Source organism: Pseudomonas sp. JQ170C (genome assembly GCF_035581345.1).
Classification (GTDB): domain Bacteria; phylum Pseudomonadota; class Gammaproteobacteria; order Pseudomonadales; family Pseudomonadaceae; genus Aquipseudomonas.
The window spans coordinates 512,122-569,792 of sequence record NZ_CP141608.1; the positions used below are offsets into that span (position 1 = coordinate 512,122).

The 57,671-nt window shown below is 61.6% G+C and carries 47 protein-coding genes, 2 tRNA genes and 1 pseudogene (2 of these 50 only partly in view); 35 read left to right on the plus strand and 15 right to left on the minus strand.

Translation table 11 applies throughout. The features are described 5' to 3' along the window. Positions 1-811: the 5' portion of a histidine kinase gene (locus U9R80_RS02230; protein WP_301838305.1), read on the minus strand. It extends 689 nt beyond the left edge of the window; 811 of the gene's 1,500 nt are visible here — the first part of the coding sequence; it begins with the start codon at positions 809-811; its stop codon lies beyond the left edge, outside the window. A gap of 134 nt (positions 812-945) precedes the next feature. On the opposite strand from U9R80_RS02230, the gene serB reads away from it, so the two are divergent. Next, entirely contained in the window at positions 946-2,160 is a 1,215-nt protein-coding gene (gene serB, locus U9R80_RS02235; protein WP_301838304.1) for a phosphoserine phosphatase SerB, read from the plus strand. 69 nt (positions 2,161-2,229) lie between these two features. Here serB and asd read toward each other — a convergent pair whose 3' ends face one another. From asd to U9R80_RS02250, 3 genes are read right to left on the minus strand one after another with little or no spacing between them, the layout of a single operon-like run. After that, positions 2,230-3,093, minus strand: coding sequence for an archaetidylserine decarboxylase (gene asd, locus U9R80_RS02240; protein WP_301838303.1), 864 nt, complete (start codon positions 3,091-3,093; stop codon positions 2,230-2,232). A gap of 17 nt (positions 3,094-3,110) precedes the next feature. Next, positions 3,111-3,920, minus strand: coding sequence for a rhodanese-like domain-containing protein (locus U9R80_RS02245; RefSeq protein ID WP_301838302.1), 810 nt, complete (start codon positions 3,918-3,920; stop codon positions 3,111-3,113). A gap of 46 nt (positions 3,921-3,966) precedes the next feature. Beyond that, entirely contained in the window at positions 3,967-5,502 is a 1,536-nt protein-coding gene (locus U9R80_RS02250; RefSeq protein WP_301838301.1) for an HDOD domain-containing protein, read from the minus strand. Positions 5,503-5,632: 130 nt separating this feature from the next. On the opposite strand from U9R80_RS02250, the gene motA reads away from it, so the two are divergent. Then, positions 5,633-6,484, plus strand: coding sequence for a flagellar motor stator protein MotA (gene motA, locus U9R80_RS02255; protein WP_274117382.1), 852 nt, complete (start codon positions 5,633-5,635; stop codon positions 6,482-6,484). A gap of 3 nt (positions 6,485-6,487) precedes the next feature. Further along, positions 6,488-7,504: a flagellar motor protein MotB gene (gene motB / locus U9R80_RS02260; protein ID WP_301838297.1), complete on the plus strand. Its 1,017-nt coding sequence runs from the start codon at positions 6,488-6,490 to the stop codon at positions 7,502-7,504. Positions 7,505-7,571: 67 nt separating this feature from the next. Here the strand turns inward: motB and U9R80_RS02265 are convergent, their stop codons facing one another. Together U9R80_RS02265 and rsgA are read right to left on the minus strand one after the other, a co-directional pair. Then, entirely contained in the window at positions 7,572-8,054 is a 483-nt protein-coding gene (locus U9R80_RS02265; RefSeq protein WP_301838296.1) for a molecular chaperone Tir, read from the minus strand. Positions 8,055-8,320: 266 nt separating this feature from the next. After that, complete coding sequence (gene rsgA, locus U9R80_RS02270; RefSeq protein ID WP_028945667.1) at positions 8,321-9,352, minus strand: small ribosomal subunit biogenesis GTPase RsgA; 1,032 nt, start codon at positions 9,350-9,352, stop codon at positions 8,321-8,323. A gap of 91 nt (positions 9,353-9,443) precedes the next feature. On the opposite strand from rsgA, the gene orn reads away from it, so the two are divergent. Beyond that, positions 9,444-9,986 (plus strand): oligoribonuclease, encoded by a 543-nt coding sequence (gene orn, locus U9R80_RS02275; protein WP_301838294.1) that lies wholly within the window; start codon positions 9,444-9,446, stop codon positions 9,984-9,986. A 100-nt stretch (positions 9,987-10,086) separates the two neighbouring features. Beyond that, complete coding sequence (locus U9R80_RS02280) at positions 10,087-10,698, plus strand: trimeric intracellular cation channel family protein (RefSeq protein ID WP_301838292.1); 612 nt, start codon at positions 10,087-10,089, stop codon at positions 10,696-10,698. Positions 10,699-10,721: 23 nt separating this feature from the next. On the opposite strand, the gene queG is transcribed toward U9R80_RS02280, so the two are convergent. Continuing rightward, positions 10,722-11,807, minus strand: coding sequence for a tRNA epoxyqueuosine(34) reductase QueG (gene queG, locus U9R80_RS02285; protein WP_301838290.1), 1,086 nt, complete (start codon positions 11,805-11,807; stop codon positions 10,722-10,724). 63 nt (positions 11,808-11,870) lie between these two features. Here queG and U9R80_RS02290 point away from each other — a divergent pair, with 63 nt between their 5' ends. The 13 genes and pseudogenes from U9R80_RS02290 to U9R80_RS27245 all read left to right on the plus strand — a co-directional run bounded on the left by U9R80_RS02290 (position 11,871) and on the right by U9R80_RS27245 (position 26,183). Beyond that, positions 11,871-12,731 (plus strand): NAD(P)H-hydrate dehydratase, encoded by an 861-nt coding sequence (locus U9R80_RS02290; protein WP_301838289.1) that lies wholly within the window; start codon positions 11,871-11,873, stop codon positions 12,729-12,731. Further along, the gene (tsaE, locus tag U9R80_RS02295; RefSeq protein ID WP_274117390.1) at positions 12,719-13,189 is read left to right on the plus strand and encodes a tRNA (adenosine(37)-N6)-threonylcarbamoyltransferase complex ATPase subunit type 1 TsaE; all 471 of its coding nucleotides are present in this window, start codon (positions 12,719-12,721) and stop codon (positions 13,187-13,189) included. The genes U9R80_RS02290 and tsaE overlap by 13 nt, the downstream gene beginning before the upstream one ends. Before the next feature lie 3 nt (positions 13,190-13,192). Next, a complete protein-coding gene (locus U9R80_RS02300) occupies positions 13,193-14,617 on the plus strand; it encodes an N-acetylmuramoyl-L-alanine amidase (protein ID WP_301838288.1) in 1,425 nt (474 codons plus the stop codon). Further along, entirely contained in the window at positions 14,614-16,521 is a 1,908-nt protein-coding gene (gene mutL / locus U9R80_RS02305) for a DNA mismatch repair endonuclease MutL (protein ID WP_301838287.1), read from the plus strand. Before U9R80_RS02300 ends, mutL begins: the two co-directional genes overlap by 4 nt. Before the next feature lies 1 nt (position 16,522). Continuing rightward, complete coding sequence (gene miaA, locus U9R80_RS02310) at positions 16,523-17,494, plus strand: tRNA (adenosine(37)-N6)-dimethylallyltransferase MiaA (RefSeq protein WP_301838277.1); 972 nt, start codon at positions 16,523-16,525, stop codon at positions 17,492-17,494. A gap of 97 nt (positions 17,495-17,591) precedes the next feature. Beyond that, positions 17,592-17,852 carry an RNA chaperone Hfq gene (hfq, locus tag U9R80_RS02315; protein WP_028945676.1) on the plus strand — a complete coding sequence of 87 codons (261 nt, stop codon included), beginning with the start codon at positions 17,592-17,594 and terminating at the stop codon, positions 17,850-17,852. A 12-nt stretch (positions 17,853-17,864) separates the two neighbouring features. Next, the gene (gene hflX / locus U9R80_RS02320) at positions 17,865-19,166 is read left to right on the plus strand and encodes a ribosome rescue GTPase HflX (protein ID WP_301838276.1); all 1,302 of its coding nucleotides are present in this window, start codon (positions 17,865-17,867) and stop codon (positions 19,164-19,166) included. A gap of 96 nt (positions 19,167-19,262) precedes the next feature. Further along, entirely contained in the window at positions 19,263-20,429 is a 1,167-nt protein-coding gene (gene hflK / locus U9R80_RS02325) for an FtsH protease activity modulator HflK (protein WP_274117395.1), read from the plus strand. Continuing rightward, a complete protein-coding gene (gene hflC / locus U9R80_RS02330; protein ID WP_274117396.1) occupies positions 20,429-21,298 on the plus strand; it encodes a protease modulator HflC in 870 nt (289 codons plus the stop codon). The genes hflK and hflC overlap by 1 nt, the downstream gene beginning before the upstream one ends. Positions 21,299-21,575: 277 nt before the next feature. Beyond that, positions 21,576-22,763, plus strand: coding sequence for an ATP phosphoribosyltransferase regulatory subunit (locus U9R80_RS02335; RefSeq protein WP_028945680.1), 1,188 nt, complete (start codon positions 21,576-21,578; stop codon positions 22,761-22,763). Positions 22,764-22,817: 54 nt separating this feature from the next. Further along, positions 22,818-24,110, plus strand: a complete 1,293-nt coding sequence (locus U9R80_RS02340; RefSeq protein ID WP_028945681.1) for an adenylosuccinate synthase — start codon at positions 22,818-22,820, stop codon at positions 24,108-24,110. A 954-nt stretch (positions 24,111-25,064) separates the two neighbouring features. After that, positions 25,065-25,277 (plus strand): annotated as a pseudogene (locus U9R80_RS27240) (methyl-accepting chemotaxis protein); the annotation flags it as partial. Between the two features lie 201 nt (positions 25,278-25,478). Continuing rightward, a complete protein-coding gene (locus U9R80_RS27245) occupies positions 25,479-26,183 on the plus strand; it encodes a methyl-accepting chemotaxis protein (protein WP_442964959.1) in 705 nt (234 codons plus the stop codon). 39 nt (positions 26,184-26,222) lie between these two features. Here U9R80_RS27245 and U9R80_RS02350 read toward each other — a convergent pair whose 3' ends face one another. Both U9R80_RS02350 and U9R80_RS02355 read right to left on the minus strand, forming a co-directional pair. Then, entirely contained in the window at positions 26,223-27,788 is a 1,566-nt protein-coding gene (locus tag U9R80_RS02350; RefSeq protein ID WP_301838271.1) for an ABC transporter permease, read from the minus strand. Further along, positions 27,788-28,801, minus strand: coding sequence for an extracellular solute-binding protein (locus tag U9R80_RS02355; RefSeq protein ID WP_301838269.1), 1,014 nt, complete (start codon positions 28,799-28,801; stop codon positions 27,788-27,790). The genes U9R80_RS02350 and U9R80_RS02355 overlap by 1 nt, the downstream gene beginning before the upstream one ends. Positions 28,802-29,692: 891 nt before the next feature. On the opposite strand from U9R80_RS02355, the gene gntB reads away from it, so the two are divergent. Both gntB and U9R80_RS02365 read left to right on the plus strand, forming a co-directional pair. Beyond that, entirely contained in the window at positions 29,693-30,667 is a 975-nt protein-coding gene (gene gntB, locus U9R80_RS02360) for a guanitoxin biosynthesis L-arginine gamma (S) hydroxylase (protein ID WP_301838268.1), read from the plus strand. Then, positions 30,657-31,556, plus strand: coding sequence for a DMT family transporter (locus U9R80_RS02365; protein WP_301838266.1), 900 nt, complete (start codon positions 30,657-30,659; stop codon positions 31,554-31,556). The genes gntB and U9R80_RS02365 overlap by 11 nt, the downstream gene beginning before the upstream one ends. A 213-nt stretch (positions 31,557-31,769) precedes the next feature. On the opposite strand, the gene U9R80_RS02370 is transcribed toward U9R80_RS02365, so the two are convergent. Then, positions 31,770-31,856, minus strand: a tRNA-Leu gene (locus tag U9R80_RS02370). A gap of 87 nt (positions 31,857-31,943) precedes the next feature. After that, positions 31,944-32,030: transfer RNA gene (locus tag U9R80_RS02375), tRNA-Leu, on the minus strand. A gap of 267 nt (positions 32,031-32,297) precedes the next feature. Here U9R80_RS02375 and rnr point away from each other — a divergent pair. The 7 genes from rnr to dnaB all read left to right on the plus strand — a co-directional run bounded on the left by rnr (position 32,298) and on the right by dnaB (position 39,473). Continuing rightward, positions 32,298-34,892, plus strand: a complete 2,595-nt coding sequence (gene rnr / locus U9R80_RS02380; protein WP_301838265.1) for a ribonuclease R — start codon at positions 32,298-32,300, stop codon at positions 34,890-34,892. Next, positions 34,889-35,641 (plus strand): 23S rRNA (guanosine(2251)-2'-O)-methyltransferase RlmB, encoded by a 753-nt coding sequence (rlmB, locus tag U9R80_RS02385; RefSeq protein WP_028945686.1) that lies wholly within the window; start codon positions 34,889-34,891, stop codon positions 35,639-35,641. Before rnr ends, rlmB begins: the two co-directional genes overlap by 4 nt. A gap of 241 nt (positions 35,642-35,882) precedes the next feature. Further along, a complete protein-coding gene (gene rpsF, locus U9R80_RS02390) occupies positions 35,883-36,308 on the plus strand; it encodes a 30S ribosomal protein S6 (RefSeq protein WP_028945687.1) in 426 nt (141 codons plus the stop codon). A 28-nt stretch (positions 36,309-36,336) separates the two neighbouring features. Beyond that, the gene (rpsR, locus tag U9R80_RS02395) at positions 36,337-36,567 is read left to right on the plus strand and encodes a 30S ribosomal protein S18 (RefSeq protein WP_009403887.1); all 231 of its coding nucleotides are present in this window, start codon (positions 36,337-36,339) and stop codon (positions 36,565-36,567) included. A gap of 36 nt (positions 36,568-36,603) precedes the next feature. Continuing rightward, positions 36,604-37,500 carry a hypothetical protein gene (locus tag U9R80_RS02400; protein WP_301838261.1) on the plus strand — a complete coding sequence of 299 codons (897 nt, stop codon included), beginning with the start codon at positions 36,604-36,606 and terminating at the stop codon, positions 37,498-37,500. A gap of 18 nt (positions 37,501-37,518) precedes the next feature. Next, positions 37,519-37,965, plus strand: a complete 447-nt coding sequence (gene rplI, locus U9R80_RS02405) for a 50S ribosomal protein L9 (RefSeq protein WP_301838260.1) — start codon at positions 37,519-37,521, stop codon at positions 37,963-37,965. Positions 37,966-38,075: 110 nt separating this feature from the next. Next, positions 38,076-39,473 carry a replicative DNA helicase gene (gene dnaB / locus U9R80_RS02410; protein WP_301838259.1) on the plus strand — a complete coding sequence of 466 codons (1,398 nt, stop codon included), beginning with the start codon at positions 38,076-38,078 and terminating at the stop codon, positions 39,471-39,473. Positions 39,474-39,497: 24 nt separating this feature from the next. Here dnaB and U9R80_RS02415 read toward each other — a convergent pair whose 3' ends face one another. Next, the gene (locus U9R80_RS02415) at positions 39,498-41,093 is read right to left on the minus strand and encodes an ATP-binding cassette domain-containing protein (RefSeq protein ID WP_301838258.1); all 1,596 of its coding nucleotides are present in this window, start codon (positions 41,091-41,093) and stop codon (positions 39,498-39,500) included. 342 nt (positions 41,094-41,435) lie between these two features. On the opposite strand from U9R80_RS02415, the gene U9R80_RS02420 reads away from it, so the two are divergent. The 4 genes from U9R80_RS02420 (at position 41,436) to U9R80_RS02435 (ending at position 50,720) form a co-directional block, all read left to right on the plus strand. Beyond that, the gene (locus U9R80_RS02420) at positions 41,436-43,739 is read left to right on the plus strand and encodes a YgiQ family radical SAM protein (protein ID WP_301838257.1); all 2,304 of its coding nucleotides are present in this window, start codon (positions 41,436-41,438) and stop codon (positions 43,737-43,739) included. Positions 43,740-44,013: 274 nt separating this feature from the next. Further along, positions 44,014-47,298 carry a transglutaminase family protein gene (locus U9R80_RS02425; protein WP_301838256.1) on the plus strand — a complete coding sequence of 1,095 codons (3,285 nt, stop codon included), beginning with the start codon at positions 44,014-44,016 and terminating at the stop codon, positions 47,296-47,298. Between the two features lie 39 nt (positions 47,299-47,337). Beyond that, entirely contained in the window at positions 47,338-49,824 is a 2,487-nt protein-coding gene (locus tag U9R80_RS02430) for a circularly permuted type 2 ATP-grasp protein (RefSeq protein WP_301838255.1), read from the plus strand. Further along, complete coding sequence (locus tag U9R80_RS02435; RefSeq protein ID WP_301838254.1) at positions 49,824-50,720, plus strand: transglutaminase family protein; 897 nt, start codon at positions 49,824-49,826, stop codon at positions 50,718-50,720. Before U9R80_RS02430 ends, U9R80_RS02435 begins: the two co-directional genes overlap by 1 nt. Positions 50,721-50,796: 76 nt before the next feature. Here U9R80_RS02435 and U9R80_RS02440 read toward each other — a convergent pair whose 3' ends face one another. After that, positions 50,797-51,384, minus strand: a complete 588-nt coding sequence (locus U9R80_RS02440; RefSeq protein WP_301838251.1) for a TIGR00730 family Rossman fold protein — start codon at positions 51,382-51,384, stop codon at positions 50,797-50,799. 376 nt (positions 51,385-51,760) lie between these two features. Between U9R80_RS02440 and azu the strand changes: the two genes are divergently transcribed. Then, complete coding sequence (gene azu, locus U9R80_RS02445) at positions 51,761-52,207, plus strand: azurin (RefSeq protein WP_301838250.1); 447 nt, start codon at positions 51,761-51,763, stop codon at positions 52,205-52,207. Between the two features lie 65 nt (positions 52,208-52,272). Here the strand turns inward: azu and nadE are convergent, their stop codons facing one another. Together nadE and pncB are read right to left on the minus strand one after the other, a co-directional pair. Next, positions 52,273-53,100 carry an ammonia-dependent NAD(+) synthetase gene (gene nadE / locus U9R80_RS02450; protein ID WP_301838248.1) on the minus strand — a complete coding sequence of 276 codons (828 nt, stop codon included), beginning with the start codon at positions 53,098-53,100 and terminating at the stop codon, positions 52,273-52,275. 3 nt (positions 53,101-53,103) lie between these two features. Continuing rightward, the gene (gene pncB / locus U9R80_RS02455; RefSeq protein WP_301838246.1) at positions 53,104-54,306 is read right to left on the minus strand and encodes a nicotinate phosphoribosyltransferase; all 1,203 of its coding nucleotides are present in this window, start codon (positions 54,304-54,306) and stop codon (positions 53,104-53,106) included. A gap of 469 nt (positions 54,307-54,775) precedes the next feature. Between pncB and U9R80_RS02460 the strand changes: the two genes are divergently transcribed. The 3 genes from U9R80_RS02460 to livM all read left to right on the plus strand — a co-directional run. Then, positions 54,776-55,912 carry a branched-chain amino acid ABC transporter substrate-binding protein gene (locus tag U9R80_RS02460; RefSeq protein ID WP_301838244.1) on the plus strand — a complete coding sequence of 379 codons (1,137 nt, stop codon included), beginning with the start codon at positions 54,776-54,778 and terminating at the stop codon, positions 55,910-55,912. Positions 55,913-56,072: 160 nt separating this feature from the next. After that, positions 56,073-56,987 (plus strand): ABC transporter permease subunit, encoded by a 915-nt coding sequence (locus tag U9R80_RS02465; RefSeq protein ID WP_028945700.1) that lies wholly within the window; start codon positions 56,073-56,075, stop codon positions 56,985-56,987. Between the two features lie 2 nt (positions 56,988-56,989). Next, a protein-coding gene (gene livM / locus U9R80_RS02470; protein ID WP_028945701.1) for a high-affinity branched-chain amino acid ABC transporter permease LivM crosses the window boundary here: on the plus strand, positions 56,990-57,671 show its 5' portion. It continues 602 nt past the right edge of the window; the window shows 682 of its 1,284 coding nt (coding positions 1-682); it begins with the start codon at positions 56,990-56,992; its stop codon lies off the right edge, out of view.

Below are 57,671 nucleotides of genomic sequence, written 5' to 3' on the forward strand. Positions count from 1 at the left end.
CCTTGGTCACCGCTGGGGCTTCGTCGAAGCTTGGGTCGCGCAGGTTGCGAACCTTGAACTCAGGCTCATCGTCGTCGAGGTGTTCTTCTTCGACTTCTTCCGGCTCGATTTCCCGTGGGGGTGGTGCCAGGCGGGCGTGCAGCTGGCGCGCCAGGTCACCGATTTCGTCCTGGCGCTCGATCGCCGGGGTGAATTCGTTGATGTCGCGCAGCCAGACCCGCAGTTGCAGCAGGGGCGTAGAGATGAAGCGCCCCAGGCGCAGGCTCATGGCCAGGGCCAGGGCCAGCAGAATACCGGCAAGGATGCCCATGCTCTGCAGGCTGATGGTAAGCGGTTGCTGGAACTGGCTCATGTCCAGGCTGATACGCAGTTGGCCTGCGGTCACATCCTGAAAGGTAATCTTGGTCTGGTACAGGCCTTCAGCCTCGCCCAGCAGGCCGTTTTTCGGGCGCTGGCCGGCTTCGGCGAGGATCCGGTTGTCGACGCTGTAGATGGCGGCATGGGCGACCAGCGGGTTTTTCACCAGATTGCCCAGCAGGACATTGAGGCTGAGGATGTCGTTGGACACCAGCAGCTCGGTCGCCGAGGTTGCGGTCTGCGTGGTCAGGCTCTGCCCAAGGGCATCGGCCTGTTCATGCATGGCCTGCTTGAACTGCAAGCCCATCACGCAGGCATAGATCACCAGGGCCAGTGCTACCAGGAACACGTTATGGCAGGCGATCCGCAGCGCAAGCGGCACACGGCGTTGGCGCAGCGCATGAAAAATCAGCAGGAAGAAGTTGTCGGTCTTAACGGGCGTGGGCCGGTTCACAGAGCGCGGCTCTTTATGTCGGAGAAGTTGCTGCGCAGTATAGCGAGCGCTCAAGGGGCGGCAAAGTATCGGCTGCGCCCGATGGTCTGTGAAAATCGGTAGAATGTGCTTTTTTCTACGAGTCGGAGCCCGTCTTGCGCGAAATCGTTCTGATTAACATCACCGGTGAGGACCGCCCCGGTCTCACTGCGGCCATCACCGGTGTTCTGGCCCAGGGTGGTGTGAACATCCTCGACATCGGTCAGGCGGTGATTCATGACACCCTGTCTTTCGGCATCCTGGTGGAGATCCCGGATACCGAGAAGGCCTCCTCGGTGTTGAAAAACATCCTGTTCGCGGGCTACGAACTCGATCAGCAGGTCCGTTTCACGCCAGTTTCCGAAGCCGATTACCAGAGCTGGGTCGAAGGCCAGGGCAAAGCCCGCCACATCGTCACCCTGCTGACCCGCAAGGTGACTGCCGAGCAGTTGCAGCGTGTCAGCTCGATTACCGCCAAGTACGGCCTGAACATCGACCACATCGACCGCCTGTCCGGGCGTGTGGCGCTGGACACGCCGGTTGACCAGGGCAAGGGCTGCATCGAGTTCTCCGTGCGCGGCGAGCCCGCTGACCCGCAGGCGCTGCGCGCCGAGTTCCTGAGCGTGGCCCAGGAGCTGAACGTCGATATCGCTTTCCAGCAGGATTCGCTGTTCCGCCGCAACCGTCGCCTGGCGGTGTTCGACATGGACTCGACGCTGATCGAGGCCGAGGTGATTGACGAACTGGCCAAGGCCGCCGGCGTTGGAGAGCAGGTTTCGGAAATCACCGAGCGCGCCATGCGTGGCGAACTGGACTTCCGTGCCAGCTTCAAGGAGCGCCTGGCCTTGCTCAAGGGGCTGGACGTCGGTGTGCTGGACGAGATCGGTGCCTCGCTGCGCCTGACCGAAGGCGCCGAAACCCTGTTCGCCGAGCTCAAGCGCCTGGGCTACAAGACGGCGATTCTGTCGGGTGGCTTTACCTACTTTGCCAAGCAACTGCAGGCCAAGCTGGGCATCGACTACGTCTTTGCCAACGAGCTGGAAGTGGTTGACGGCAAGGTGACCGGTGTCGCGGTCGAACCGATTGTCGACGCCCAGCGCAAGGCCGACCTGCTTGGAGAGCTGGCGCGCAAGGAAGGATTGCAGATGGAGCAGACCATTGCCGTAGGCGATGGCGCCAACGACCTGCCGATGCTGGCTATTGCCGGTCTGGGCGTAGCGTTCCGTGCCAAGCCGCTGGTCAAGCAGTCGGCCAAGCAGGCGATTTCGACCCTGGGGCTGGACGGTGTGTTGTACCTGTTGGGCTTCCGGGATCGTGACGGTCGCGCCTGACCCCTGAATCGCGGGCTTGCCCCGCGATAAGGCAAAAAAAAGCCCGCATCGCTGCGGGCTTTTTCATGCTCAAGCCTGGGCTGGCATCGCCAGGCCCTGGCCCATGCTCACCGCAGACCCTGCGCCGAGCGTTTCAGCCCACTTGACCTGATCCGGCCCGAACAGCACGACGGCGGTCGAACCCAGTTTGAAGCGGCCCAGTTCCGCACCTTTTTCCAGGTGGATCGGCGCGCGGCTGGCTTCGTCGTAACGGAAGGTCTTGAGCTCACGCTTGGGTGGTGTTACCAGGCCAGCCCAGACGGTCTCGATCGAGGCGACGATCATTGCGCCCACCAGCACCACGGCCATCGGGCCGCGCTCGGTGTCGAACAGGCAAACCACGCGCTCGTTGCGGGCAAACAGCTCTGGCACGTTTTCGGCCGTGGTCTGGTTGACCGAGAACAGGCGGCCCGGCACGTAGATCATTTCGCGCAGGGTGCCGGCCAGCGGCATGTGCACCCGGTGGTAGTCCTTGGGCGACAGGTAGATGGTGGCGAATTCGCCGCCCATGAACGGCGCAGCATTGGCCGGATCGCCGCCCAGCAGTTCCTGGGCGCTGAAGCTGTGACCCTTGGCCTGGAAAATGCGGCCGTGCTCGATCGGGCCGAGCTGGCTGACGGCACCGTCGGCCGGGCAGAGGATGGCCCCGGGGGTTTCATCCAGCGGGCGCGCACCGGGCTTCAGGGCGCGGGTGAAGAAGGCGTTGAAGTGTTCATAGGCGGTGACGTCCTCGACCAGGGCCTGGGACATGTCGACCTGGTAGCGCTTGGCGAACCAGGTGGTGAACGCATTCTTGAACCAGCGCACGCGGCACTCGGCAATGCAGCCGGCCAGGCGCGACAGCAGGTGATGCGGCAGCAGATACTGGCTGATGATAAACAAGCGGGATTTCATTGGGTTTCCTTGATTCTTCAATGTTCTACAGGCGTGTCCGGGTGGTTGCCCCATTCGCCCCAAGAGCCGGCGTAGGCCTTGACCCGCGGGTAGCCCAGGGCCTTGGCTACCAGGTAGGTAAAGCCGGAACGGTGATGAGTCTGGCAGTGGGTGACCACTTCCTTGTCTTTGCTGATGCCCAGCTGTTCGAGGATTTCGGGCATGTCCTTGCGAATGCGCAGGTGATCGTTCAGGTCCATGCCGGCAGTCCACTCGAAGTTGACCGCGCCAGGAATGTGCCCGCCTTTGGCAGCCAGCACCTTGTCGCCGCGGTATTCGGCGGGGCTTCGGGCATCCCAGATAGCAAGGTCATCGGCACCGAGGCGGCTTTGCAGGTACTCGCGCGTCGCCGTGGGGTCTTCGTGCAGGGTCAGGCTGACCGCTCCTCCAGCACTCGCAGGTACGTCGGTGCTGAGGTTGTTTGCGGGCCATGCCTGGGCGCCACCATTGAGGTAGTGGTAGCGCTTGTGGCCGATCACATCGAGCAGCCAGATAAAACGCCCGGCCCAGCCACCGCCTTCGTCGTCATACACCACGTACACGGCATTGGCGTTGTGCCCCAGTTCGCCGAACAGTTTTTCCAGGTCGGCCTTGGCCGGCAGCAAGCCCGGCGCCGGTGGTTGACCCCACTGGGTGCGCTTGGGGTCGACGAAGCGTGCCCCGGGGATATGGCCACTGCCATAGCGATTGGCGCTGGTCAGGTCGACCAGGATCAACTCTGGCGCATCAAGCCGGGCTTGCAGGTCTACCGGCTCAATTACCAGGGGCAAGCCAGAAAAATCAGTCATCCAGAGTCTCCATGTCAGGGCAGAGGGGGCGATTGTAGCGCATGGGTCAGGCGCTGCGGTGGCTGAAGGTGGTCAGGGCTCGTTCGATGCATTGTGCGGTTTTGCCAAAGGCCTGCACGCTGACGTCGGCCAGCGGTTTGCCGCTTTGGTCAGCCGCCAGCAGCATCACGACCCGGCCATTGCTGGAGAGTGAACGTAGCAGCAGGTGTTCACTGCGAAACAGTGCGTACAGGCCCGGTGGCAGCAGTGGCGAGAATTGCGCCTGGTTCTCGGGTGTCAGGCGCAGTTGCGCAGCCTTGCTCATCAGGCGCTGCAGCAATTTGTTGTGTTCGATCGACAGCACAAGGCTTGCAGCCTCTGGTGGCAGCCCGGCCAGTTGATGAACCCGCAACACGGTCTGCTGATTGTCGGTCATCAATAGCACCACCCGCTGCAGACCGCAGGCCACCAGGGCGTCACGGGCCTGGGTGGTCAAGTGGAGGGCATTGGTGAAGGGGCTGGGTTCGGCCAGCAACTGTGCGCAGAGCTTGCGCCAGGTGCCCAGAGCCTGGGCCGAGGGCGGCGAGGGTGCGACCTGGCCGGGATGCAGGCGCTGCTGGTCCCAGGGCCACAGCAACGCTTCAGCCGGGTGGAACAACTGGGCGCAGGGATGCTTGCGGGCGCTGATGGCGGCCTGCTGGTGAACCATTTGCTGGACGTCGTCCAGAGACGTCTGCAGGTACAAGCTGCAAAGCATTTGCCAGCGCAGGACGTGGCCGGTGGTCCAGCCCACTTGTGCGGCAAGTGCCAGGCCATTGGCCAACAGCACGGTGTTGGAGGGTTGGTTGAACCAGCGTCGCAATGTTGGCTGCTCGTCCAGGTACTGCTGTTGGTGCAGGTTGTTCTGATCGCGGGCGATGTGCAGGGCCCGGGCCAGTAATCGACGTTCATCCTGGAGCAGGTGATAGCCGCGGGTAACCCACTCCGGCAGGCGCCAATGCTCGGCCAGGGCCTTGCACAGGCTCAGCACACGCACACCAAACAACTCTTGTTCCACCCGCCGCGCCGATTCGCCCTTGTGTACCACCCGTAGCTCCCAGTCTTCGAGCAGTTTGGGGTGGGTCAGGGCCAGGGGCCACAGGGGCGAGAGGAATAGCAGGCTGCCCCAGTGGATCTCTTGCCAAAGCCGCGCCAGGCGACTGGCGAACAGGCCGTTGGCCTGCTGGCTGGCGTGTTGGCTGACCAGCTGCAACTGACGCAGGGTCGGGGCGATCTCTTGTTCGGGAAGTACAGGCAGGCGTTCCAGCAGCGCTGTCGTACGTGCCAGCCCCAGTCGGTTGAGGGCAACCTCCAGGCTTTCGGCGGGCTCGCCGAGGCTGGTGTTGGTGTGGTGATTGGCCTCGCGCATCACACTGAGCACCAGGGCCGGGCTTCCCTGCATCAACTCGGCGATGTCGCGCAACGAGCGGCGGCTGTCGGCCATCGCCGCTTTTACCCGCTCGTAACTGGCCTGCGGAATCGGCAGGCGAACGCTGTCGAGCAACTTGACCCAGGCATCGAGTGATTGTGGTGTTTGACTTGGCACGGTGGCTTCAATAGGCATGCTGGAGGGGGGCGAACTGGTTTTTCGCCTTGACTGACTATAGTCTGGCGCAGATCTGCCGATAAGTAGAAGAAGAGATTTAATAACTTCCGCTCACGACCCCGACCACGACTGCAAGTGCTTTCTACCTATGGCTAAAATTATCGGCATCATCGTCGTATTCGCGAGCGTGCTCGGCGGATATGTTCTCTCTCACGGCAAGATTGCGGCGCTGATCCAGCCTTTTGAAGTGCTGATCATTGGCGGTGCGGCTTTTGGTGCGTTCCTTCAGGCGAACCCGGGTTACATGACCATGCATGTAATCAAGAAGTCCCTGAAAATGTTCGGTACGCGCTTTACCCACACCTTCTATATAGAAGTGCTGGGGCTGGTCTACGAGATTCTCAACAAGAGTCGGCGCGAAGGCATGATGGCGATCGAAGCCGATATCGAAGACGCCGCTGCCAGTCCTATTTTTGCCAAGTACCCGGCGGTGCTGGGCGATGAGCGCATGACTGCGTACATCTGCGATTACCTGCGCATCATGTCCACCGGCAACATGGCACCGCACGAGCTCGAAGGCCTGTTCGACATGGAGTTGCTGAGCATGAAGGAAGAGCTTGAGCATCCCTCCCATGCCGTGACCGGCATTGCCGATGGCATGCCAGGCTTCGGTATTGTCGCGGCGGTACTGGGTATCGTGGTGACCATGGCCTCCCTGGGTGATGGCGATCAACAGTCCATCGGCCTGCACGTGGGTGCGGCGCTGGTCGGTACCTTCTTCGGTATTCTTGCCGCGTACGGTTTCTTTGGTCCCCTGGCAACGGCCCTGCGCCAGGATGCCAAGGAAGAGCTGAATGTCTATGAAGCGATCAAGGCGTCACTGGTCGCCTCGGCGTCCGGCATGCCGCCGTCGCTGGCCGTAGAGTTCGGTCGCAAGGTGCTGTACCCGGCCCACCGTCCTAGCTTCTCCGAGCTGGAACAAGCGGTTCGCGGACGCTGAGTCATGGAGAACAATCAGCCCATTATCGTCAAGCGCATCAAGCGCTTTGGCGACGGCCACCACGGTGGCGCCTGGAAGATCGCCTTCGCTGACTTTGCCACGGCGATGATGGCGTTCTTCCTGGTGCTCTGGTTGCTGTCTACTGCCACGCCGGAACAGAAGATCGCCATTGCCGGCTACTTCAAGGACCCGATCGGCTTCTCGGAAAGCGGCACGCCCTACGTGATCGACCTGGGCGGCTCGCCCAAGCTTGCGCCGGAAAAGACCATCAACCCGGAAGAAAAGTCCGAGCACACGCCCGACACCAGCATTCAGCTGGACAAGGAGCAGGTCGAGAGCATGGCCGAGCAGGTCGAGCGTGAGCGGCTTGAGCTGTTGCTGCAGGAGTTGCAGAACAAGGTCGAGGAAAACCCGCAACTGCAGAAGTTCAAGGACCAGATTCTCTTCGAGATCACCCAAGATGGCCTGCGTATCCAGATCATGGATGCCGAGAATCGGCCGATGTTCGATCTGGGCAGCGCACATTTGCAGCCTTACTTTGAAGACATTCTGTTGGCCATGGCCGATACCATCAAGGCAGTGCCCAACAAGATCAGCATCAGCGGCCATACCGATGCCAAGCCTTACTCCGGTACCGGCGAGTATGGCAACTGGGAGCTTTCGGCCAACCGTGCCAACGCGGCGCGTCGCGCACTGGTCGCCGGGGGCTACCCCGATACCCAGGTGGCACGCGTTGTCGGCTATGCCTCCTCGTCGCTGTTTGACCGGGCGAACCCGCTCAATCCGGTGAACCGGCGCATCGATATCATCGTGCTGACCAAAAAGGCCCAGCGCACCATCGAAGGTGAGCAGCCCCAGCCTCCAGCGCCTGAAAGCAGCCCGCCGGCCCCCGCCACGCCTGCGCCTGCGGTGCCATCGCAAGCGGCACCCGAGGCCGAGCCGATGCAGCCGCGTGAGTTGCGCCAGAAGCTGAATATCTTCGAGGATGGCGTACTGAAGATGGATCAGAGCAAAGAGTGATTCCGTTGTCTGATTGAAACGCCCGTGTGCAGTGATGCCCACGGGCGTTGTGCTTTATGGGGAAGGGTCAGAAACCGCGCCGGATCTTGGCCTTGAGGTCGGCGTGGAAAAAGTCGGCATTGGCGCGGTTGGTGGCTTGGGCGTCGGGGTCTTCACGGGTGATCGAGCGCTTGAAGGTCCGTTCATCGTGGTAGGCATGCACAAACAGATCGATATGCTCGCGTGCGGTCATGATCGGCCATTTCTCCAGATAACCCGATGGCGCGTTACCTGCGTACTGGTACAACGAAATGCGCCTGTTGGTCAGGGTGCCGGCGCCCAGTTGGAAGGGCAGCCACCAGGCATGGGGCGTGTCGTGCGAGAGCACCACGATCAGATGGCTGCAGTTGCTGACATGGCGGGTGATAAGGCTGCAGATTGCGTCGGTGGTCTGTTGATCGTCGTTGTCGAACAGGTCCAGCTGCGTGGCGATACCTTCGAGCTTCAGGCGTTCGTTGATGGTGAAGGCGTCGAGCCGATCACTGTGGCGATAGCTGATAAAAACAGGCATCAGAAGCACCCTCCGGGCAAGGCGGAGAGACAGCGAATGGGCAGGGGTTGGATTGTCATAGTTGATTCCTTTCATGCACAGGGCACGGGGTGGCTCGCTCGGTGATGGCGAATCTGAAAGGTGACAATCTGCGAAAGTATTTCTGGCAGCAAGGGACCACGGCGAATAAGGAATTGTCCCGCAGTGAACGGTAATTTTCCCTACAAAAAGTCCGCGCTTTTTGCGAGGTGAGGCTCGTTGTGAGCCTCACCCGGCGACTGAAAGTTTCAGTATGTGTCTTGAGGCAGGCTGGCGATGATCGAGCGGTAGCTGTTCATGCGCTGTTGTTGCACGCGACCGTCTTCCAGGGCCTTGAGCAGTGCGCAACCGGGTTCGCGATCGTGCTTGCAGTCGCGAAAGCGACACGTGCCAATCAGGTCGTTGAACTCGATAAACCCGGCCTCGACATCGGCCCGGCTGACGTGGCCCAGGCCAAACTCGCGGATACCGGGGGAGTCGATCAGCTCGCCGCCGCCGGGGAAGTGGTACAGGCGCGCGGTGGTGGTGGTGTGGGTGCCCTGGCCGGACCACTCGGACAAGTCACCGACGCGGGTCTGCACTTCGGGCAGCAGGCTGTTGACCAGCGATGACTTGCCGACACCCGACTGGCCAACGAACACACTGATATGGCCATCCAGGCGTGCTTGCAGCTGCTGCATGCCGTCGCCGTGGTGGGCCGAAACTTCCAGGATCGGGTAGCCCAGCTGTCGATACACCGCCAGCAGCGCGTTGAGCGCCGGGGCGTTCTCCTCGTTGATCAGGTCGGCCTTGTTCAGCAGCAGCAACGGATGAATACCGGCATGCTCGGCAGCGACCAGGTAGCGGTCGATCAAGTTGGCGTGAGGTTCGGGGGCCGGGGCGAAGACAATCACGATCAGGTCGACGTTGGCCGCCACCGGCTTGAGTTGGCCGCGGCTGTCGGGCCGGCACAGCTCGGTGCTGCGTGGCATCTGCGCAACGATCACACCGATGCCCTGGTTGCCGGCGCGCCAGACGACACGGTCGCCGGTGACCAACGCTGGCAGGTTGGCGCGCAAGTGGCAGCGGAACACCTGGCCGGCACCCTCGCCATCCTGGGCCTCGACCTCGACCTGCACGCCAAAGTGGGCGATGACCAGGCCGAGTTGCTCCGGCCCCAGGTCGCCGCCTTCGAGCTCCTTCAGGGTCTGTTGTTCGCGTTTGGCGGCGCGGGCAGCGCGTTCACCCTGGATTTTTTCGATCCGCCAGTTTTGGCGGCGATTGAGCTGGCGTTTGGCCATGAAGGTTCCGTGTTCGGCATGCATTATTAAACGGCGAGGAGTTTAGCACGCTCCACTAGGCTAAACTGCGCACCTACCGAGGAGCAGAATCATGCAGAACCCACAGAACCTGATCTGGATCGATCTGGAAATGACCGGCCTGGATCCGGACCATGACGTCATCATCGAGATGGCGACCATTGTCACCGACAGCGACCTGAACACCCTGGCCGAAGGTCCGGTAATTGCCATTCATCACAGCGATGAAGTGCTGGCGCGCATGGACGACTGGAACACCCGTACCCACGGCGCCTCGGGCCTGACCCAACGGGTCAAGGGCAGCAAGGTCAGCATGGCCGAAGCCGAAGCCCAGACCATTGCCTTCCTCGAGCAATGGGTGCCCAAGGGCAAGTCGCCGATCTGCGGCAACAGCATCTGCCAGGATCGCCGCTTCCTGTATCGCCATATGCGCAACCTGGAAAACTACTTTCACTACCGCAACCTTGATGTTTCCACCCTCAAGGAGCTGGCCGCGCGCTGGGCGCCAGAGGTTCGCGACAGCTTCAAGAAGGGTGGCACCCACCTGGCACTGGACGACATCCGCGAATCGATCAACGAATTGCGCCACTATCGCGAGCACTTCATCAAGTTCTGACGGCGTCGGCGCTGGGTTGTACAGACAATCCATGCGGCGCCCCCTTTTGGTGCCTGAGGCAACTGGGTAGACTGCGCGCCCCCTTGCACGGATCTGCGCCATGTTGTTGATGCTCTATCTCATTGCAATCACCGCCGAAGCCATGACGGGCGCGTTGTCTGCGGGACGACGTGGCATGGATTGGTTCGGCGTAGTGTTGATCGCCTGTATCACTGCCTTGGGCGGTGGTTCGGTACGCGACGTGCTGCTGGGGCATTACCCGCTGACCTGGGTAAAACACCCGGAGTACCTGGTACTGACCAGTTTTGCCGCGTTGATGACGATCTTCATTGCGCCGCTGATGCGCCATTTGCGCTCATTGTTCCTGGTGCTCGATGCGCTGGGGCTGGTGGCCTTTACCCTGATTGGCTGCATGACGGCGCTGGAGATGGGCCAGGGCATGCTGGTGGCATCGATCAGCGGGGTGATCACCGGGGTGTTTGGCGGCATTCTGCGGGATATTTTCTGCAACGATATTCCACTGATCTTCCGTCGCGAGCTCTATGCCAGTGTGTCGTTTGCCGCGGCCTGGTTCTACCTGGGGTGCGTCTATTTCAAGGTGCCGGGCGAGCAGGCCATCCTGCTGACGCTATTTGGTGGGCTGCTGCTGCGTCTGCTGGCCATTCGGTTCCGCTGGGAAATGCCGAAGTTCCATTACAACGACGAGCATTGAGAAATTGCGGGGCAAGCCCGCTCCTACGATGTGGGGGCGAGCTTGCCCCGCGATGCGTGTTGCTCGAGCGCCCACTGCACATGCTCCTGCACCAGCTCCGACGGATAGTCCAGTCGCGCCCTCAGTGCTTCCAGCACCGGTATGGTCGAAGGTGCATTCCCCAGGCCCACCGCCAGGTTGCGTAACCAGCGCTCGTAGCCTGCACGGCGCAACGGTGAACCCTCGGTGTTGCTGAGGAACGTAGCCTCATCCCACATGAACAACTCGGCAAGCCCGGCGTTATCCAGGTTGTGTCGGGGTTTGAAGTCGTTCTCGGCGGACGGCCGGGCGAAGCGGTTCCAGGGGCAAACGATCTGGCAGTCATCGCAGCCGAACACGCGGTTGCCGATCAGGGCGCGCAGCTCTTCGGGAATGGCGCTTTTGAGCTCGATGGTCAGGTAGGAAATGCAGCGCCGCGCGTCCAATACATACGGGCCGACGAACGCCTGGGTCGGGCAGATATCCAGGCAGGCGCTGCAGCGCCCACAATGCTCGCTGACCTGGGGCGGGTCGACGGGTAACGGCAGGTCGACGAACAGCTCGCTGAGGAAGAAGTAGCTCCCGGCCTTGCGGTTGAGCAGCAAGGTGTTCTTGCCGATCCAACCCAGGCCGGCCTGCTCGGCAATGGCTTTCTCCAGTACCGGGGCGCTATCGACAAAGGCGCGGAAGCCGAAGGGGCCGATTGCTTGCTGGATTCGCTCGGCCAAGTGCTGCACGCGCTTGCGGATCAGCTTGTGATAATCGCGCCCCAGGGCGTAGCGGGATACATAGGCTTTCTCGGGATGTGCCAGTTGCTCGGCCATCCGGGTGTCGCCGGGCAAGTAGTCCATGCGCAGCGACACCACGCGCAGTGTGCCCGGCACCAATTGGTCGGGATGCGAGCGTTTGCTGCCATGGGCGCCCATGTATTCCATCTCGCCGTGATAGCCGGCTTGCAGCCAGCGCTCAAGGTGCTGCTCGTGCTCGGCCAGGTCCACCCCGGCGATGCCGACATGGGCAAAGCCGAGTTCTTTGCCCCAATCCTTGATCGATTGGGCCAGTGCGGGAAGATCGGGGGTAGCAGCAGGCATGGGAAATAAGGCAACGCAGACTCAGGTGCGTATAATTCTGCCAGACATCGGAGCCTTTGACCCATGCCTCAGACCAAACACCCCCAAACCCAGCCGCAGTTGCTGACCAGCCGCAGCCTCGCCCGGTTGCCACCCCGTGCGCTGGCAGCCCAGAAAGGTGACTTCGGTCACGTGCTGGTGGTCGGCGGCGACCGGGGCACCGGCGGAGCGGTCCTGCTCAGCGCCGAGGCTGCATTGCGCTGTGGTGCCGGGCTGGTATCGCTGGCTACCCGAAGCGAGCAGGTGCCTGCGGCCCTGGCGCGGTTGCCTGAGGTGATGAGCCTTGGTGTTCACTCCGCCAACCAGCTAATGACGCCCATCGAGCGCGCGTCGGTGCTGGTGGTCGGGCCGGGCCTGGGGCAGGCGGCCTGGGGACGTAGCCTGTTGTCGGCAGTCGCCAATGCCGAGGTGCCGCAAGTATGGGACGCCGATGCCTTGAACCTGCTGGCCCGGGCACCACTGCCGCTGCCCGCGGGTTCGATGATCACGCCGCACCCGGGGGAGGCAGCACGGCTGCTGGGGATCTCTACCGAGGCCGTCCAGGCGGACCGTCCAGGGGCCGCGCGCAAACTGGCGCGCAAATATGCGGTCGTATGTGTGCTCAAGGGCGCAGGCACCCTGGTGGCCGACCCGACCGGGCAATTGGCGCTCTGCGAACGCGGGCATCCAGCCATGGCCGGTGCAGGCCTGGGGGATGTCCTGAGTGGGGTGTTGGGCGCCCTGTTGGCCCAGAAGATGTCGAGCTGGGACGCAGCGTGCCTGGGGGTCTGGCTGCATGCCTGTGCCGGTCAACGGCTGGGGGCGCAAGGCCGTGGGCTGGCGGCCAGTGATCTGGTCCCGGCCATTCGTCATTTATTGGAGGAGCATTCAGCGTGTCAGGTGTAACCCTGTTTTTGGCCGACGAAGAGGCCATGGTCCGCTTCGGCGCCCGCATTGCCGAGGTGACCAAAGGTCACGGCGTGATATTTCTAGAAGGGGACCTGGGGGCGGGCAAGACCACCCTGTCGCGGGGCATCATTCGTGGCCTCGGGCACACTGGCGCAGTAAAAAGCCCGACCTTCACAGTGGTAGAGCCCTACGAGATTGGCGAGGTGCGAGCCTTCCATTTCGACCTCTACCGCCTGGTCGATCCGGAGGAACTGGAGTTCATGGGCATCCGTGACTATTTCGAGGGCGATGCGCTGTGCCTGTTTGAATGGCCCCAAAACGGGGCGGGTGTTTTGCCAAAGCCCGACCTGACCATTACCATAAGCCCCCAGGCGAGCGGTCGTTCGCTTAACCTGTCGCCGCAGGGGGCACGTGGCGAAGCCTGGTGTGCCGCTCTGGCCTTGGAATTCAAATAGAAAATGGGGATAGGTATGCGCATTCGCGCACTGGTTGCGGTCGTAGGATTGCTGCTTACGGCGGTAACTGTTGATGCACTGGCCGTCACGCAAGTCAAAAGTATGCGTTTGTGGCGAGCGCCGGATAACACACGGCTGGTGTTCGACCTCTCCGGTCCTGTGCAGCACAGCGTCTTTACGCTGACGGCACCCGATCGCCTGGTCATCGACATCAATGGCGCGACCCTGGCGGCCCCGTTGACGGTCTCGACCTCCAATACCCCGATTACCAGCGTGCGCTCGGCCCAGCGCACGCCTACCGACCTGCGCGTGGTGATCGACCTGAACAAGTCGGTCACTCCCAAGAGCTTTACCCTTGCACCCAACGCCCAGTATGGCAATCGTTTGGTCGTCGACCTGTTCGACCAGGCTGCCGACGCCGTTTCGCCGCCGCCAACCCCTCCGGTCGCCACCACCCCGGCGGTGCCTGTGACGCCTACTCAGCCGGCGATCAAGCTGACCCCCGTGCCCAATGGCAAGCGTGACATTGTCATCGCCATCGACGCCGGTCACGGCGGCGAAGACCCGGGGGCTTCAGGCTCCAGGGGCCAGCATGAGAAAGACATCGTGCTGTCGATCGCCAAGGAGCTGCAGCGCCAGATCAATGGTGAGAAAGGCTATCGCGCCGAACTGACCCGTACGGGCGACTACTTCATTCCGCTGCGCAAGCGCACCGAGATTGCCCGCAAGAAGGGCGCTGACCTGTTTATCTCGATCCACGCCGATGCCGCGCCCTCCAAGGCCGCTTTCGGTGCCTCGGTGTTTGCTCTCTCTGATCGTGGCGCTACCTCGGAAACCGCGCGGTGGCTGGCGGACAGTGAAAACCGCTCGGACCTGATCGGGGGCGCCGGCAACGTCAGCCTGGACGACAAGGACCGCATGCTCGCCGGCGTGCTTCTTGACCTGTCGATGACCGCCTCGCTGAGTTCGAGCCTGAACGTCGGGCAAAAGGTGCTGGGCAACATGGGCCGAGTCACGCCGCTGCACAAGCGCCGAGTTGAGCAAGCAGGCTTCATGGTGCTGAAGTCTCCGGATATTCCGTCGATCCTGGTCGAAACCGGCTTTATCTCCAACGCCAACGAAGCAGCCAAACTGGCCACCGCGAGCCACCAGCAATCCCTGGCCCGCTCGATCCACAGTGGCGTGCGGCAGTTCTTCCAGCAGAACCCGCCACCCGGCACCTATATCGCGTTCTTGCGTGACAGCGGCAAGATCGCCCAGGGGCCACGCGAACATAGCGTGCGCCCGGGTGAAACCCTGGCCATGATTGCCGTGCGCTATCAGGTCAGCGTCAGCAGCCTGCGCAGCGCCAACAACCTCAAGAGCGATGAGCTCAAGGTTGGGCAGGCTCTGAACATTCCGACGACTGCCCTGGCGGCCCAGCAATGACCGACAGCGCCCGGATCGAACTGCTCAGCCCGCGGCTGGCGAACCAGATCGCCGCCGGCGAGGTGGTCGAGCGCCCTGCATCGGTGATCAAGGAACTGCTGGAAAACAGCCTGGACTCCGGTGCCCGGCGCATTGATGTGGAAGTGGAGCAGGGCGGCGTCAAGCTGCTGCGAGTACGCGACGACGGCAGCGGCATTGCTGCCGATGACCTGCCGCTGGCCCTGGCCCGTCACGCCACCAGCAAAATTCGCGATCTTGAGGACCTGGAGCGGGTCATGAGCCTGGGTTTCCGGGGTGAAGCCCTGGCCTCGATCAGCTCGGTGGCGCGCCTGACCCTGACTTCGCGCACGCGCGACGCCGAGCAGGCCTGGCAGGTGGAAACCGAAGGCCGCGACATGGCCCCGCGCGTGCAACCGGCGGCCCACCCGGTGGGTACTTCGGTGGAAGTGCGCGACCTGTTCTTCAATACCCCGGCCCGCCGCAAGTTCCTCAAGACCGAAAAAACCGAATTCGATCACCTGCAGGAAGTGATCCGGCGCCTGGCGCTGGCGCGTTTCGACGTGGGGTTTCACCTGCGTCACAACGGCAAGAGCATCCTCAGCCTGCACGAGGCCCATGACGACACGGCCCGTGCCCGGCGAGTGGCAGCGATCTGCGGCCCGGGTTTCCTTGAGCAGGCCCTGCCGATCGAAATCGAGCGCAATGGTTTGCACCTCTGGGGTTGGGTAGGCTTGCCGACGTTTTCGCGTAGCCAGGCCGATCTGCAGTACTTCTTCGTCAATGGCCGCGCCGTGCGCGACAAGCTGGTCGCCCACGCGGTGCGCCAGGCTTATCGTGACGTGTTGTTCAACGGCCGGCATCCCACCTTTGTGCTGTTTTTGGAGGTCGATCCCACCGGGGTCGATGTCAATGTGCACCCCACCAAGCACGAAGTCCGCTTTCGTGACGGGCGCATGGTCCATGACTTTCTCTACGGCACCCTGCACCGAGCCCTGGCGGATGTGCGCCCTGAAGACCAGCTGGCAGCGCCCGCGGCGACCAGCGAGATCATTCGCCCCAGCGGCATCCAGGCGGGTGAGTTCGGTCCCCAGGGCGAAATGCGCCTGGCGGCCAACCTGCTTGAGCAGCCGGTTGCCGAACCCGGAATGCGCCCGATGGCTGGCAGCGGTGCTGCTGGATCGGGGGCAGGCTATCAATACCAGTACACTCCGCGCCCGGCCCAGGCCGTCCCGGCTGCCGAGGCGCAGAGTGTCTACCGTGAATTCTTCGCCCCGCTCAATGACGCGACACCCGCCGCGTTGCCTGAGGGGCAGGGTGATGTCCCGCCGCTGGGTTATGCCCTGGCCCAACTCAAGGGCATCTATATCCTTGCCGAAAACGCCGTGGGTCTGGTGCTGGTAGACATGCATGCGGCCCACGAGCGCATCATGTACGAGCGCCTGAAGGTGGCGATGGCCAGCGAAGGCCTCAGTGGCCAGCCGCTGCTGGTGCCGGAGTCCCTGGCCTTGAGCCAGCGTGAAGCCGATTGCGCCGAAGAGCACGCCGAGTGGTTCCAGCGCCTGGGCTTCGAGTTGCAGCGCCTGGGCCCGGAAAGCCTGGCGATCCGGCAGATCCCGGCGCTGCTCAAGCAGGCCGAGGCCAATCGGCTGGTTCAGGATGTTCTGGCCGACCTGATGGAATACGGCACCAGTGACCGTATCCAGGCCCACTTGAACGAACTGCTTGGCACCATGGCTTGCCACGGCGCTATTCGCGCCAACCGACGCCTGGCCGTGGCCGAGATGAACGGACTGTTGCGCGACATGGAAAACACCGAGCGCAGCGGCCAATGCAACCACGGTCGACCGACCTGGACCCAACTGGGCCTGGACGATCTGGACAAACTGTTCCTGCGCGGTCGATAAAATGAGTGGTAAACCTCCCGCAATATTTCTGATGGGCCCGACTGCGGCGGGCAAGACCGATCTGGCTATCGAACTGACCAAGGTGCTGCCTTGCGAGTTGATCAGTGTCGACTCGGCGCTGGTCTATCGCGGCATGGACATTGGTACGGCCAAGCCCTCTAAAGAGGTGCTGGCCGCTCATCCACATCGTCTGATCGACATCCTTGACCCGGCTCAGAGCTACTCGGCTGCCGACTTTCGTCGTGACGCCCTTGAGGCGATGGCTGACATCACTGCGCGGGGCAATATTCCGCTGCTGGTCGGTGGCACCATGCTTTATTACAAGGCGCTGCTTGAAGGTCTGGCTGATATGCCAGCGGCTGATCCACAGGTGCGTGCGGAACTTGAAGAAGAGGCCGCACGCCTCGGATTGCAGGCGTTGCACGAGCAATTGGCAGCGGTCGACCCTGAATCGGCTGCAAGGATTCATCCCAACGACCCCCAGCGGCTGATTCGCGCGCTGGAAGTTTACCGGGTCAGTGGCATGAGCATGACCTCACATCGCCAGCGTCAATCCGCTGAAAGTAGCGCAGCAGGCGCTTCGGGGCAGGGACATTTGCCCTATACTGTCGCCAGCCTGGCCATTGCGCCAAACGATCGTCATGTGTTGCACGAGCGGATTGCGTTACGATTCGGGCAAATGCTGGAACAGGGCTTCGTTGACGAGGTCCGATTGCTGCGAGCCAGAAGTGACTTGCACGCGGGGCTGCCGTCTATACGGGCGGTTGGTTATCGCCAGGTCTGGGATCACCTTGATGGCAAGTTGACATCGGTGGAGATGAAGGAGCGCGGCATTATTGCTACTCGCCAATTGGCGAAACGGCAATTCACTTGGTTGCGTAGTTGGGCTGACCTGCATTGGTTGGATAGCCTGGCTTGCGACAATCTGTCTCGCACCTTGAAATACCTTGGATCGGCCTCCATATTGAGCTGAGTCTTTGTAATTGCCGTCTATCCTTGGGGGTGGGGCGGCTTGAGCCATCAGTTTTTCTTTGATTTTTTTACTATTGATCCTTACAGGAGTGCGGCATATGTCAAAAGGGCATTCGCTACAAGACCCTTACTTGAATACTTTGAGAAAAGAAAAAGTTGGGGTTTCGATTTATCTGGTCAACGGCATCAAGCTGCAAGGCACGATCGAATCCTTCGACCAGTTCGTGATCCTGCTGAAAAACACCGTCAGCCAGATGGTTTACAAGCACGCCATCTCGACAGTTGTTCCTGTGCGTCCGATCCGTCTGCCAAGCGCATCCGAATCCGAGCATGGCGACGCTGAGCCAGGTAACGCCTGATAGGAGTCTGCTTTGTTCTTTGAGCGCCACGGTGGTGGTGAGCGAGCGGTCCTCGTTCACTTGGAAGGTCAGAACCCTGAGGCGCGCGAAGATCCGCAGGAGTTTCAGGAGCTGGCATTGTCGGCTGGGGCCGATATTGTCGCGTTCGCCAATGTGGCGCGACATCAGCCCACCGCCAAATACCTGATTGGCAGCGGCAAGGTCGAGGAATTGCGCGACCTGGTCCATGCCGAACAGGTAGATCTGGTGATTTTCAATCACACCCTCACACCCAGTCAGGAACGTAACCTCGAGCGCATTTTCGAGTGTCGCGTGCTTGACCGCACCGGTCTGATTCTCGACATCTTCGCCCAGCGGGCGCGTACCCATGAAGGCAAGCTGCAGGTCGAACTGGCCCAGCTTGAGCACATGAGCACGCGGCTGGTTCGCGGCTGGACGCACCTTGAGCGGCAGAAAGGCGGTATCGGTCTGCGCGGTCCAGGTGAAACCCAGCTTGAAACCGACCGGCGACTGCTGCGAGTTCGCCTGCGTCAGATCAAGGCACGCCTTGAGAAGGTACGCAGCCAGCGCGAGCAGGCACGTCGGGGACGCAAGCGGGCAGATATCCCTTCAGTTTCCCTGGTCGGCTATACCAACGCCGGCAAATCGACCCTGTTCAATGCCCTGACCCAATCCGAGGTCTACGCGGCCGACCAGCTGTTCGCCACCCTCGACCCGACCTTGCGCCGGCTCGAGATCGACGACGTCGGGCCGATCGTGCTGGCCGATACCGTGGGCTTCATTCGCCACCTGCCGCACAAGCTGGTCGAAGCTTTTCGGGCTACGCTCGAAGAGTCGAGCAACTCCGACTTGCTGCTGCACGTGATCGACGCCCATGAGCCTGAGCGCATGGAGCAGATCGAGCAGGTGATGGCGGTACTGGGGGAGATTGGTGCAGAAGGCTTGCCGATCCTCGAGGTCTATAACAAACTCGACCTGCTTGAGGGCGTCGAGCCGCAGATTCAGCGCGACGCCGACGGCAAACCGCAGCGGGTCTGGGTTTCAGCGCGTGATGGGCGCGGCCTGGAGTTGGTGGGACAAGCGGTAGCCGAGTTGCTGGGGGATGACCTGTTTATCGGAACCTTGCGCCTTGAACAGCGTTTTGCGCGGTTGCGTGCGCAGTTCTTTGAACTGGGTGCGGTGCAGAGCGAAGAGCATGACGATGAAGGCAGCAGCCTGTTGGCCGTGCGCCTGTCCCGGGTCGAACTCAATCGCCTGGTCAGTCGCGCGGGCCTGAAGCCGGTGGAGTTCATCGAGCAACATACTTTGCAATAAATGCCCGGCGACGCGGTCGGGCAGCCGTGACAGGCATTCTGTAGCATTGGTCGGCGCGCCGTGGGTGCGTCTTTGCTTTATCAGATGGAGAGCGCTATGGCTTGGAATGAGCCGGGTGGCAACTCGAATAATCAGGATCCTTGGGGTGGGCGCCGTGGTGGCGGCGACAAGAAAGGGCCACCGGATCTCGACGAGGCCTTCCGCAAGCTGCAGGACAGCCTGAACGGCATGTTCGGCAGTGGCAAAAAACGCGGTGGTGACGGCGGTATCGGCAAGGGCGGTGGCTTCGGCCTGCTCGGTGTCGGCCTGGCCGTGCTGGCAGCTATCTGGCTGTACAGCGCCGTGTATGTGGTCGATGAACAGGAGCAGGCAGTGGTGCTGCGCTTCGGCAAATACTACGAAACCGTAGGGCCGGGCCTGAACATCTACTTCCCGCCGATCGATCGCAAGTACATGGAAAACGTCACGCGTGAGCGTGCCTATACCAAGCAGGGGCAGATGCTTACCGAAGACGAGAACATCGTCGAGGTTCCGCTGACCGTGCAGTACAAGATCACCAACCTGCAGGATTTCGTGCTGAACGTCGATCAGCCTGAAGTCAGTCTGCAGCACGCGACCGACAGTGCTCTGCGCCACGTGGTGGGTTCCACCGCCATGGACAAGGTACTGACCGAAGGTCGTGAGCAGATGGCCGTGGAAATCAAGGAGCGCCTGCAGCGTTTCCTCGATACCTACCGTACCGGTATCACCGTCACCCAGGTCAACGTACAGAGCGCGGCAGCCCCGCGTGAAGTGCAGGAAGCCTTCGACGACGTGATCCGTGCCCGTGAAGACGAGCAGCGTGCCCGCAACCAGGCTGAGTCCTACGCCAACGGCGTGGTGCCGGAAGCCCGTGGTCAGGCCCAGCGGATCATCGAGGATGCCAATGGTTACCGCGACGAAGTCGTCTCCCGCGCCAAGGGTGAGGCCGACCGCTTCACCAAGCTGGTAGCCGAGTACCGCAAGGCACCTGAAGTGACCCGTCAGCGCCTGTACCTGGACACCATGCAGGAAGTCTACAGCAACACCAGCAAGGTCCTGGTTTCCGGCAAGGATGGCCAGAGCAATCTGCTTTACCTGCCGCTGGACAAGATGGTCGAAGGTAGCCGCGCCAGCAGCACCCCGGTCAGCAGCGCGCCGGTTTCGGCCAACGATGCGGCCAACCGTGCGGCGGCGGAGCTGCAACAGCAGCAACAACAGTTGCGTTCTAGGGAGAGCCGCTGATGAGCAATAAATCGCTGATCGCCCTGATCGTTGGCGTCGTGCTGGCGATCGTGGCCTGGAACAGCTTCTACATCGTGGCCCAGACTGAACGTGCGGTACTGCTGCAATTCGGTCGTGTGGTCCAGGCCGATGTTCAGCCTGGCCTGCATGTGAAGGTTCCTTACGTCAACCAGGTGCGCAAGTTCGACGCTCGCCTGATGACCCTGGATGCCCCGACCCAGCGCTTCCTGACCCTGGAAAAGAAAGCGGTCATGGTCGACGCCTACGCCAAATGGCGGGTCAAGGATGCAGAGCGTTTCTACACCGCGACCTCGGGCCTCAAGCAGATTGCCGACGAACGTCTGTCGCGCCGTCTGGAAAGCGGCCTGCGTGACCAGTTTGGTAAGCGCACCCTGCACGAAGTGGTTTCCGGTGAGCGTGACGCGCTGATGGCTGACATCACTGCATCGCTGAACCGCATGGCCAGCAAGGAGCTGGGTATCGAAGTGGTCGACGTTCGCGTCAAGGCCATCGACCTGCCCAAGGAAGTCAACCGCAGCGTCTTCGAGCGGATGAGCACCGAGCGTGAGCGTGAAGCTCGCGAGCACCGCGCCAAGGGTAACGAGTTGGCCGAAGGTATTCGCGCCGATGCCGACCGTCAGCGTCGTGTTCTGCTGGCTGAAGCCTATCGTGAGTCGGAAGAGACCCGCGGTGATGGCGATGCACAGGCGGCGGCGATCTACGCCAAAGCCTACGGCCAGGACCAGGAGTTCTACGCGTTCTACCGTAGCCTCAAGGCCTACCGTGAGAGCTTCGCCAACAAGAGCGACGTACTGGTGCTCGACCCGAGCAGCGAGTTCTTCCGCTTCATGGGCAAGCCAAAGCCGTAAAGATGTTAACCCCGCCGGGCGGCTAAAATGCCTGGCGGGGTGATCCCGCGAGAAAACGGGTGTATGATGCGGCAGCCGGGAAATTCCCGGCTTTTTTGCGTCTGCGAGATCAAACGGCGGCAAGCCGCTGCGAATCTACAGAGCAGCCCAAGGTATTCGAGGGTATTGGCACGGCGGTCGCGCTGGAATCAGTGCTGCGCGCTATTGTTTGCCGATACCTGCTCCACTCAAGGCTCGCCCGTGGGCAGGCCGCCCGGACCATAGGGGAAATGGCGTAATGGCAACGGTAGACCGCTGGCTGCTGCCAGATGGCATCGAAGAAGTACTGCCACCTGAGGCGGCGCGCATCGAGATCGCGCGTCGTCAGGTGTTGGATCTGTTCCAGAGCTGGGGTTACGAGTTCGTCGTGACGCCGCATATCGAGTACCTGGAATCGCTGCTCACCGGTGCCGGCCAGGACCTGGATCTGCGCACCTTCAAGGTCATCGACCCTCAGTCGGGCCGGCAGATGGGCTTCCGGGCTGACATCACCCCGCAGGTTGCGCGTATAGATGCGCACACCCTGCGCCGTGAAGGCCCGAGCCGCCTGTGCTACGCCGGCAGCGTGCTGCATGCCTTGCCACGGGCGCTGTCGACCTCGCGCAGTCCGATCCAGCTGGGTGCCGAGCTGTACGGCGACGCCAGCCCGGTCAGTGATGTCGAGGTGATCAGCCTGATGCTGGCCATGCTGCAACTGGCCGATGTCCCGGACGTGCACATGGACCTTGGCCATGTCGGCATCTACCGTGGCCTGGCTCGTGCAGCCGGTCTGTCTGGCGCGGTCGAGCAGCAGTTGTTCGACGCCCTGCAGCGCAAGGCCATCGACGAAGTGATCGAGCTGACCGCAAACCTGCCAGCGGACATTGCCGGCATGCTGCGCTCGCTGACCGAGCTGTGCGGCGGTCGTGAAGTGCTGGCCGAGGCGCGCGTGCGTCTGGGGCGTGCTCCGGCTGCGGTTCTGGCTGCACTGGACGACCTGATGGCCATCGCCGAGCGGCTGGCTACGCGTTATCCCGAGCTGCCACTGTATTTCGACCTGGGAGAGCTGCGCGGTTACCACTACCACACCGGTGTAGTGTTTGCCGTGTTTGTCCCAGGCGTTGGTCAGTCGATCGCCCAGGGCGGTCGTTATGACGACATCGGAGCGGACTTTGGACGGGCACGCCCGGCCACAGGTTTCTCCACGGATTTGAAGACCCTGGTCACACTGGGGCGGGCCGAGGTGGTATTGCCGTCTGGCGGGATCTGGATGCCCGACAGCAGCGATGCGGCACTCTGGCAGTTGGTCTGCCAATTGCGCAGTGAAGGTCAGCGGGTAGTTCAGGCCTTGCCTGGCCAGCCACTGACTGCCGCCGTCGAGGCGGATTGCGATCGGCAATTGATTCAGCAAAACGGGCTTTGGCAGGTTCTGCCGCTGGCCATTTGAGTTTTCCCGCCGGTACGAGCCGGCGCCAAGTTTGCGCGAATGAGGACAAGTGTTATGGGTAAGAATGTCGTAGTCCTGGGCACCCAGTGGGGTGATGAGGGCAAAGGCAAGATCGTCGATCTGCTGACCGAACATGCTGCCGCCGTAGTGCGCTACCAAGGTGGCCACAACGCGGGCCACACCCTGGTGATCGACGGTGAAAAGACCGTGCTGCACCTGATCCCGTCGGGCGTTCTGCGCGAAGGCGTGCAGTGCCTGATCGGCAACGGCGTGGTGGTTGCACCTGACGCCCTGCTGCGTGAGATCAACAAGCTGGAAGAGAAGGGTGTACCGGTGCGCGAGCGCCTGCGTATCAGCCCGTCCTGCCCGCTGATCCTGTCCTACCACGTTGCCCTGGACCAGGCTCGTGAAAAAGCCCGTGGCGAGCAGAAGATCGGTACCACCGGTCGCGGTATCGGCCCGGCTTACGAAGACAAAGTAGCCCGTCGTGGCCTGCGCATCGGTGACCTGTTCCACCGTGAGCGTTTCGCTGCCAAGCTCGGCGAGCTGCTGGACTACCACAACTTCGTGCTGGTCAATTATTACAAAGAGCCTGCAATCGACTTCCAGAAGACCCTGGACGAGTGCATGGAATACGCTGAGCTGCTCAAGCCGATGATGCTCGACGTCACCGCAGAGCTGCACAACCTGCGTCGCGCCGGCAAGGACATCATGTTCGAGGGTGCCCAGGGCTCGCTGCTGGACATCGACCACGGTACTTACCCGTACGTGACCAGCTCCAACACCACCGCTGGCGGCATTGCCACCGGTTCCGGCGTTGGCCCGATGTACCTGGACTACATCCTGGGTATCACCAAGGCCTACACCACTCGCGTAGGTTCGGGTCCGTTCCCGACTGAGCTGTTCGACGACGTGGGTGCCTTCCTGGCCAAGCGTGGCCACGAGTTCGGTGCTACCACCGGTCGTGCTCGTCGTTGCGGCTGGTTCGACGCCGTCATCCTGCGTCGCGCCATCGACGTCAACAGCATTTCGGGCCTGTGCCTGACCAAGCTGGACGTGCTCGACGGCCTGGAAACCATCCGTATCTGCGTTGGCTACAAAAACGAGAACGGTGCCGTTATCGATGCTCCGACCGACGCCGACAGCTACATCGGCCTGGAGCCGGTGTACGAAGAAATGCCGGGTTGGACCGAATCGACCCTGGGTGCCAAGACCCTGGAAGAGCTGCCGGCCAACGCCCGTGCCTACATCAAGCGTGTGGAAGAGCTGGTCGGCGCGCCGATCGACATCATCTCCACCGGCCCGGATCGCAACGAGACCATCGTTCTGCGTCACCCGTTCGCCTGATTCGCGATTGATGTGAACACAAAGGCCCCTTCATAGGGGCCTTTGTCGTTTCTGGCGGCTGTTCGGCACAACCTTTGCTGTAAGAATCGCTCCAGGGTAGCCATCATTTTAATGGCCCCAGAAGTAGAGGGTTCTTTCGTGTCTGCCGTTCTCTCACTGTTACGAAGCCGCCTGTTGCGGCCTGTCTTTGTTGCCCTTGGTATCGCTCTTTTGGTGCAAGTGCTGGTCGCGGTTGCGCTGACGCGGAGCACGGTCACCGCGCTTGAGGCGGATCTGGGCAAGCGCCTGGGGGCGGATAGCCAGAAGTTGTCCGCCGAGCTTGAGCAGGCCGGGCAGGAAGTCAGCTCGGGTCTGGAAAGCCTCTCCGCCAGTACCCGCCAGCGTTTGACCGCCGGGCTGTCGACTCGCTTGCAGGGCGAGCAGGCCCAGTTGCGGGAAACCCTGGAGAAGAACCTCAAGGACTCAGCCAACGATATGGCGCAGTTACTGGCCTCCGTGGCGCCGCGAGCAATGTGGGACAACGATGTGCCCACCCTGTCCGAATTCTCTCGGCGCGCCCAGCGCAATCCCAATGTGCTGTTTGTGGTCTACGACGATGCCCAGGGCCAGCACCTGACCCGTTACCTGAACCGGCAGAACCCGATCAACCAGGCGCTGTTGGAAAAGGGCCAGGGCGAGCGGGCGCTGGACAGGGTGCTGGATGCTGCCCGAAACGATCCGACGGTGTACTTCATCGAGGCGCCGATCAGCCCCAATGGCGTGGAGATTGGCAAGGTACTGATGGGGGTTTCCACCGCTTCGGTGGACGCCGAGCTGGTTGCCCTCGACAAGCGTTTCTCGGCGCTGATCGCCAGCGGCGATCAACTCGTAGGCGACAGCCTGGTTGGCGCTGCCGCCGACAGCAACAAGGCCTTGCGCGCCCGCCTGGAGGCGGCGCAGGCCAGTGCGGCGGGTATGCAGGCTGGTACCTCGCAGAGCGTCCAGGAAGCCGCTGCGACCTTGCGTTGGAACATTGGCCTGGGCCTGGCCCTGGTCGGTCTTGGCGTGCTGCTGGTGGTGGCCGTGGTATTGGGGCGCCGGGTCGTCAGCAAGCTGCGCCTGCTCATCGCAGCGTTGAACGATCTGGCAGCGGGTGAGGGTGACCTGACCAAACGGGTGCCCATCGACAGCCGTGATGAAATCGGTGACATGGCAGCAGCGGTCAACCAGTTCGTCGACAAGCTCCAGCCGATCGTGCGTGAAGCCGGCGAGGTGGCGCAGCGGACCGGCATCGAGATCGGTGCCATGGCCCAGCGCAATGCCGGTGCCGATGCGGCCGCCGCGCTGCAGCGTGACGAAGTGGCCGCCAGTCTGCGTGATCTCTCGGCCATGGCCGACGAGGCGCAGGCGGAGAGCCAGGCCATGCAGTCGGCCTTGCAGCAGGTGGTGGATATTCGCCAGGCCACCGATGAGAATTCGCGCACGTCGACTCAAGTGGCCAAGTTGATCGAGGACTTGGCCGGGCAAGTGGAAACCGGCTCCAAGGTGATCGAGCGACTGGCCCAGCAGAGCGAGCAGATCGAGGTCGTGTTGACCGTGATTCACGGTATAGCCGAGCAAACCAACTTGCTGGCGCTCAACGCGGCCATTGAGGCGGCGCGGGCGGGTGAGACCGGGCGCGGTTTCGCCGTGGTCGCCGATGAGGTGCGGGCCCTGGCCAGCAAGACCCAGAGCTCGACCGGCGATATTCAGGCGCATATCGGCGCCTTGCAGCAGGGGGCGAAGGAAGCGGTGGCGGCGATCAGTCAGGCGGGGCGTCAGGCCAGCGAAGGGCTGTTGGTATTGCGCGATAACGCACGCGTGCAGCAGTCGGTTCAGGCGTCGGTGGAGCAGGTGCATGCGGCCATCGGCTTGGCGACGCGTGCGGCCGAGCAGCAGGCCCAGGGCGCACAGGCGGTGCGCGGGCGCGTGCAGACGATTCATGCCCAGGCCGAGCGAGCGGCTGAGGTGGTCATGCAAACCACCGCCAGCAGCAAGGTGCTGGATAACCTGGCCGACCAGCTCAAAGCCAGTCTGGGCCAGTTCAGGGCCTGAAAGTAATCGCGGGGCATGCCCCGCGATGCTTCTACAACCTCAAGCGCGGTTCAGATACATCCGCGTCGTCAGGAGGTACACCGGCAGGCCCGACACCACGATCAGCAGCGCCGCATAAGGCGCTGCCGCAGCGAACTCGACGTTGGCCGTGTGCGCCCAGACTTCCGTCGCCAGGGTGGTCATGCCAGTCGGACTTAGCAGCAGGGTCGCCGTCAGCTCCTTCATGGCGTCCAGGAACACCAGGGCGAAGGCAGCGGCCAGCGCGGGGAATATGATCGGCAGCGTCACCCGGCAAAATGCCTTGAACGGGCTTGCGCCCAGGGTGCGGGCGGCTTCTTCGAGTTGCGGCGCGGCCTTGTTCAGTGCCGTGCGCACCGGTGCTTGTGCCAGGGGTAGAAACAGCAGGGCGTAGGCCAGCAGCAGCAAGCCGGTGGTCTGGTAAAGCACCGGCACGTAGTGCAGGGCGAAGTACACCAGCGTCAGGGCAATCACCAGGCCTGGCAGGGCATGCAGCAGGTAGGGCAGGCGCTCGGCCCAGATCGCCAGCCGGCCCTTGTAGCGCACCACCAGAAAGCTCACTGGCAAGGCCAGCAACAGGCTCAGCCCCGCGCCGCCCAGTGAAAGCGACAGCGAGGAGAACAGCGCCCGGCTGATGTCCGCGACCGGGAAGGCGGCGGAGGAACCAACGCTCAGCCAGTAGCCGAGCATGCCCAGTGGAATACCGCTGCCGAGTAATGCCAGCACCAGGCAGAACCCCTGACCCACAGGCATCCAGCCGCGCAGCCGAATCGGTGCGGCACGCCTTGCCACGCCCTGGCCGATACGGACATGGCGTGCCTTGCCACGCACGCGCAGCTCCAGCCAGAGCATCAACAGGCACATGAACAGCAGCACGGCCGACAGCATCGCCGCATTGGCGTTGCTGAACTCCAGCTCGAACTGTTGGTAGATGGCCGTGGTGAAGGTCTGTAGGCCCAGGATCGACAGGGCGCCGAATTCCACCAGCATATGCAGGGCAATCAGCAGGCTGCCACCGAGGATCGAGGGCCAGAGCAGCGGCAGGGTGATCCTGAAGAAAACGCCCCAGCGATTCTGCCCCAGCGTGCGGGCCGACTCTTCAAGTGAGGTGTCGAGGTTGCGCAGGGTGGCAGCGACCGGCAGGAACACCAGTGGGTACTTGGACAGGCTCATCACCAGGATCGCGCCGCCCAGGCCCTCGAAGCGAGGGCTCAGGGATACCCAGGTAAAGCCGCTGACAAAGGCCGGCACAGCGAATGGCAGGCACAGGATAACGCCCCACAGGCGCCGCCCTGGCAAGTCGCTGCGCTCCAGCAGCCAGGCCAGGGCCAGGCCGAGCACGGCGCAGGCCAGGGTAACGCCCACCATCAGCATCAGGGTGTTGCGCATCAGGCCCCAGACAAAAGGGCGCCAGAGCAGGCGAAAGGCTTCATGCCAGCCCGCTTGCCAGGCCTTGAGGCCAACATACGCCAATGGCAGCAGGCTCAGGCCCACCAGTAGCAGCACGGGCAACACCACCCAGATCGACGGGCGCTTGCGCCGCGGCACATAGCGGCTGATCAGCGGTTCAGGCAGGGCGGCACTCATCAGAGCAGGCCGACTTCGCGTTCAAGCTCCAGGGCTTCTTCGGCATTTCCCAGGTCGGCCGGGGTGATCTTCGGCGGACGCAGGTCCTCGAATGGCTTCAGGCCCTGATCCGAGACCATGCCCTTGTGCAGTGGGTATTCGGCGGTGGTCTGGGTGATCACGCGCTGCCCTTCTTCACTGGCCATCCAGGCGAGCAGGGCTTGAGCCTCTTGCGGGTGCTTGCTGGCCTTGACCGCCGCTGCGCTGGAAATGGTCACCAGGCCGCCGGCGTCACCGTCAGCCAGGTAATAGAGTTTCGAGTCGAGCTGGCCGCGCTCTTTTTTCAGTGCATACCAGTAGTAGTTGTTTACCAGCACGGCCGCCACTTCACCGTTTTCCACGGCTTTGAGGGCAACCATGTTGTTGGTGTAAGTCTTGCCGAATGCCTTGAGGCCAGTCAGCCATTCTTCGGCGGCGTCACGGCCGTGCAGCTTGAGGATGGCTACGGCCTGTTCCTGGAAGGCACCGCTGGTAGGCACGAAACCGATCTTGCCTTCCCATTCCGGATTGGCGAAGTCCATCACCGATGGCGGCAGGTCTTTCTCGTCAATCACCTTGGGGTTGAAGGCCACTACCCGGGTGCGAGCGGTCACGCCCATCCAGGTACCGTTCGCCGCCACATATTCCTTGGGCAATACCTGCAGGGTGGAGTCGTCGATCTTCGCGAGCAGGCCCAGTTCGCCCAGGTTGTTCAGGGGGGGCGACTCTTCGGTGTAGATGACATCGGCAGGCGAGCGGTCGCCTTCCTCGATGATCTGGCTGGCGAGCTGATTGCTGCTACCTTTGCGGATATTGACGTGGATGCCGGTCTTGGCCTCGTAGGCCTTGGCGATGGCTTCGCCGATTTCCTTGTGCTGGCCGTTATACAGGGTCAGTGACACCGGGTCGGCTGCCAGAGCGGCTGGCGTGCCCAACACCATGGCCAAAAAGGAGACGGCCAGGCCGCGCAACAGGGGGTTATTGCGGAACGTCATGCGGATACTTCCTCGCTTGCGGCTACATATCTGGAAACAATGATAAGCGATATTGTTTCTCAGATGCGCTTGCGCCCAAAAATTAATGAGCAGGCTATCTTTCTGTTCTCTCCAGGAGGGCCGTGCTCATGGCTGGCTCTTAAGGCGACAACCTTTCAATTGCCCAGCTGGAGAAGGTTGAAGCCGACACCTCTCGATCAAGGGCCAGCACCAGCTGATTCAACATGCGGAAACAGCCCAAATCGTGAACGCTCCGAGCTGAGTGTGCAAAGAGGGGAGATGCTGCTAAGGCATGGCTGGTCAGCAGATCGATGCGGGTGATTCGCTACGCTGCGTATACCTATCAAGAATTTGGCCTGGGGCAAGGTAGTCGGTCTTACGAAAAGTCCTAATGCGTCCTCAGAACTACCCCGCCACGTTGTCAGTGCGATCGGGATTGTTGCGCCATCATCAGAGTTCTACCATCGAGTAACAGTCTTACTTGATGCTCAGAATGGCCTTTGCAGTCAGGTATTTTATTGGGGGTGGATATTGAGGAGGGTGCGCGGCGGTTATATGCATGGGTGTCTGAGCCTATTCTTCGGTGGTTTCGGTAATAGGCTGGCAGTTATCTCGGGGCGGGGCGGGCTAGGGGTGATTATTTCAACGCAAGGTGAAATTCTGCCCGGTCAATATTACACCTTGCTTAATCGTGCGCTGAGAGTCTCTGTGGCAGTGTTTTTATATTGCTTCTATCTTCTTTGCTTTCGATAAGGCAGAAACAGCTTGGATGGCGTAATGCCGGCTTTGTAGTCGCGATAACTCAGCATTTCTTACATCTGCTCGAAGTCTGTGGGGCAGGTATTCGCAGGACCAAAACTTCCATGGAATGATGCATTAAAAGGAATATTTATGTTGCTCAGACACCAGTTTTCAAAAGAAATTAAGGGCCAAATCAAGAAGCTGTGCCTGTATGACAACTACCATGGCCCTCTCGCCTTGCTGCAGAACTTGTTCTGGATCAGTCTGGCAATTTATCTTGGAGAGGCCAGTCCCTGGCTAATGCCCCTGGCGATCCTGCTGATCGGCTCACGGCAGCGGGCGTTGGCCACGTTGCTACATGAGGCGGCACATGGTGCTTTGTGTCGTAGTAAACGGCTGGGGAAGTTTCTCGGCACCTGGTGCTCCGGCTACCTGATCTTCCAGGGTTGGGTCAGCTACAAGTGCTCACATACGGTGGATCACCATCACAAGTTGGGTGACCAGGATCGCGACCCTGACTACCGGTACTATCGACAGTCTGGAGTGTTCGAGGTGCGTTCGACGCTCAGATTCATGCTCGCCCATCTGATAAAACCGATGTTCTTCTTGAACGCACCGGAGAGCCTGAGGTATCTGTTGGTTAACCGACTGATGCTCAGTCCCAACAAAGGAGAGTTACTTTCAGTGCTGGCTTGTCAGGGCCTCCTCGCGTTGTGCTTGACGCTAGTGTTAGGGGTAAAAGGTTACTTCGTCTATTGGCTGTTGCCGTACCTCACCACCTTCCAAGCGTTAACTTGGTTTATCGAGCTTGCCGAGCATTATCCAATGATCGCCAAGGCCAAGACCGATCTACAGGCCACCCGCAACCGCTTCAGCCATCCACTTGAGCACTTCTTCACGGCCATGCATGGAGAGAACTTCCACCTGATTCACCATCTGTTTCCGGGTATTCCATATTGGAAACTCAAGAAGGCTCACTGGATCCTGTTGGGCGACACAGCTTATGCTGCAACGAATGCGGGGTTTGGCGGAATTTTCGTATCCTCGAATTTTGTACCGTCGATGTGGGCTGGTATTTTATCGAACGACAAAGCAGCGACAGGAGGCGTTATAAATGCAAGCTAACTTCAGAAAAGGAATCCTCTTTGCGCTTTCTGCTGCTGCGCTGAACGCAACAATTGGTGTACTCAGTAAAGTGCTCATGAACAATGGATTTACAGCCAGTAGTGTTGCCGTTATCAAGACTATCCTGGGTTGCCTATTACTTTCGGTCTTGTTGCTGTTCCTCAAGCGCCAAGCGACGGTGGCCAAATGGACCCAGGCGGCGATCTGCGCGTTCCTCGGCATCTTCGTATTGTTCCATTTTGAGACCTCAGCCTATCGGCATTATGCGGCGGCAGGTGTAGTGGTGGTGCTGATGGCCAGTGCTTCCATCTCGTCAATCCTGCTTGGGCGGATATTCCTTAAGGATGCCATCACCGCGAATGCAACCGTGGGTGCCACACTGGCCATCGCCGGGATTGCGGTGATTTTCGGCGCAGATTTGCAGCAGGGGTTCACCTTGCAGGGCGCAACGCTTGCTTCCATTGCTGGATGCGGCTACGGGGCGTTTTCAGTCGCGATGAAGCGGATGGGGGTGTCCGGGGGGCTGCACTTCACCCGCCAGTTACTTTTTTTCGGAAGCCTGTATTTGCTGATGCCAGCGGCGGCCGATGGTTTCGTGATTGGTGAGCTGTCGCTGATGGCCATTGCTGCACTATTGGCGCTGGCCGCGCTGCCGACCATCCTCGGCTTCTTTTGCACCACCAAGGCAATCGAGTATCTCAAACCATCTCAGGTGCAGGCGTTGGAGCTGACCGAGCCATTGTTCGCCGCGCTGCTGGCGTTCATGGTGCTCAATGAGGTGCCGCCAGAAAGCCTGTACGCGGGGGCAGCGCTGATCATCGTCGGGTTGTGCTTTTCCAATGAGCTGATTTGCTTGAGCAGAAAGGCGCCAGTCGCCTCGAGCGAGTGAAGTGCTGGCGGAGTTCTGAATCTGTGATTTAAGGATGGTCTGATATAGTCGGGTCTTTTCCGGCTATCGAGCGGTCAGCACTACAAAAAAAGCGGCGGTTGGCGCGCTGAGCGAGGCGGACCTGGTCGAGATCAGTCGCTTCTGGGATAGGCTGGTGTGAAAACCAAACACCAGAAACGAAAAAACCCGCTTTCGCGGGTTTGATCTGAAATATGGTGCCCAGAAGAAGACTCGAACTTCCACGACCGTAAGGTCACCAGCACCTGAAGCTGGCGTGTCTACCAATTTCACCATCTGGGCAGAATGAAGCGGTGTAGCTTGTAACGAAAACAGTGTAGCGTGTTGCAGTAAATCTCAGGAGCGCGGGGCGGTTCTAAGATTTGAAATTGGTGCCCAGAAGAAGACTCGAACTTCCACGACCGTAAGGTCACCAGCACCTGAAGCTGGCGTGTCTACCAATTTCACCATCTGGGCATTTCGCTAAGGTCACATGATGCTTCACATCACGTTACATCTCAACTATAACGACGCTGTCCGTCGTTGTGGTGCGCACTATACGGATGCCTCTGAGAGCTGTAAAGCCCCGTTCAGAAAAAATCTTAAAAAATTCAAGTCGTTGTTCCTTATGATGGTTTTGGCGCTATCCAGGGGGCTCTGACAGGGCTGTCCAAGCCTGAAATTTCCGGTTTCAATACGCCTATGCCAAACTAACCCTTATATAGACAAGGTGAACCCCTCCTAATGGCCGATTGGCAGACCCTCGATCCCGAGGCCGCTCGTGAAGCGGAAAAATACGAAAACCCTATTCCTAGCCGTGAGCTGATCCTGCAGCGCCTGGACGAGCGCGGCTCGCCGGCTGCGCGCGAGCAGTTGGTCGAAGAGTTCGGCCTGACCACCGAAGACCAGATCGAAGCCCTGCGCCGCCGTTTGCGCGCAATGGAGCGTGATGGCCAGTTGATCTATACCCGGCGCGGCACTTATGCCCCGGTAGACAAGCTGGACCTGATCCTGGGCCGCATTTCCGGTCACCGCGACGGTTTCGGCTTCCTGATCCCCGACGATGGCAGCGACGACCTGTTCCTGAGCCCGGCGCAGATGCGTCTGCTGTTCGATGGCGACCGCGCACTGGCTCGCGTATCGGGCCTGGATCGCCGTGGCCGGCGTGAAGGCGTGATTGTCGAAGTCATTTCCCGTGCCCACGAGAGCATCGTTGGCCGTTATTTTGAAGAAGGCGGTATTGGCTTCGTCACCCCGGACAACCCCAAGGTCCAGCAAGAAGTGCTGGTTACCCCGGGCCGCAACGGTGGTGCCAAGGTCGGCCAGTTCGTCGAGGTGAAGATCACCCACTGGCCGACCCCGCGCTTCCAGCCCCAGGGTGATGTCACCGAAGTGATCGGTAACTACATGGCCCCGGGCATGGAAATTGACGTTGCCCTGCGCAGCTACGATATTCCGCATGTCTGGCCAGAGGCCGTGATCAAGGAAGCCCGCAAGCTCAAGCCGGAAGTCGAAGACAAAGACAAAGAGCACCGTATCGACCTGCGCCATCTGCCGTTCGTCACCATCGACGGTGAAGATGCCCGCGACTTCGACGATGCCGTCTACTGCGAGAGCCTGGGCAAGTTGCGCCTGTTCTCCGGTGGCTGGCGCCTGTACGTGGCGATCGCCGACGTTTCCAGCTACGTGCGCCTGGGTTCTGCCCTGGATAACGAAGCCCAGGTGCGCGGCAACTCGGTGTACTTCCCCGAGCGCGTCGTGCCGATGCTGCCTGAGGAGCTCTCCAATGGTCTGTGCTCGCTGAATCCGCACGTCGACCGCCTGGCAATGGTCTGTGAAATGACCATCAACAAGTCCGGGCAGATGGTCGATTACCAGTTTTACGAAGCGGTGATCCACTCCCACGCCCGTCTGACCTACAACAAGGTCAGCAGCATGCTCGAACACGCCCGCACCCGCGAAGGCAAAGCCTTGCGTGAGCAGTACAGCGAAGTGGTGCCGGACCTCAAGCAGCTCTATGCCCTGTACAAGGTGCTGCTGGCGGCTCGCCATACCCGTGGTGCGATCGACTTTGAAACCCAGGAAACCCGGATCATCTTCGGCTCTGAACGCAAGATCGCCGAAATCCGGCCGACCGTGCGCAACGACGCCCACAAGCTGATCGAGGAATGCATGCTGGCGGCCAACGTGGCCACCGCCGAATTCCTCAAGAAGCATGAAATTCCGGCCCTGTACCGTGTTCACGATGGTCCGCCGCCTGAGCGCCTGGAAAAGCTGCGTGCCTTCCTCGGCGAACTGGGCCTGTCGCTGCACAAGGGCAAGGACGGTCCGTCACCCAAGGATTATCAGGCGCTGTTGGCGAGCATCGCCGACCGTCCGGATTTCCACCTGATCCAGACCGTGATGCTGCGCTCCCTGAGCCAGGCGGTGTACAGCGCCGACAACAACGGCCACTTCGGCCTGAACTACGAGGCGTACACCCACTTCACTTCGCCGATCCGTCGCTATCCGGACCTGCTGACCCATCGAGCGATCCGCAGCGTGATCCGCTCGAAGCAGGAAACACCACACGTCAAGCGTGCCGGTGCGATGAGCATCCCCAAGGCGCGCATCTATCCGTACGACGAAGCGACCCTGGAGCAGCTCGGCGAGCAGTGCTCGATGAGCGAGCGGCGTGCCGACGAGGCCACCCGCGATGTGGTCAACTGGCTCAAGTGCGAGTACATGAAGGATCGCGTCGGCGAGAGCTTCCCGGGTGTGATCACCGCGGTGACCGGCTTTGGCCTGTTCGTCGAGCTGACCGACATCTACGTCGAAGGTATGGTGCACGTCAGTGCCTTGCCGGGTGACTACTACCACTTCGATCCGGTGCACCATCGCCTGGCCGGTGAGCGCACCGGTCGCAGCTTCCGCCTGGGCGACACGGTCGAAGTACGCGTGATGCGTGTTGACCTCGAGCAGCGCAAGATCGACTTCGAGATGGCCGAGAACACCCTGAAGGCGCCGATTGGCCGCAAGCAGCGTTCCGAAGGTGTGCGTCCTCAGGACGGCAAGCCTGTACCGGTGCTCGACAAGTCCGAAACGGCAACCAAGGCTGAACCTGCACGTCGCAGCAAAAAGAATGAAACCGCTGACGCTTACTTCCCGTCCCACGCAGCGGCGAAAAACGCCGAAGTGCGTAAAAGCCGGGAAATGAAGAAGGCGCTGATGTCTGATGCCAAGCACTCCAGCAGCAAGCCTGCGGCCAAGTCGGGCAAGTCGTCGGAGAAGCCGAGCAAGCATCGCAAGGGGCCGCCAAAAGCGAGCTCTGGATCACGTAAACCCAAGGCCAAGTCATGAGTCAGTTGGAAAAAATCTACGGCGTTCACGCCGTAGAAGCCCTGTTGCGTCACCACCCGAAGCGGGTCAAGCAGATCTGGTTGTCGGAAGGCCGCAGTGAGCCGCGGCTTCAGCCCCTGCTGGAGCTGGCCGCGCAAAACCGCGTGGCCGTCGGCCAGGCCGAGCGTCGCGAGATGGACGCCTGGGTCGAGGGCGTGCACCAGGGCGTCGTGGCTGAGGTCAGCCCGAGCCAGGTCTGGGGCGAGGCCATGCTTGAAGAGCTGCTCGATCGCACCGAAGGCGCACCGTTGATCCTGGTGCTCGACGGTGTGACCGATCCGCACAACCTTGGCGCCTGCCTGCGTACTGCCGATGCGGCTGGCGCGCTGGCGGTGATCGTGCCCAAGGACAAGTCGGCAACCCTGACCCCGGCAGTGCGTAAAGTGGCTTGTGGTGCCGCCGAGGTGATCCCGCTGGTGGCGGTCACCAACCTGGCGCGTACCCTGGAGAAACTCCAGCAGCGTGGCCTGTGGATTGTCGGTACCGCTGGCGAAGCCGAGCAAGAGCTGTATCAGCAGGACCTGACCGGGCCGACCATCCTGATCATGGGCGCCGAAGGCAAGGGTATGCGTCGCCTGACCCGTGAGCACTGCGACTTCCTGGTCAAGTTGCCGATGGCGGGCAGTGTCAGCAGCCTGAACGTGTCGGTGGCTACCGGCGTGTGCCTGTTCGAGGCGGTTCGCCAGCGTAACGCCAAGCAAAAGGCTTGAGGTCCATCGCGGGGCAAGCCCGCTCCTACAAGTTTTGTGGGAGTGGGCTTGCCCCGCGATGTTTTCCGACTGTTCAATTATTCACCAATTCCCTTGCTTGTCCCCCGGCGCTTCTCTACAATTGCGCCCCTTGCCATCTTGGCAGGCGCTCACGCGCCTTGTCCCAGGGCAAGACTTATAAGTGTCATTCACTCCTTGTCTGACCACCCTGGTGGCAGACTACAACCCGTAAGGAGCATTCATGCGTCATTACGAAATCATCTTTCTGGTCCACCCTGACCAGAGCGAGCAAGTCGGCGGCATGGTTGAGCGTTACACCAAGCTGATCGAAGAAGACGGCGGCAAGATCCACCGTCTGGAAGACTGGGGCCGTCGTCAACTGGCCTACGCAATCAACAATGTTCACAAGGCTCACTACGTGATGCTGAACGTTGAGTGCACCGGCAAGGCCCTGGCCGAGCTGGAAGACAACTTCCGCTACAACGATGCCGTGATCCGTAACCTGGTCATCCGTCGCGACGAAGCCGTTACCGGCCAGTCCGAGATGCTCAAGGCTGAAGAAAACCGCAGTGAGCGCCGTGAGCGTCGCGACCGTCCTGAGCATGCTGACAACGCCGAAGGCGATGACAGCAATGACAGCGACAACAGCGATAACGCTGACGAGTAATCCACGGACCTTTTGAGGAGCCTATTACATGGCACGTTTCTTCCGTCGTCGTAAATTCTGCCGCTTCACTGCTGAAGACGTGAAAGAGATCGATTACAAAGATCTCAACACCCTGAAAGCTTACGTATCCGAAACCGGCAAAATTGTTCCAAGCCGTATCACCGGTACCAAAGCCCGTTATCAGCGTCAGCTGGCTACCGCTATCAAGCGCGCCCGCTTCCTGGCCCTGCTGCCCTACACCGACAGCCACGGCCGCTGAGACCGGGTCGTCGACAAGTAGCAAAGGATAGATCGCATGCGCGCCTTGGCTGATTTCATCATGCGCGGTCGCGTGCAAGCCACCCTGGTGGTGGTGGGTTGTGCGGCAATGCCGCTGTTGTTCTGGTTGAGTGCCGCCGCCGGGAGCCTGGTGTTCCTGCGGCGTGGTTTCAAGGACGCCTCCGGGATCCTCGCCTGGGCATTATTGCCGGCGCTGGCCTGGTGGTTCTTCGGCGAGCCGCGCACCTTGTTGGTGTTGCTGGGTACGCTGGGGCTGGCTGCGCTGTTGCGCGCCGGACACTCCTGGAACCGGGTGCTGTTGTTCAGCATCGCCATGGGCCTGGTGTATGGCGTGGTCCTGGGTTCGGTGTTCCGCGAACCGATTGAAGCTCTGGCTGGAGCGCTTGAAAAAGCCCTGCCGCAGATGCTCGACGGTCTCTACCAACAGTTATCGGTAGAGGAGCGGGCCCGCCTGGGAGGCCTGATTGCACCGGTGCTCAACGGCCTGATAGCGGCATTGTTGCAAGCCGTCAGTGTGCTGGCCCTGATGTTGGGTCGTTACTGGCAGGCAGTGTTGTATAACCCGGGTGGGTTTGGTCGCGAGTTTCAAGCGGTCAGGCTTCCTCTGGTGCCGGCGCTGGTGCTGTTGGTGCTCATGCTGGTGGGGCCGAATTTCGGTCCTGAACTGGCGATGTTGACGCCACTGTGCAGCGTACCGCTGATGTTTGCAGGGCTTGCCCTGATGCATGGGTTGGTGGCGCAAGGACGACTGGGCAAGTTCTGGTTGGTCGGGATGTACGTGACACTGCTGCTGTTCATGCAGCTGACTTATCCGTTGCTCGTGGTTTTGGCCATTGTCGACAGCCTGATTGATTTTCGCGGTCGCAAGGCACCCAAAGGTGCCGATAACGATTCCGCGAACGGTGAAGGTTAAAAGTTAGAGGATTTTCATATGCAACTGATCCTTCTGGAAAAAATCGCCAACCTGGGCAACCTGGGCGATAAGGTAAATGTTAAGGCTGGTTACGGCCGTAACTACCTGCTGCCATTCGGCAAGGCCACCGCTGCTACCGCTGCCAACGTGGCTGCGTTTGAAGAGCGTCGTGCTGAGCTGGAAAAACTGGCTGCAGAGAAAAAAGCTTCGGCTGAAACCCGCGCTGCCCAACTGGCCGAGCTGGAAGTGACCATCACTGCCACCGCCGGTGACGAAGGCAAGCTGTTCGGTTCGATCGGCACCCACGACATCGCTGACGCCCTGACCGCCTCCGGCGTTGAAGTGGCCAAAGCTGAAGTTCGTCTGCCGAACGGCACCATCCGTAACGTCGGCGAATACGACGTTGCCGTGCACCTGCACAGCGACGTTGAAGCCACCGTTCGCGTGGTTGTTGTCGCAGCCTAAGCTGTACCGATCGGCTGGCACCCTGAGTGCCAGCCGGTTAACATCGGGCACGATCCTGCTTTGCAGGTCGTGCCCTTTGTCTTTTTCAACACCCTGATTCCTGCGTGGCCATGAACGAGATAACCGCTCCCGAGCAATATGATCTGCAAACCGCTGCCCTGAAGGTGCCGCCGCATTCCATCGAGGCCGAACAGGCTGTGCTCGGTGGCTTGATGCTGGACAACAACGCCTGGGAGCGAGTGCTGGATCAAGTCTCCGATGGCGACTTCTACCGTCATGACCACCGCCTGATCTTCCGCGCGATCCACAAGCTGGCCGATCAGAACGCCCCGTTCGACGTAGTCACCCTGCACGAACAGCTGGACAAAGAAGGCCTGAGCTCACAAGTGGGTGGCCTGGGTTACCTGGGCGAGCTGGCCAAGAACACCCCGTCGGTGGCCAACATCAAGGCCTATGCCGGGATCATCCGCGAGCGGGCGACCCTGCGCCAGCTGATCAGCATCAGCAACGAGATCGCCGACAGCGCATTCAACCCCCAGGGTCGCAATGCTGCCGAGATCCTTGATGAAGCCGAACGGCAGATCTTCCAGATTGCCGAAGCGCGTCCCAAGACCGGCGGCCCGGTGGGCGTCAACGAGCTGTTGACCAAAGCCATCGACCGTATCGACACGCTGTTCAACACCGACAGCGCGATCACCGGCCTGTCCACCGGCTACACCGACCTCGACGAGAAGACCAGCGGCCTGCAACCAGCCGACCTGATCATCGTCGCCGGCCGTCCGTCGATGGGTAAGACCACCTTCGCCATGAACCTGGTGGAAAACGCCGTACTGCGCAGCGACAAGGCCGTCCTGGTGTACTCCCTCGAGATGCCAGGCGAATCGCTGATCATGCGTATGCTGTCGTCGCTGGGTCGCATCGACCAGACCAAGGTGCGTTCCGGCCAGCTGGAAGACGACGACTGGCCGCGCCTGACCTCGGCGGTCAACCTGCTCAACGACCGCAAGCTGTTCATCGACGATACCGCCGGCATCAGCCCGTCGGAAATGCGCGCCCGTACCCGCCGCCTGGTGCGCGAGCACGGCGACATCGGCCTGATCATGATCGACTACCTGCAACTGATGCAGATCCCCGGCTCCAGCGGCGACAACCGTACCAACGAGATTTCCGAGATCTCCCGCTCCCTCAAGGCGCTGGCCAAGGAATTCAACTGCCCGGTCGTGGCCCTGTCGCAGCTCAACCGCTCCCTCGAACAGCGCCCGAACAAGCGCCCGGTGAACTCCGACTTGCGTGAATCGGGTGCGATCGAGCAGGACGCCGACGTCATCATGTTCGTTTACCGGGACGAGGTGTACCACCCGGAGACCGAGCACAAAGGCATCGCCGAAATCATCATCGGCAAGCAGCGGAACGGCCCGATCGGCTTTATCCGCCTGGCCTTCATCGGTAAATACACGCGCTTCGAGAACCTGGCGCCAGGCAGTTACAACTTCGACGACGACGAGTAAAACGCTGCTGGGCGGGGAGGTTAACTACTGCACCCGCCCATCCTCCACCCGGATCACTCGATCAAACCTCGAGAGCGCCTCCTGATCATGAGTAACGCAGATCAGGCCGCATCCGTTGAAGGCTTCAAACAACACATCCCACGTTTGACTGGCCGATGCCTTGTCCAGGCCTCTGGTCGGCTCGTCGAACAGGTTGTAGTCCCCAGGTCGGTTCAAGAGGCGCAGCAGTGAAAGGCGCCTTGCCTCTCCGCCCGACACGCTTTCACCTCTGCCATCCAGCTCGCGCTCATACCATTCGCCATCCAGCCCAAGTTGATCCAGCCAGCGTTCGATCCGGGGCCTGTCGTGTGCGTGGTCGAAAAGCACTGACCTGGGTAGCGGGCCAGGAATGAAACGGTCCCCTTGAGGGCACAGGCGCAGTTTCTTGAACTGGCAGGCGGCGTCCAGCTTTTCTACGGCCTGGCCGTCGAGCTGAAGATGTTGGCGCAGGGGATGCAGCGTTCCGGCGAGCGCATGCAGTAGCGTGGACTTGCCTGCGCCACTGGGGCCAATGAGCGCCACTCGTTCGCCTCTCCTGATGTTCAGGGGCTTGTCCAGATGCAGTCGCACCTCGCTCCCCTCGTCCAGGCGGCAAGGTTGCAGTGTCAGCCCGGTTATTGCGTGGTGTGGAACAGGTTCTTTTGGGTCATCAGCGCCAAAGTCAGGCAGTCGTAACCAGTGTTCGAGCCTTTGCTTGTCGACCCTGAACTGGTCCAGCATGCGCCAGGCTTCGGCGAGCTGTGCGATTCCACCTAGAAGGCCGCCGACCAACGTGAAGAGTGCGACCAGCTCACCCAGGCTGAGTGACGGCGCCTCACGCGCCTGATCCAGCATTCCCCACGCCAGCATCCCGCCGCTGCCCAGCCCGATGAACAGGATTTTTAGCGCTTGCAACCAGCCCCCGGAGGTTGCGACGCAAACGGCAGCCTCCGCAAAGTGTCCAAGCGTTTCGTTGACGGGTTTCATCGCGGCGGCTTCAGCATTTTCAAGTTTGACTGCCGCCGCGCTGGCAAAGGTATCCACCCATTGCTCGGCTAGCTCATCCTCGCGGGCGTTAACCGCCTCTATGTGAGGTCGGCGCCAGCGAATAAGCCTGCTGTTGATCAAAAGATAGGCTGCACTGAGCCCCGCAAGACCGATCAGCACCGGGCCTGCACCGAGGAAGATGAACAGGACAGCCAGCACCGCCGCTTCCGCGAGAACCGGCCAGGCAGAGCCGATCAGAAATCCCAGCCAGCGCTCCTGGGCAGTGATTCCGCGGTCCAGCACCTTCACCAGGACCCCGCCCTGAAGCTGTCCGAAGGCTTCAAACCGCTTTTCGAGCAGCGTGCGGCACCAGTCAATCGACAGGCGTCGCACACGGTCCTGGCAGAGTCGGGCCAGGCACCAGGCTTGTAGCGGCGTAAAAAGCGCCTGACTGGCAATGAGACCCAGAAAAATGGCCAGCAACGTCACCGGTGGAGGGCGGGCGCTTGAAAGGTTGTCGATGATGTCTGCCAGTACCAGCGCAGGTATCACCGTGGCGACCTTCAGCAACAACGTCGTGCCCAGGGCAACGAGAACACTTCTATAGAAAGACATGTACTTCTCTCGCACCCAGTCAGTGCGCGCTGTGTGGCGCGATGGGCGTTCCCGAGCGAATGGCCCGGGAGCGTTTCAGCTGTGCAATCTATAACGGGGCGGAGGCCTCGTCTGTCCTCGCCGCGCTATTTATCTGTTGCTGAAAAATTCAATCTTCGAGGGAGTAGGCGGATGGCTAGGGAAGTAGGAGGAGGCTTCCTACAAAGTGGCGTGTGACCCCCATGAATGATGGCGCAACGCTTTCGCTGCAGCCAAAAACCGACCATTACCGTCGGATGTGATCAAAATTTGTGCTATATTCCGCGCCCGCGATTTTTCATCGATTAGCCACCGGTCACTGACATGCAAGCAGCCAAACCACTTTTCGACTATCCCAAGTACTGGGCCGAATGCTTCGGACCAGCACCGTTCCTGCCCATGAGCAGGGAGGAGATGGATCAGCTCGGCTGGGATTCCTGCGACATCATCATCGTGACCGGTGATGCCTACGTCGATCATCCGTCGTTCGGCATGGCGATCATCGGCCGTCTGCTCGAAGCCCAGGGCTTTCGCGTGGGCATCATTGCCCAGCCGAACTGGCAGTCCAAAGACGATTTCATGAAGCTGGGCGAGCCGAATCTGTTCTTCGGCGTCGCGGCCGGCAACATGGACTCGATGATCAACCGCTACACCGCCGACAAGAAGATCCGCTCCGACGACGCCTATACTCCGGGCGGCATGGCCGGCAAGCGTCCTGACCGCGCCAGCCTGGTCTACAGCCAGCGCTGCAAGGAAGCCTACAAGCATGTGCCGATCGTGCTCGGCGGCATCGAGGCTTCCCTGCGCCGGATCGCACACTACGACTACTGGCAGGACAAGGTCCGCCATTCGATCCTGATCGACGCCTGCGCCGATATCCTGCTGTATGGCAACGCCGAGCGGGCCATCGTCGAAGTGGCCCAGCGCCTGGCGTTTGGTGAAAAGATCGAGAACATCACCGACATCCGTGGCACCGCCTTCGTGCGTCGTGACACGCCGCAAGGCTGGTACGAAGTCGACTCCACGCGTATCGACCGTCCGGGCAAGATCGACAAGATCATCAACCCGTACGTGAACACCCAGGACACCCAGGCCTGTGCCATCGAGCAGGAGAAGGGCCCGGTCGAAGATCCGAACGAAGCCAAGGTCGTGCAGATCCTGGCCAGCCCGCGCATGACCCGTGACAAGACGGTCATTCGCCTGCCTTCGTTCGAGAAGGTCCGCGGCGATGCCGTGCTCTATGCCCACGCCAACCGCGTGCTGCACCTGGAGACCAACCCGGGTAACGCTCGCGCCCTGGTGCAGAAGCACGGCGAAGTGGACGTATGGTTCAACCCGCCACCCATTCCGATGACCACCGAAGAAATGGACTACGTGTTCGGCATGCCCTATGCGCGCATTCCGCACCCGGCGTACGGCAAGGAGAAAATCCCGGCCTACGACATGATCCGTTTCTCGGTGAACATCATGCGCGGCTGCTTTGGCGGCTGTACCTTCTGCTCGATCACCGAGCATGAAGGCCGCATCATCCAGAACCGCTCCCACGATTCGATCATTCGTGAGATCGAAGAAATTCGCGACAAAGTGCCAGGCTTTACCGGCGTCATTTCCGACCTCGGTGGCCCGACCGCGAACATGTACCGCATCGCCTGCAAGAGCCCCGAGATCGAGTCGGCGTGCCGCAAGCCGTCGTGCGTGTTCCCGGGGATCTGCCCGAACCTGAACACCGACCATTCGTCGCTGATCAAGCTGTACCGCAGCGCCCGTGCACTGCCGGGTGTGAAGAAGATCCTGATTGCCTCGGGCCTGCGCTACGACCTGGCCGTGGAATCGCCGGAGTACGTCAAGGAGCTGGTCACCCACCACGTGGGCGGCTACCTGAAGATCGCCCCGGAGCACACCGAGGAAGGTCCGCTCAATCAGATGATGAAGCCGGGCATCGGCAGCTACGATCGCTTCAAGCGCATGTTCGAGAAGTACTCGAAAGAGGCGGGCAAGGAGCAGTACCTGATCCCGTACTTCATCGCCGCGCACCCGGGGACCACCGACGAAGACATGATGAACCTGGCCCTGTGGCTCAAGGGCAACGGCTTCCGTGCCGACCAGGTACAGGCTTTCTACCCCTCGCCGATGGCGTCGGCCACTGCGATGTACCACTCGGGCAAGAACCCGCTGCGCAAGGTCACCTACAAGAGCGACCCGGTGACCATCGTCAAGAGCGAGCAGCAGCGCCGTTTGCACAAGGCCTTCCTGCGCTATCACGATCCGAAGGGCTGGCCGATGCTGCGTGAAGCCCTGGAGCGCATGGGCCGTGCCGACCTGATCGGCCCGGGCAAGCACCAGCTGATTCCGCTGCACCAGCCGACCACCGACACCTACCAGAGTGCTCGCCGCAAGAACTCGACCCCGGCGGGAAGCCACAAGGTGGGCAAGGAGCAGAAGATCCTCACCCAGCACAGCGGCTTGCCGCCACGTGCCAGCGACGGCTCCAAGCCGTGGGACAAGCGCGAAGAGGCCAAGGCCGCAGCGTTCGCCCGCAACCAGGAAGCGGCCAAGGCCCGCAAGGATGCCGCCAAAGGCGGCAAGGGCAAGAAAAAGCCCGCTCGCCAGCCGGTCATTCCGCGCTAACAGAAACGCCAGCCCTCGGGCTGGCGTTTTTGTGTCCGCCTCTTGTAGGAGCGGGCTTGCCCCGCGATAGCCAATGGCCTGACACACCGCAATCGCGGGGCAAGCCCGCTCCTGCCTGGAAAAGCCTCAAATCTGTGCAAGGCTTGCACGGCAGCTTCGTTGCAGTGCGCTTTTGGTGCGCCTGCCGGGGCTGTACACCGGAATTCGCTGGGCTGGCCGCATGGCACAAGTCTTGCGCGGTTCCGCTACCGTCCAGGCTCGCAGGAGGCCCGCCGTGTCGATCCATGTCGCGTTGCACCATGTCACCGAATACCACTATGACCGTGCCATCGAACTGGGTCCGCAAATTGTGCGGCTGCGCCCGGCCGCCCATAGCCGTACGCGCATTCTCTCCTATGCCTTGAAGGTGCAGCCGGCCGGGCACTTCATCAATTGGCAGCAGGACCCCCAGGGTAACTACCTTGCCCGCCTGGTGTTCCCGGAAAAGGTCGACAACTTGCGGGTGGAAGTGGACCTGCTCGCCGAAATGGCGGTGTTCAACCCCTTCGACTTTTTCCTTGAGCCTTACGCCGAGCAGATTCCCTTCAGCTACGGCCGCGATGAACGTCACGAGCTCACGCCCTACCTCGAAACACTGCCGCTGACGCCCCTGTTCTCCCGCTACCTGGAAAGTATCGAGCGTACGCCCCAAGCCAGTGTGGATTTCCTCGTCGCGCTGAACCAGTGCTTGAGCCAGGACATCCGCTACCTGATCCGTCTGGAGCCCGGTGTCCAAACGCCGGAGCACACCCTGGAGAGCCGCTCGGGTTCGTGCCGGGACTCGGCCTGGCTGCTGGTGCAGTTGCTGCGCCACCTGGGGCTGGCGGCACGGTTTGTCTCGGGCTACCTGATCCAGCTCAAGGCAGACGTCAAGGCGCTGGACGGGCCCTCAGGCAGCGAAGAGGATTTCACTGACCTGCACGCCTGGTGCGAGGTTTACCTGCCGGGCGCCGGCTGGATCGGCCTGGACGCGACGTCAGGGCTGTTTGCCGGTGAAGGGCATATTCCGCTGGCCTGTAGCCCTGATCCAATGTCAGCGGCGCCCATCAGCGGCCTGGTCGAGCCCTGTGAGTGCGACTTTTCCCATGAAATGAGCGTGGAACGGCTGTGGGAGTCGCCCCGGGTGACGCTGCCTTACAGCGATGAGCAATGGCAGGCCATCGTCGCCCTGGGCCGTCAGGTCGATAGGGAACTCAAGGCGGCGGACGTGCGCCTGACCATGGGCGGTGAACCCACCTTCGTCGCCATCGACGACCCTGATGGCGCCGAATGGAACACCACGGCGCTGGGGGCGAACAAGCGGCGCCTGGCGACAGCGTTGTTCCAGCGCCTGCGCAGCCATTACGCGCCCAAGGGGCTGGTGCACTTCGGGCAGGGCAAGTGGTACCCGGGCGAGCAGTTGCCGCGCTGGTCGCTGAACTGCTTCTGGCGTCGTGACGGCGAGCCGGTGTGGAACAACCCGGCGCTGATCGCCGACGAGACGCAGGATCATGGCGCCGACAGCCACCTGGCCGGGCGCTTTCTCGCCAGTGTCGCCGAGCGGCTCCGGCTGCCGACCCGCTATGTGTTCCCAGCCTACGAGGACGCGCTGTATTACCTGTGGCGAGAGGGCGGTCTGCCCTCCAACGTGCGTGCCGATGATGCGCGCCTGGGTGATGAAATGGAGCGTGCGCGATTGCGCAAGGTGTTCGGCCAGGGGCTGGACCGGGTCATCGGTCAGGTACTGCCGCTGGCGCGCAGCGCCGATGAGCAGCGCTGGCAGAGCGGACGCTGGTTCCTGCGTGACCAGCACTGCCGGCTGGTGCCGGGTGATTCTCCGCTGGGGTACCGCTTGCCACTGGCCGCCCAGCCCTGGGTGAGTGCGGCGGAATATCCGCATGTACATCCCACCGATCCCAATCAGCCGCTGGGCGACCTGCCGGATCGTGATTCGCTGGCCAATGCCAGTACCGGCCATGCGGTGGATGAGCACGAGCAGCAAGCCCCCAAGGTCGATGCCTCGGCCGACTGGCTGACCCGTACCGCCGTGTGCGCCGAGCCCCGCGATGGCCGGCTGTATGTGTTCATGCCACCGCTGTCGCGGCTGGAGGATTACCTTGAGCTGGTGGCGGTCATCGAGGCTACCGCTCAGGAGCTGCATTGCCCGGTGTTGCTCGAAGGCTACGAGCCGCCTGCCGATCCGCGCCTGGTGAATTTCAAGGTGACCCCGGACCCGGGCGTCATCGAGGTCAATGTCCAGCCTTCGGCCAGTTGGGACGAGCTGGTCGAGCGCACCGAGTTCCTTTATGAACAGGCCCGCCAAACGCGACTGATCAGCGAAAAATTCATGATCGACGGGCGCCACACCGGCACCGGCGGTGGCAACCACTTCGTGCTTGGCGGCGCCACGCCTGCCGACTCGCCGTTCCTGCGCAGGCCAGACCTGCTGCGCAGCCTGATCAGCTACTGGCACAACCACCCGTCACTGTCGTACCTGTTCTCCGGCCTGTTCATTGGCCCGACCTCCCAGGCGCCCCGCGTCGACGAGGCGCGCAACGATTCACTGTATGAGCTGGAAATCGCCTTCGCGCAGATGCCGGCACCGGGCGAGGCGTGTGCACCGTGGCTGATTGATCGGCTGCTGCGCAATTTGCTGATCGACGTGACCGGCAACACCCACCGCGCCGAGTTCTGTATCGACAAGCTCTACTCACCGGATGGCCCTGCCGGGCGCCTGGGCCTGCTGGAGTTGCGCGCCTTTGAAATGCCGCCCCATGCGCGCATGAGCCTGGTGCAGCAATTGTTGTTGCGGGCGCTGGTGGCGCGCTTCTGGCGTGAGCCCTATGCGCCAGAGCGCCTGACCCGCTGGGGTACGGAGCTGCACGACCGCTTCATGCTCGCGCATTTTATCGAGCAGGATTTTGCCGACGTACTGGTCGAGCTCAACGCTGCGGGCTTTGCGCTGCGTGCCGAGTGGTTTGCCGCGCACCTGGAGTTCCGCTTTCCCAAGGTGGGCGATTACACCGTCAACGGTATTGCGCTTGAACTGCGCCAGGCCCTTGAACCCTGGCATGTGCTGGGCGAGGAGGGCGCTGGCGGTGGCAATGTGCGTTATGTGGATTCGTCCCTGGAGCGCCTGCAGGTCAAGGTCAGTGGCATGAGTGCCGACCGCTATCGACTGACCTGCAACGGGGTCGCCGTGCCGCTGCAACCCACCGGGCGCGTTGGCGAGTATGTGGCGGCGGTGCGCTACCGCGCCTGGCAGCCCGCCAACTGCTTGCAGCCGACCATCCCGGTGCATGCGCCGCTGGTGTTCGACCTGCTCGATACCTGGATGGGGCGTTCACTCGGCGGCTGCCAGTACCATGTGGCGCATCCCGGCGGGCGCAACTATGACAGCTTTCCGGTCAATGCCAACGAAGCCCAGAGCCGGCGCCAGGCGCGGTTCTTCCGTCTGGGCCACAGCCCGGGCGCGTTGCCGGTGCCGGACGTGCGCATCGACGCCGAGCTGCCCTTTACCCTGGATCTGCGCCGCTACTGAGCGCTACTCTGAAATCACCCATGGTCCTCGAGCACTGCCATGCCTGATCTGTTTGATGCCTACCCGCTGAACCCGGGGACCTACCATGAAATGCTCGACGCCCAAGGCACGGTGCGCGGGCACTGGCAGCCGCTGTGCGATTACCTGCAGCGCAGCGGGCCGGCGCAACTGGCGCAGCGCCAGGCTTCCCTGACCCGGCAGCTGCAGGAAAACGGCGTCACCTACAACATCTATGCCGACCCCAAGGGTGCCGATCGCCCATGGGAGCTGGACCTGCTGCCCAACCTGCTACCGGCTGACGAGTGGCAGCACCTGGCCGAGGGCGTTGCCCAGCGTGCACGCCTGCTCAATGCGGTGCTGGCGGATATCTATGGCCCGCAGCAGTTGATCGGCGAGGGGCTGCTGCCGGCCGAACTGGTGTATGGGCACAATAATTTTCTCTGGCCGTGCCAGGGTATTCGCCCACCCGAAGGGACCTTCCTGCACGTGTATGCCGTGGACCTGGCGCGGGCGCCGGATGGCCGCTGGTGGGTCACCGCCGACCGTACCCAGGCGCCCTCGGGTGCCGGTTATGCACTGGAAAACCGCGTCATCGTTTCCCGTGCTTTGCCCGAGTTGTACCGCGACTTGAAGGTGCAGCATCTGGCCGGCTTCTTCCGCACCTTGCAGCAAAGCCTCATCCGCCTTGCACCCAGCGACAGCGAGGCGCCCCTGGTGGTCCTGCTGACGCCGGGGCGCTTTAACGAAAGCTACTTCGAGCACCTGTACCTGGCACGCCAGCTGGGCTATCCGCTGGTAGAAGGCAGCGACCTGACCGTGCGCGATGCCACGGTCTACCTCAAGACCCTCAGCGGCCTTCGCCGGGTTCACGCCATCATGCGGCGCCTGGACGATGACTTCTGCGATCCGCTGGAGCTGCGCACCGATTCAGCCCTGGGTGTGCCGGGGTTGCTCGACGCGGTGCGCCAGGGGCGGGTGCTGGTCGCCAATGCCCTGGGCAGCGGCGTGCTGGAGTCGCCTGGCTTGCTGGGCTTTTTACCGGCAATCAATCAACGCCTGTTTGGTGAAGACTTGCGCCTGCCGTCGGTTGCCACCTGGTGGTGTGGCGAGCCATCGGTCATGGCGCGAGCGCTGGAGCGGCTGCCGCAGTTGCTGGTCAAGCCGGCGTTTCCCTCCCAGAGCTTCAGCCCGGTGTTCGGACGGGACCTGGATGCCGCCCAGCGCCAGGCGCTGGCGACGCGGATTCAGGCACGGCCCTATGCGTATGTCGCTCAGGAGCTGGCGCAGCTGTCCCAGGCACCGGTGTGGCAGCTTGAACACGGTCAGTTGCAGTCGCGGGCCGTTGGCATGCGGGTGTATGCCGTGGCCTCGCAAGACGGTTACCGGATACTGCCCGGCGGCCTGACCCGGGTCGCGGCGCACGCCGATGCCGAGGTGGTGTCGATGCAGCGCGGTGGCGCCAGCAAAGACACCTGGGTATTGGGCGAGGCTGCGCCCGTTGGCGATCAGTGGCGGGCAAGCCGCAACCTGGGCGTGGCCGACCTGATCCGCCAGGACCCGTACCTGCCCTCGCGGGTGGTGGAAAACCTGTTCTGGTTCGGGCGCTACTGCGAGCGCTGCGATGCCAGTGCGCGGTTGCTGCGGATCATCCTCACTCGCTATCTGGACGGCGACGACCCACTGGCCCTGCAAGCAGCCGTTACCCTGGCGGACGAACTTTCGTTGTTGCCGGAAGAGGGGACGCTGCCTGAGCGCTTGCGTGCGGCACTGGCCGATGACGACTGGGCCTTCAGCCTGCGTGCCAATCTGCAGCGCCTGCAGTGGGCTGCATCCCAGGTCCGCGGCAAGCTCTCGCGGGAAAACTGGCAAGCCCTGGTGGAGCTGCAACGCGAGGCCCGAAGCCTTGACGATGAGGCGGCGGACTTTGGCGAACGGGTGGATTTTCTCAATCGCCTGGTGATGTCCATGGCGGCGCTGTCCGGCTTTGCCCTGGACGATATGACCCGGGACGAGGGCTGGCGCTTCCTGATGATCGGCCGGCGTATCGAACGCCTGCAATCGTTGTGCAGCAGCCTGGCGGCCTTTTTGCGGGGGCCGGCCGCGTTCGATCAGGCCGGGCTTGAGTGGTTGCTGGAGCTGGGCAACAGCAGCATCACCTACCGCTCGCGCTACCTGGCCGTGGCGCAGTTGATTCCGGTGCTCGATCTGCTGCTGCTCGATGAGCAGAACCCCCATGCCGTGTTGTTCCAGCTCAAGTTGCTGGTGCGTGCCTATGAACGCCTGTGCGAAGAGTTCGGCAGCACCCGCGATCCCGGCCTTGCACGGCTGGCTGAACAGCTCAGGCATTTCGATTTGCGCAGCCTGGAAGAATCACTGTTCGGCAGCGCGAGTGTGCAAGCGGTGCTGACCGGCCTTGCCGATCTGCTGCAGTCGATCGCCCGGGCCAGCGGTGAGATTTCAGAGCGTCTGGCCTTGCGTCATTTCGCCCATGTCGATGATGTCAGCCAGCAAACGGTATCAGTCTGATGAGCGCGCACTATCAGGTCATCCACGACACCCATTACCACTATGACAGTCCCGTGTCCCTGGCCCAGCAACTGGCGCACCTGTGGCCGCGCCCCTGTGCCTGGCAGCGCTGCAGCGCCCAGGTGCTGCAAGTCAGCCCCGAGCCCTCCCAGCGCCGCGATGAGTGGGATGTGTTCGGCAACCCGGTGACACGCCTGGCCTTCGAGCGTCCCCATGAGCAGCTTCGGGTGGTGGCGCGATTGCAGATCGAAGTGATGGCCCGTGCCGAGCCGGATTTCAGCCGTTCGCCTGCCTGGGAGCAGGTGCGCGAGGGGCTGTCGTATGCCAGCCAGCCGCTGTCGGCCGAACACCTGGAGGCCTGCCGCTATCGGTTCGAGTCGCCGTATGTGCGCTTGAAGCAGCGTTTTGTGGCGTTCAGCGAGTCGTGCTTTACGCCGGGGCAGCCGCTGCTGCTGGGTGTGCAGGCGTTGATGGAAAAGATCTTTACCGAGTTCACCTTCGATGCCGAGGCCACCCAGGTCGCCACGCCCTTGGTGGAGGTGCTGGAGCGTCGTCGGGGCGTGTGCCAGGACTTTGCCCACCTGATGCTGGCCTGCCTGCGATCGCGGGGCCTGGCGGCGCGCTACGTCAGTGGCTATTTGCTGACCCGGCCGCCACCGGGTCAGCCGCGCCTGGTCGGTGCCGATGCCTCCCACGCATGGATGTCAGTGTTCTGCCCGGTGCAAGGCTGGGTCGACTTCGATCCCACCAACAACCTGCGGCCCGCGCTGGAGCACATCACCCTGGCCTGGGGCCGGGACTTCTCCGATGTGTCGCCGTTGCGCGGGGTGATTCTGGGTGGGGGGAGCCATGACCCTGAGGTGCAGGTCACCGTCATGCCGCTGGACCTCGTGTAGGAGCGGGCTTGCCCCGCGATAGCGGTGTGGCATTTAAATCGCTATCGCGGGGGAAGCTCCTACAGTGCGTTGCGGTTCAATCGGGTTTTTTATCGACCCACTTGGGCAGTACCGGCGCCTCGAAATCTTCCATGGCGTCGAGCAACTCATCAGGGGTTACGGCCAGCTTGAGCATGGCGCGGTGTTGCGGGCGAACGAAGCCTTCTTCCACCACATGGTCGAGAAAGCTGCCCAGCTTTGTATAGAAGCCGTTGACGTCCAGCAGGCCCAGCGGCTTGGCGTGGTAGCCCAGTTGCCCCCAGGTCCAGACTTCAAACAACTCTTCCAGCGTGCCCAGGCCACCCGGCAGGGCCACAAAGGCATCGCTCAGTTCGGCCATGCGCGCCTTGCGTGCGTGCATGCCGTCGACCACTTCCAGGCGGGTCAGGCCAGTGTGGCCGATCTCGGCGTTTTTCAGGGCCTGGGGGATGATCCCGATCACTTCACCGCCAGCGGCCATGGCCGCGTCCGCAACGATTCCCATCAGGCCGACCGCGCCGCCGCCATACACCAGTGTCAGGCCGCGCCCGGCAATGGCCTGGCCAAGGGCAATGGCCGCCTCGCGATAAGCCGGGTTGACGCCAGTGCTGGCGCCACAGAACACACAAACGGAACGTACAGGCATTATTCATCTCCGGTTACAAACGCACACAGAGTAAGGGTCAAGCCAGTAGCTTCCAAGTCTGCAATGTGGCATCAATAGCGGCCGTTTGAGATCACTCCGGTCGTGCGAATTCGCACGTAGCACCGCTGGCGCCGCAGGCATAGGCCGCCAGGAGACTGCGCATAAGACTATTGAGGGACATGATGATTACGCCTAAATGAGAGGTTGTCTCATCGTCGCGCAAAGGTGCATGATGGGCACTTAGATTTCGTGTATACAATCCATAGAACAAATTTACTGCCTGGCTAACTGCCAGCGTTTGACCCACATCATGGGCCCGCCTTGCGGTTTCAGGCAGTCTTCAAACTGATAAAAACCCCTGCCATGGAGATTCACGATGTTTGCCAAAGTTGTTGCAGTATCCTTGCTGACCCTCGCCAGCGCTCAGGTATTCGCCGCGGAGTGCAAGGTCACGGTCGACTCTACCGACCAGATGTCCTTCAACACCAAGGCCATCGAAATCGACAAGAGCTGCAAGACCTTTACCGTTGAACTGACTCACTCCGGTAACTTGCCGAAGAACGTCATGGGCCACAACCTGGTGATCAGCAAAGAAGCTGACATGCAGCCGATTGCCACCGACGGTCTGAGCGCAGGCATCGACAAGGATTACCTGAAGGCCGGTGACGAGCGCGTTATCGCCCACACCAAGGTGATCGGCGCCAAGGAATCCGACTCGGTGACCTTTGACGTTTCCAAGCTGAAGGCTGACGAGAAGTACGGCTTCTTCTGCTCGTTCCCAGGCCACATCTCGATGATGAAAGGCACTGTGACGCTGAAGTAATTCAGTAACCAATCGCGGGGCAAGCCCGCTCCTGCAATAGGAGCGGGCTTGCCCCGCGCTGCGTTTTACGGCGCGAACGGCATCTCGCGCTTGTGCTGGGTTTTCTCGTACGTCCCCTTGATGATCTGGAACGCTTCCTCGCTCACCGGCTCACCGTGCAGGAAGGCGTCGATCTGGGCGTAGGTCACGCCATGGGACGCTTCGTCCGGCTTGCCCGGGGCCAGGTCTTCCAGGTCCGCCGTCGGCACTTTTTCCACCAGTGATTCTGGCGCGCCAAAGCTGCGTGCGATCGCCCGTACCTGGTTTTTCACCAGCCCGCTCAAGGGCGCCAGGTCGCAGGAGCCATCACCGAACTTGGTAAAGAAGCCCATCACCGCTTCAGCGGCGTGGTCGGTGCCGATCACCAGGCCCTGACGGGCGCCGGCAATGGTGTACTGGGCGACCATGCGCATGCGCGCCTTGGTGTTGCCGACCACGAAATCGACCATCGTCGGCGAGCCGTTCTCCAGTGCCTTGACCTCGGCCGCCAGGGCGCGCACGGCCGGGGCGATGTCCACGGTATGTACTTCGTCGGCCTTGATGACGTCCAGGCAGGCCTGGGCGTCATGTTCGTCCTGCTGGACCTGGTAGGGCAGGCGCACGGCGATGAAGCGATAGTCCGGATTGCCGGTTTCGCTGCGCAGCTCGTTGATTGCCCGTTGCGCCATCAGCGCCGCAGTCAGCGAATCGACGCCACCACTGATGCCCAGCACCAGGGTCTTGAGTCGGGCGTTGTTCAAGCACTGCTTGATGAACGCCACGCGACGGGCCACGTCGGCATCGAGCGCGGCGCGGTCGGCGAAGGGCGGCTGGACCTTGAGCGCTTGCGCAATCTCTCGCTGGACGGCTTGCATGAATTACTCCTTGGGCACTTTGAACACGTGGCGCAGGTAGGCGACGAAGTTCTCGTCGCGGCATTGGGTCTTGGCCGCCTCGTCGGAAATCTTGGCGACAGGCTGGCCGTTGCAGTCGGTCATTTTAAGCACGATGCTCATCGGCGCCACCCCGGGAATATCGCAGGTCAGGTTGGTGCCGATGCCGAAGCTGACGTTGATCCGGCCGCGCAGGGCACGGAAGATCTCCAGCGATTTGGTCAGGTTCAGGCCATCGGAGAACACCAGGGTCTTGGTCATCGGGTCGATCCCCAGGTTCTGGTAGTGGACGATGGCTTTCTCGGCCCATTGCACCGGGTCGCCCGAGTCGTGGCGCAGGCCATCGAAGAGCTTGGCGAAGTACAGGTCGAAGTCGCCCAGAAAGGCATCCATGGTGATGCAGTCGGTCAGGGCGATGCCGAGCAGGCCGCGGTACTCGCGAACCCAGCAATCGAGTGCGGCGATCTGGCTTTCGATCAGGCGCGGGCCCAGTTGCTGGTGGGCCATGATCCACTCATGGGCCATGGTGCCCAGGGGCTTGATATCCAGTTTCCGTGCCAGGTGCACATTGCTGGTACCGACGAAACGCGCCGGGAAGTCCTCCTTGAGCACCCGCACCACTTCTTCCTGGACCTTGTAGGAGAAGCGTCGGCGGGTACCGAAGTCGGCCACCTGCAATTCCGCCAGTTCGTCACCGCTGGCGTGGGCCCTGAGCCAGTCGAACTTGCGGTAGAGCTGGTCACGGGCGTCGCTGAGCTTGGCCTGTGGATAACGATGGCGGTTGCGGACTTCGCTGATGATGGCCAGCAACGGCACTTCAAACAGAATCACATGCAGCCAGGGGCCGCGCAGGCGCAAGTACAGCTGATCGTTCTCGATGCCCAATTGCAGGTAGCGCAAGTTGAAGCGGAACAGCCCGAGGAAGCGCAGAAAGTCGGGCTTCAAAAAGCTGATCTGCTCCAGGAAGCCCAACTGGCCATTACCCAGGTTCAGTTCACACAGTTGCTCGATCTGTTCGCGGATCTGCGCCAGATAGGGGCGCAGGTCTTCGCCATTGCGGCAACGGAACTCCCATTCGACGTCGACGTTGGGGTAGTTGTGCAGCACCGCTTGCATCATGGTCAGCTTGTAAAAGTCGGTGTCGAGCAGGTTCTGCACGATGCGATCGGCGAAGGCGCTCTCGCTCATAAGGGGCTCCGTAGGGGGCGCGCGCCATTAACTGCCAGCAACGACGCACAGACCTTGCCATTGTGCCAGCCTTTTTTGGGCAGGTGGGCGGCCCGCCGCGGGTACATCGGTAGCAGCTACAAGTCGCAGCAGTTTCCCGTCTCAGCGTCTAGCCTGTAATGGTGCCCGCTGTAGCAGTCGCGCACCAAGGATGTGCAGTTCGGTTACGCATCCTGTTACAGGCTGGTTGCACGTAAACACTTGCCGGGGTTGCAATGATGGCACATGGCGGTTGCTCTTTTTGTTTGGTGGTGGTGGCGCTCAGCATGAGGCAGAGGGTTGCACAGCCAATAAAAAAAGGACGCGGCTCTGGCTCCGGCAACTTCTTAACGAGTTTTCCCAGAATAAAAAACCAATGGCACGGCCCTTGCTCAGAGCAATTGCTGAAAGTTGTAGTGCCAACCAAAAAAAACTCCAGGAGCACCACCTCATGTCGCAGACGTTTTACAAGAAAGGCTTTCTTGCCCTTGCCGTAGCTACGGCGCTGGGTGTTTCTTCGTATGTTCAGGCCGACATCAAGATCGGTGTAGCAGGCCCGATGACCGGTGCCAACGCAGCGTTTGGCGAGCAGTACATGAAAGGTGCCCAGGCGGCGGCAGATGCCGTCAACGCCGCGGGTGGGGTCAACGGCGAGAAGATCGTCCTGGTCAAGGGCGACGATGCGTGCGAACCCAAGCAGGCTGTGGCCGTGGCCAACCGCCTGGTGGACCAGGACAAGGTAGCGGGTGTGGTCGGGCACTTCTGCTCCTCCAACACCATCCCGGCTTCGGAGGTGTACGACGAAGCCGGTGTCATCGCCATCACCCCGGGTTCGACCAATCCGCAAGTGACCGAGCGCGGCCTGACCGGCATGTTCCGTATGTGCGGGCGTGACGACCAGCAGGGCATCGTTGCCGGCGACTACATCGTCGACGTGCTCAAGGGCAAGAAAGTGGTCGTGCTGCACGACAAGGACACCTACGGCCAGGGCCTGGCCGATGCCACCAAGGCGCAGCTGGCCAAGCGTGGTGTGACCCCAGTGCTGTATGAAGGCCTGACCCGTGGCGAGAAGGACTTCAGCGCCGTGGTCACCAAGATCCGCGCGTCGGGCGCCGACGTCGTCTACTTCGGCGGCCTGCACCCGGAAGCCGGCCCACTGGTTCGGCAGATGCGCGAGCAGGGCCTGAAGGACGTCAAGTTCATGTCCGATGACGGCATCGTGACTGACGAGCTGGTGACCACCGCCGGCGGCGCGCAATACGTCGATGGTGTGTACATGACCTTCGGCGCCGACCCACGCCTGCTGCCAGAGAGCAAGGCGGTGGTGGATGCCTTCCGCAAGGCGGGCACCGAGCCTGAGGGCTACACCCTGTACGCCTATGCCTCGGTCCAGGCCCTGGCTGCGGCCTTCAACGGCGCCAAGTCCAACAAGGGCGAAGACGCTGCCAAGTGGCTCAAGGCCAATCCGGTGAAAACCGTGATGGGCGAGAAGAAGTGGGACGCCAAGGGCGACCTGACTGTTTCCGACTACGTGGTCTATCAGTGGGACAAAGACGGCAAATACCACCAGCTGGAAAAACAAAAATAACAACGGTATCCGACCCGGGCCTGAGCCCGGGTCGCTACCCGGTTCTGCGCCGTACCTGTCTTTTCTCGTAGATCTGCACAACCCTGCGCTGCGAGGGCCGCTTCATCCGGGGCTCACCGTAGTCGGCGCTTGTGCAATCTCAAATACGTGAGATTGCGTTATGGATGGTATTTTTCTGCAGCAACTGATCAATGGACTGACCCTGGGGTCTGTCTATGGTCTGATCGCCATCGGCTACACAATGGTCTATGGCATTATCGGCATGATCAACTTCGCGCACGGCGAGGTGTATATGATCTCCGCTTACCTGGCGGCGATCAGTCTGGCATTGCTGGCGTACTTCGGTATCGAATCCTTCCCGCTGCTGATGCTCGGGACGCTGATCTTCACCATCGTGGTCACAGGCGTGTATGGCTGGACCATCGAGCGCATCGCCTACAAACCCCTGCGTAACTCCACCCGGCTGGCTCCCCTGATCAGTGCGATCGGCATTTCGCTGATCCTGCAAAACTATGCACAGATCAGCCAGGGCGCTCGCCAGCAGGGCGTACCCACGCTGCTTGAAGGCGCCTGGCGCCTGGAAGTGGGCACCGGTTTCGTCCAGCTGACCTACACCAAGATCTTCATCCTGGTCGCCGCATTCGTCGGCATGGCCGCGCTCACCTACATCATCAAGTTCACCAAGCTGGGCCGCATGTGCCGTGCGACGCAGCAAGACCGCAAGATGGCGTCGATTCTTGGCATCAACACCGACCGGGTGATCTCCTACGTGTTCGTCATCGGTGCCGTGATGGCCGCCCTGGCCGGCGTGCTGATCACCATGAACTACGGCACGTTCGACTTCTATGCAGGCTTCATCATCGGCATCAAGGCCTTCACCGCAGCGGTACTGGGCGGCATCGGCTCGTTACCGGGCGCCATGCTCGGGGGGATCATCCTCGGTATCTCCGAGTCGCTGTTCTCCGGGCTGATCAACTCCGACTACAAAGACGTGTTCAGTTTCTCCCTGCTGGTGCTGATTCTGATCTTCCGTCCCCAAGGCCTGCTGGGTCGCCCACTCGTGGCGAAGGTGTAAGTATGTCTGCTGCCAAATCCGCTTCATTCGATATCAAGCGCAGCCTGATCGATGCGATTCTCGCCGGGCTGATTTCCCTGATCGTGTTCGGGCCCATCGTCGGCGTGGTGCTCGACGGCTATAGCTTCAACATGGAACCGACCCGCGTCGCCTGGCTGGTGGCCGGGGTGATGGTCGGGCGCTTTGTGCTCAGCCTGTTCCTGCAGACCCCCAAGGGCCAGTCGATCCTGCAAGGCTTCGAGGGCAGTGGCTCGGGCGTGCATGTGCTGGCGCCGGACTACAAGTCGCGGCTGCGCTGGATCATTCCGGCACTGATCGTGATCGCCATCGTGTTCCCGTTCTTCGCCAACAAGTACCTGCTGACCGTGGTGATCCTCGGGCTGATCTATGTACTGCTCGGGCTGGGGCTGAACATCGTGGTGGGCCTGGCCGGCCTGCTCGACCTGGGCTACGTGGCGTTCTACGCCATCGGTGCCTACGGCCTGGCGCTGGGTTACCAGTACCTGGGCCTGGGCTTCTGGACCGTGCTGCCGCTGGCGGCCATTGCGGCGGCGCTGGCCGGATGCATATTGGGCTTTCCGGTGCTGCGGATGCACGGCGACTACCTGGCCATCGTGACCCTGGGCTTCGGTGAAATCATCCGCCTGGTGCTCAACAACTGGCTGTCGTTCACCGGCGGGCCGA

What these genes read in the sequence shown, in the direction of transcription:
- asd (WP_301838303.1), bottom strand. Translation starts at nt 3,093, where the DNA reads ATGAAATCCCGCTTGTTTATCATCAGCCAGTATCTGCTGCCGCATCAC.
- U9R80_RS02245 (WP_301838302.1), bottom strand. Translation starts at nt 3,920, where the DNA reads ATGACTGATTTTTCTGGCTTGCCCCTGGTAATTGAGCCGGTAGACCTG.
- U9R80_RS02250 (WP_301838301.1), bottom strand. Translation starts at nt 5,502, where the DNA reads ATGCCTATTGAAGCCACCGTGCCAAGTCAAACACCACAATCACTCGAT.
- motA (WP_274117382.1), top strand. Translation starts at nt 5,633, where the DNA reads ATGGCTAAAATTATCGGCATCATCGTCGTATTCGCGAGCGTGCTCGGC.
- motB (WP_301838297.1), top strand. Translation starts at nt 6,488, where the DNA reads ATGGAGAACAATCAGCCCATTATCGTCAAGCGCATCAAGCGCTTTGGC.
- U9R80_RS02265 (WP_301838296.1), bottom strand. Translation starts at nt 8,054, where the DNA reads ATGCCTGTTTTTATCAGCTATCGCCACAGTGATCGGCTCGACGCCTTC.
- rsgA (WP_028945667.1), bottom strand. Translation starts at nt 9,352, where the DNA reads ATGGCCAAACGCCAGCTCAATCGCCGCCAAAACTGGCGGATCGAAAAA.
- orn (WP_301838294.1), top strand. Translation starts at nt 9,444, where the DNA reads ATGCAGAACCCACAGAACCTGATCTGGATCGATCTGGAAATGACCGGC.
- U9R80_RS02280 (WP_301838292.1), top strand. Translation starts at nt 10,087, where the DNA reads ATGTTGTTGATGCTCTATCTCATTGCAATCACCGCCGAAGCCATGACG.
- queG (WP_301838290.1), bottom strand. Translation starts at nt 11,807, where the DNA reads ATGCCTGCTGCTACCCCCGATCTTCCCGCACTGGCCCAATCGATCAAG.
- U9R80_RS02290 (WP_301838289.1), top strand. Translation starts at nt 11,871, where the DNA reads ATGCCTCAGACCAAACACCCCCAAACCCAGCCGCAGTTGCTGACCAGC.
- U9R80_RS02300 (WP_301838288.1), top strand. Translation starts at nt 13,193, where the DNA reads ATGGGGATAGGTATGCGCATTCGCGCACTGGTTGCGGTCGTAGGATTG.
- mutL (WP_301838287.1), top strand. Translation starts at nt 14,614, where the DNA reads ATGACCGACAGCGCCCGGATCGAACTGCTCAGCCCGCGGCTGGCGAAC.
- miaA (WP_301838277.1), top strand. Translation starts at nt 16,523, where the DNA reads ATGAGTGGTAAACCTCCCGCAATATTTCTGATGGGCCCGACTGCGGCG.
- hfq (WP_028945676.1), top strand. Translation starts at nt 17,592, where the DNA reads ATGTCAAAAGGGCATTCGCTACAAGACCCTTACTTGAATACTTTGAGA.
- hflK (WP_274117395.1), top strand. Translation starts at nt 19,263, where the DNA reads ATGGCTTGGAATGAGCCGGGTGGCAACTCGAATAATCAGGATCCTTGG.
- hflC (WP_274117396.1), top strand. Translation starts at nt 20,429, where the DNA reads ATGAGCAATAAATCGCTGATCGCCCTGATCGTTGGCGTCGTGCTGGCG.
- U9R80_RS02335 (WP_028945680.1), top strand. Translation starts at nt 21,576, where the DNA reads ATGGCAACGGTAGACCGCTGGCTGCTGCCAGATGGCATCGAAGAAGTA.
- U9R80_RS02340 (WP_028945681.1), top strand. Translation starts at nt 22,818, where the DNA reads ATGGGTAAGAATGTCGTAGTCCTGGGCACCCAGTGGGGTGATGAGGGC.
- U9R80_RS27245 (WP_442964959.1), top strand. Translation starts at nt 25,479, where the DNA reads ATGGCCGACGAGGCGCAGGCGGAGAGCCAGGCCATGCAGTCGGCCTTG.
- U9R80_RS02350 (WP_301838271.1), bottom strand. Translation starts at nt 27,788, where the DNA reads ATGAGTGCCGCCCTGCCTGAACCGCTGATCAGCCGCTATGTGCCGCGG.
- U9R80_RS02355 (WP_301838269.1), bottom strand. Translation starts at nt 28,801, where the DNA reads ATGACGTTCCGCAATAACCCCCTGTTGCGCGGCCTGGCCGTCTCCTTT.
- gntB (WP_301838268.1), top strand. Translation starts at nt 29,693, where the DNA reads ATGTTGCTCAGACACCAGTTTTCAAAAGAAATTAAGGGCCAAATCAAG.
- U9R80_RS02365 (WP_301838266.1), top strand. Translation starts at nt 30,657, where the DNA reads ATGCAAGCTAACTTCAGAAAAGGAATCCTCTTTGCGCTTTCTGCTGCT.
- rnr (WP_301838265.1), top strand. Translation starts at nt 32,298, where the DNA reads ATGGCCGATTGGCAGACCCTCGATCCCGAGGCCGCTCGTGAAGCGGAA.
- rlmB (WP_028945686.1), top strand. Translation starts at nt 34,889, where the DNA reads ATGAGTCAGTTGGAAAAAATCTACGGCGTTCACGCCGTAGAAGCCCTG.
- rpsF (WP_028945687.1), top strand. Translation starts at nt 35,883, where the DNA reads ATGCGTCATTACGAAATCATCTTTCTGGTCCACCCTGACCAGAGCGAG.
- rpsR (WP_009403887.1), top strand. Translation starts at nt 36,337, where the DNA reads ATGGCACGTTTCTTCCGTCGTCGTAAATTCTGCCGCTTCACTGCTGAA.
- U9R80_RS02400 (WP_301838261.1), top strand. Translation starts at nt 36,604, where the DNA reads ATGCGCGCCTTGGCTGATTTCATCATGCGCGGTCGCGTGCAAGCCACC.
- rplI (WP_301838260.1), top strand. Translation starts at nt 37,519, where the DNA reads ATGCAACTGATCCTTCTGGAAAAAATCGCCAACCTGGGCAACCTGGGC.
- dnaB (WP_301838259.1), top strand. Translation starts at nt 38,076, where the DNA reads ATGAACGAGATAACCGCTCCCGAGCAATATGATCTGCAAACCGCTGCC.
- U9R80_RS02415 (WP_301838258.1), bottom strand. Translation starts at nt 41,093, where the DNA reads ATGTCTTTCTATAGAAGTGTTCTCGTTGCCCTGGGCACGACGTTGTTG.
- U9R80_RS02420 (WP_301838257.1), top strand. Translation starts at nt 41,436, where the DNA reads ATGCAAGCAGCCAAACCACTTTTCGACTATCCCAAGTACTGGGCCGAA.
- U9R80_RS02430 (WP_301838255.1), top strand. Translation starts at nt 47,338, where the DNA reads ATGCCTGATCTGTTTGATGCCTACCCGCTGAACCCGGGGACCTACCAT.
- U9R80_RS02435 (WP_301838254.1), top strand. Translation starts at nt 49,824, where the DNA reads ATGAGCGCGCACTATCAGGTCATCCACGACACCCATTACCACTATGAC.
- U9R80_RS02440 (WP_301838251.1), bottom strand. Translation starts at nt 51,384, where the DNA reads ATGCCTGTACGTTCCGTTTGTGTGTTCTGTGGCGCCAGCACTGGCGTC.
- azu (WP_301838250.1), top strand. Translation starts at nt 51,761, where the DNA reads ATGTTTGCCAAAGTTGTTGCAGTATCCTTGCTGACCCTCGCCAGCGCT.
- nadE (WP_301838248.1), bottom strand. Translation starts at nt 53,100, where the DNA reads ATGCAAGCCGTCCAGCGAGAGATTGCGCAAGCGCTCAAGGTCCAGCCG.
- pncB (WP_301838246.1), bottom strand. Translation starts at nt 54,306, where the DNA reads ATGAGCGAGAGCGCCTTCGCCGATCGCATCGTGCAGAACCTGCTCGAC.
- U9R80_RS02460 (WP_301838244.1), top strand. Translation starts at nt 54,776, where the DNA reads ATGTCGCAGACGTTTTACAAGAAAGGCTTTCTTGCCCTTGCCGTAGCT.
- U9R80_RS02465 (WP_028945700.1), top strand. Translation starts at nt 56,073, where the DNA reads ATGGATGGTATTTTTCTGCAGCAACTGATCAATGGACTGACCCTGGGG.